The organism is Kitasatospora sp. NPDC089797 (assembly GCF_040684795.1).
In the GTDB taxonomy this organism is placed as follows: domain Bacteria; phylum Actinomycetota; class Actinomycetes; order Streptomycetales; family Streptomycetaceae; genus Kitasatospora.
The window spans coordinates 1-54481 of sequence record NZ_JBFBGS010000016.1; the positions used below are offsets into that span (position 1 = coordinate 1).

52 protein-coding genes and 1 pseudogene (1 of these 53 cut by a window edge) are annotated in these 54481 nt (G+C 73.9%); 28 read left to right on the top strand and 25 right to left on the bottom strand.

The window, feature by feature from the left end:
- Positions 1-134: 134 nt before the first annotated feature.
- Positions 135-2321: an MMPL family transporter gene (locus AB0O91_RS14615; protein WP_363432004.1), complete on the bottom strand. Its 2187-nt coding sequence runs from the start codon at positions 2319-2321 to the stop codon at positions 135-137.
- 519 nt (positions 2322-2840) lie between these two features.
- Between AB0O91_RS14615 and AB0O91_RS14620 the strand changes: the two genes are divergently transcribed.
- Positions 2841-3734 carry an aminoglycoside phosphotransferase family protein gene (locus AB0O91_RS14620; RefSeq protein WP_363432007.1) on the top strand — a complete coding sequence of 298 codons (894 nt, stop codon included), beginning with the start codon at positions 2841-2843 and terminating at the stop codon, positions 3732-3734.
- A 191-nt stretch (positions 3735-3925) separates the two neighbouring features.
- Positions 3926-4912: a polysaccharide deacetylase family protein gene (locus tag AB0O91_RS14625; protein WP_363432010.1), complete on the top strand. Its 987-nt coding sequence runs from the start codon at positions 3926-3928 to the stop codon at positions 4910-4912.
- A gap of 73 nt (positions 4913-4985) precedes the next feature.
- Here the strand turns inward: AB0O91_RS14625 and AB0O91_RS14630 are convergent, their stop codons facing one another.
- The 4 genes from AB0O91_RS14630 to AB0O91_RS14645 all read right to left on the bottom strand — a co-directional run bounded on the left by AB0O91_RS14630 (position 4986) and on the right by AB0O91_RS14645 (position 8989).
- Complete coding sequence (locus tag AB0O91_RS14630) at positions 4986-5708, bottom strand: exonuclease domain-containing protein (RefSeq protein ID WP_363432013.1); 723 nt, start codon at positions 5706-5708, stop codon at positions 4986-4988.
- A gap of 179 nt (positions 5709-5887) precedes the next feature.
- Positions 5888-7153: a Dyp-type peroxidase gene (locus AB0O91_RS14635; protein WP_363432016.1), complete on the bottom strand. Its 1266-nt coding sequence runs from the start codon at positions 7151-7153 to the stop codon at positions 5888-5890.
- A 146-nt stretch (positions 7154-7299) separates the two neighbouring features.
- A complete protein-coding gene (locus tag AB0O91_RS14640) occupies positions 7300-7752 on the bottom strand; it encodes a GNAT family N-acetyltransferase (RefSeq protein WP_363432019.1) in 453 nt (150 codons plus the stop codon).
- Between the two features lie 46 nt (positions 7753-7798).
- Positions 7799-8989: an SAV2148 family HEPN domain-containing protein gene (locus AB0O91_RS14645; RefSeq protein WP_363432384.1), complete on the bottom strand. Its 1191-nt coding sequence runs from the start codon at positions 8987-8989 to the stop codon at positions 7799-7801.
- 513 nt (positions 8990-9502) lie between these two features.
- Here AB0O91_RS14645 and glgX point away from each other — a divergent pair.
- From glgX to treZ, 3 genes are all read left to right on the top strand, one after another.
- Entirely contained in the window at positions 9503-11650 is a 2148-nt protein-coding gene (glgX, locus tag AB0O91_RS14650; RefSeq protein ID WP_363432021.1) for a glycogen debranching protein GlgX, read from the top strand.
- Between the two features lie 88 nt (positions 11651-11738).
- Positions 11739-14171 carry a malto-oligosyltrehalose synthase gene (treY, locus tag AB0O91_RS14655; RefSeq protein WP_363432024.1) on the top strand — a complete coding sequence of 811 codons (2433 nt, stop codon included), beginning with the start codon at positions 11739-11741 and terminating at the stop codon, positions 14169-14171.
- Positions 14168-15904 (top strand): malto-oligosyltrehalose trehalohydrolase, encoded by a 1737-nt coding sequence (gene treZ / locus AB0O91_RS14660; RefSeq protein ID WP_363432027.1) that lies wholly within the window; start codon positions 14168-14170, stop codon positions 15902-15904. The genes treY and treZ overlap by 4 nt, the downstream gene beginning before the upstream one ends.
- A gap of 64 nt (positions 15905-15968) precedes the next feature.
- Here the strand turns inward: treZ and AB0O91_RS14665 are convergent, their stop codons facing one another.
- Both AB0O91_RS14665 and AB0O91_RS14670 read right to left on the bottom strand, forming a co-directional pair.
- Positions 15969-16886, bottom strand: coding sequence for a transketolase (locus AB0O91_RS14665; RefSeq protein WP_363432030.1), 918 nt, complete (start codon positions 16884-16886; stop codon positions 15969-15971).
- A gap of 46 nt (positions 16887-16932) precedes the next feature.
- Entirely contained in the window at positions 16933-17646 is a 714-nt protein-coding gene (locus AB0O91_RS14670; RefSeq protein WP_363432033.1) for a transketolase, read from the bottom strand.
- Positions 17647-17702: 56 nt separating this feature from the next.
- Between AB0O91_RS14670 and soxR the strand changes: the two genes are divergently transcribed.
- Positions 17703-18254 (top strand): redox-sensitive transcriptional activator SoxR, encoded by a 552-nt coding sequence (gene soxR / locus AB0O91_RS14675; protein ID WP_363432036.1) that lies wholly within the window; start codon positions 17703-17705, stop codon positions 18252-18254.
- A 44-nt stretch (positions 18255-18298) separates the two neighbouring features.
- The gene (locus AB0O91_RS14680) at positions 18299-19222 is read left to right on the top strand and encodes an aminoglycoside phosphotransferase family protein (protein ID WP_363432039.1); all 924 of its coding nucleotides are present in this window, start codon (positions 18299-18301) and stop codon (positions 19220-19222) included.
- Positions 19223-19254: 32 nt separating this feature from the next.
- Here AB0O91_RS14680 and AB0O91_RS14685 read toward each other — a convergent pair whose 3' ends face one another.
- On the bottom strand, positions 19255-19776 hold the full coding sequence (locus AB0O91_RS14685; RefSeq protein ID WP_363432041.1) for a GNAT family protein: 522 nt from the start codon (positions 19774-19776) through the stop codon (positions 19255-19257).
- A 363-nt stretch (positions 19777-20139) separates the two neighbouring features.
- Here AB0O91_RS14685 and AB0O91_RS14690 point away from each other — a divergent pair, with 363 nt between their 5' ends.
- Entirely contained in the window at positions 20140-20562 is a 423-nt protein-coding gene (locus AB0O91_RS14690; protein ID WP_363432044.1) for an SRPBCC family protein, read from the top strand.
- Positions 20563-20593: 31 nt separating this feature from the next.
- On the opposite strand, the gene AB0O91_RS14695 is transcribed toward AB0O91_RS14690, so the two are convergent.
- Complete coding sequence (locus tag AB0O91_RS14695; protein ID WP_363432047.1) at positions 20594-21496, bottom strand: NADP-dependent oxidoreductase; 903 nt, start codon at positions 21494-21496, stop codon at positions 20594-20596.
- A 134-nt stretch (positions 21497-21630) separates the two neighbouring features.
- Entirely contained in the window at positions 21631-22290 is a 660-nt protein-coding gene (locus AB0O91_RS14700) for a TetR/AcrR family transcriptional regulator (protein WP_363432050.1), read from the bottom strand.
- A gap of 105 nt (positions 22291-22395) precedes the next feature.
- On the opposite strand from AB0O91_RS14700, the gene AB0O91_RS14705 reads away from it, so the two are divergent.
- The 4 genes from AB0O91_RS14705 (at position 22396) to AB0O91_RS14720 (ending at position 26966) form a co-directional block, all read left to right on the top strand.
- Positions 22396-23913, top strand: a complete 1518-nt coding sequence (locus tag AB0O91_RS14705; protein ID WP_363432053.1) for an MFS transporter — start codon at positions 22396-22398, stop codon at positions 23911-23913.
- A gap of 109 nt (positions 23914-24022) precedes the next feature.
- Positions 24023-24943 carry an aminoglycoside phosphotransferase family protein gene (locus AB0O91_RS14710; RefSeq protein ID WP_363432056.1) on the top strand — a complete coding sequence of 307 codons (921 nt, stop codon included), beginning with the start codon at positions 24023-24025 and terminating at the stop codon, positions 24941-24943.
- A 50-nt stretch (positions 24944-24993) separates the two neighbouring features.
- Complete coding sequence (locus AB0O91_RS14715) at positions 24994-25518, top strand: DUF6879 family protein (protein WP_363432059.1); 525 nt, start codon at positions 24994-24996, stop codon at positions 25516-25518.
- A 188-nt stretch (positions 25519-25706) separates the two neighbouring features.
- Positions 25707-26966, top strand: coding sequence for an alpha/beta hydrolase-fold protein (locus AB0O91_RS14720; RefSeq protein ID WP_363432062.1), 1260 nt, complete (start codon positions 25707-25709; stop codon positions 26964-26966).
- A gap of 626 nt (positions 26967-27592) precedes the next feature.
- Here AB0O91_RS14720 and AB0O91_RS14725 read toward each other — a convergent pair.
- Together AB0O91_RS14725 and AB0O91_RS14730 are read right to left on the bottom strand one after the other, a co-directional pair.
- A complete protein-coding gene (locus AB0O91_RS14725) occupies positions 27593-28150 on the bottom strand; it encodes a hypothetical protein (protein ID WP_363432065.1) in 558 nt (185 codons plus the stop codon).
- 185 nt (positions 28151-28335) lie between these two features.
- Positions 28336-29232, bottom strand: coding sequence for a LysR family transcriptional regulator (locus AB0O91_RS14730; RefSeq protein ID WP_363432068.1), 897 nt, complete (start codon positions 29230-29232; stop codon positions 28336-28338).
- Positions 29233-29302: 70 nt separating this feature from the next.
- Between AB0O91_RS14730 and AB0O91_RS14735 the strand changes: the two genes are divergently transcribed.
- Positions 29303-30067 (top strand): hypothetical protein, encoded by a 765-nt coding sequence (locus AB0O91_RS14735; RefSeq protein WP_363432071.1) that lies wholly within the window; start codon positions 29303-29305, stop codon positions 30065-30067.
- A gap of 19 nt (positions 30068-30086) precedes the next feature.
- Here AB0O91_RS14735 and AB0O91_RS14740 read toward each other — a convergent pair whose 3' ends face one another.
- Positions 30087-30626 carry a GNAT family N-acetyltransferase gene (locus AB0O91_RS14740; RefSeq protein ID WP_363432073.1) on the bottom strand — a complete coding sequence of 180 codons (540 nt, stop codon included), beginning with the start codon at positions 30624-30626 and terminating at the stop codon, positions 30087-30089.
- 106 nt (positions 30627-30732) lie between these two features.
- Here AB0O91_RS14740 and AB0O91_RS14745 point away from each other — a divergent pair, with 106 nt between their 5' ends.
- The gene (locus AB0O91_RS14745) at positions 30733-31986 is read left to right on the top strand and encodes a histidine kinase (protein ID WP_363432075.1); all 1254 of its coding nucleotides are present in this window, start codon (positions 30733-30735) and stop codon (positions 31984-31986) included.
- Between the two features lie 41 nt (positions 31987-32027).
- Here AB0O91_RS14745 and coaE read toward each other — a convergent pair whose 3' ends face one another.
- Both coaE and AB0O91_RS14755 read right to left on the bottom strand, forming a co-directional pair.
- Positions 32028-32630, bottom strand: a complete 603-nt coding sequence (coaE, locus tag AB0O91_RS14750; RefSeq protein WP_363432078.1) for a dephospho-CoA kinase — start codon at positions 32628-32630, stop codon at positions 32028-32030.
- Between the two features lie 139 nt (positions 32631-32769).
- Entirely contained in the window at positions 32770-33411 is a 642-nt protein-coding gene (locus AB0O91_RS14755) for an MBL fold metallo-hydrolase (protein ID WP_363432082.1), read from the bottom strand.
- A gap of 62 nt (positions 33412-33473) precedes the next feature.
- On the opposite strand from AB0O91_RS14755, the gene AB0O91_RS14760 reads away from it, so the two are divergent.
- Positions 33474-33905: a MarR family transcriptional regulator gene (locus tag AB0O91_RS14760; RefSeq protein ID WP_363432084.1), complete on the top strand. Its 432-nt coding sequence runs from the start codon at positions 33474-33476 to the stop codon at positions 33903-33905.
- A gap of 16 nt (positions 33906-33921) precedes the next feature.
- Here AB0O91_RS14760 and AB0O91_RS14765 read toward each other — a convergent pair whose 3' ends face one another.
- The gene (locus AB0O91_RS14765) at positions 33922-36177 is read right to left on the bottom strand and encodes an MMPL family transporter (protein ID WP_363432086.1); all 2256 of its coding nucleotides are present in this window, start codon (positions 36175-36177) and stop codon (positions 33922-33924) included.
- A gap of 255 nt (positions 36178-36432) precedes the next feature.
- The gene (gene rpsA / locus AB0O91_RS14770) at positions 36433-37923 is read right to left on the bottom strand and encodes a 30S ribosomal protein S1 (protein WP_063347134.1); all 1491 of its coding nucleotides are present in this window, start codon (positions 37921-37923) and stop codon (positions 36433-36435) included.
- 417 nt (positions 37924-38340) lie between these two features.
- On the opposite strand from rpsA, the gene AB0O91_RS14775 reads away from it, so the two are divergent.
- The 6 genes from AB0O91_RS14775 (at position 38341) to AB0O91_RS14800 (ending at position 44647) form a co-directional block, all read left to right on the top strand.
- Positions 38341-39261, top strand: a complete 921-nt coding sequence (locus tag AB0O91_RS14775; RefSeq protein WP_363432088.1) for a class I SAM-dependent methyltransferase — start codon at positions 38341-38343, stop codon at positions 39259-39261.
- 5 nt (positions 39262-39266) lie between these two features.
- Positions 39267-41780, top strand: a complete 2514-nt coding sequence (gene hrpB, locus AB0O91_RS14780) for an ATP-dependent helicase HrpB (protein WP_363432091.1) — start codon at positions 39267-39269, stop codon at positions 41778-41780.
- A gap of 159 nt (positions 41781-41939) precedes the next feature.
- Positions 41940-42251: a hypothetical protein gene (locus AB0O91_RS14785; protein WP_363432094.1), complete on the top strand. Its 312-nt coding sequence runs from the start codon at positions 41940-41942 to the stop codon at positions 42249-42251.
- The gene (locus AB0O91_RS14790) at positions 42175-42705 is read left to right on the top strand and encodes a DUF6879 family protein (protein ID WP_363432096.1); all 531 of its coding nucleotides are present in this window, start codon (positions 42175-42177) and stop codon (positions 42703-42705) included. Before AB0O91_RS14785 ends, AB0O91_RS14790 begins: the two co-directional genes overlap by 77 nt.
- 33 nt (positions 42706-42738) lie before the next feature.
- A complete protein-coding gene (locus tag AB0O91_RS14795; protein ID WP_363432099.1) occupies positions 42739-43590 on the top strand; it encodes a helix-turn-helix transcriptional regulator in 852 nt (283 codons plus the stop codon).
- A gap of 496 nt (positions 43591-44086) precedes the next feature.
- Entirely contained in the window at positions 44087-44647 is a 561-nt protein-coding gene (locus AB0O91_RS14800; RefSeq protein WP_363432102.1) for a hypothetical protein, read from the top strand.
- Positions 44648-44704: 57 nt separating this feature from the next.
- Here AB0O91_RS14800 and AB0O91_RS14805 read toward each other — a convergent pair whose 3' ends face one another.
- Entirely contained in the window at positions 44705-44851 is a 147-nt protein-coding gene (locus AB0O91_RS14805) for a hypothetical protein (protein WP_363432412.1), read from the bottom strand.
- A gap of 14 nt (positions 44852-44865) precedes the next feature.
- On the opposite strand from AB0O91_RS14805, the pseudogene AB0O91_RS14810 reads away from it, so the two are divergent.
- Positions 44866-45079: pseudogene (locus tag AB0O91_RS14810) on the top strand (ATP-dependent helicase C-terminal domain-containing protein); the annotation flags it as partial.
- 31 nt (positions 45080-45110) lie between these two features.
- On the opposite strand, the gene AB0O91_RS14815 reads toward AB0O91_RS14810, so the two are convergent.
- The 4 genes from AB0O91_RS14815 to AB0O91_RS14830 form a co-directional block, all read right to left on the bottom strand.
- Positions 45111-45779 carry a hypothetical protein gene (locus AB0O91_RS14815; RefSeq protein ID WP_363432105.1) on the bottom strand — a complete coding sequence of 223 codons (669 nt, stop codon included), beginning with the start codon at positions 45777-45779 and terminating at the stop codon, positions 45111-45113.
- An 86-nt stretch (positions 45780-45865) separates the two neighbouring features.
- Positions 45866-47119, bottom strand: coding sequence for a hypothetical protein (locus tag AB0O91_RS14820; protein WP_363432107.1), 1254 nt, complete (start codon positions 47117-47119; stop codon positions 45866-45868).
- Between the two features lie 108 nt (positions 47120-47227).
- The gene (locus tag AB0O91_RS14825) at positions 47228-47362 is read right to left on the bottom strand and encodes a DUF397 domain-containing protein (protein ID WP_363432109.1); all 135 of its coding nucleotides are present in this window, start codon (positions 47360-47362) and stop codon (positions 47228-47230) included.
- Positions 47325-48347 (bottom strand): helix-turn-helix transcriptional regulator, encoded by a 1023-nt coding sequence (locus AB0O91_RS14830; RefSeq protein ID WP_363432111.1) that lies wholly within the window; start codon positions 48345-48347, stop codon positions 47325-47327. The genes AB0O91_RS14825 and AB0O91_RS14830 overlap by 38 nt, the downstream gene beginning before the upstream one ends.
- Positions 48348-48433: 86 nt before the next feature.
- Here AB0O91_RS14830 and AB0O91_RS14835 point away from each other — a divergent pair, with 86 nt between their 5' ends.
- Positions 48434-48868: an ATP-binding protein gene (locus tag AB0O91_RS14835; RefSeq protein WP_363432113.1), complete on the top strand. Its 435-nt coding sequence runs from the start codon at positions 48434-48436 to the stop codon at positions 48866-48868.
- A 12-nt stretch (positions 48869-48880) separates the two neighbouring features.
- Positions 48881-49429, top strand: a complete 549-nt coding sequence (locus AB0O91_RS14840) for a hypothetical protein (RefSeq protein WP_363432116.1) — start codon at positions 48881-48883, stop codon at positions 49427-49429.
- A gap of 66 nt (positions 49430-49495) precedes the next feature.
- Here AB0O91_RS14840 and AB0O91_RS14845 read toward each other — a convergent pair whose 3' ends face one another.
- On the bottom strand, positions 49496-50275 hold the full coding sequence (locus AB0O91_RS14845) for an NAD(P)H-dependent oxidoreductase (protein WP_363432119.1): 780 nt from the start codon (positions 50273-50275) through the stop codon (positions 49496-49498).
- 185 nt (positions 50276-50460) lie between these two features.
- On the opposite strand from AB0O91_RS14845, the gene AB0O91_RS14850 reads away from it, so the two are divergent.
- Positions 50461-51327 carry a helix-turn-helix transcriptional regulator gene (locus tag AB0O91_RS14850; RefSeq protein WP_363432121.1) on the top strand — a complete coding sequence of 289 codons (867 nt, stop codon included), beginning with the start codon at positions 50461-50463 and terminating at the stop codon, positions 51325-51327.
- Between the two features lie 29 nt (positions 51328-51356).
- On the opposite strand, the gene AB0O91_RS14855 is transcribed toward AB0O91_RS14850, so the two are convergent.
- The gene (locus AB0O91_RS14855) at positions 51357-52250 is read right to left on the bottom strand and encodes an NAD(P)H-binding protein (RefSeq protein ID WP_363432123.1); all 894 of its coding nucleotides are present in this window, start codon (positions 52248-52250) and stop codon (positions 51357-51359) included.
- Between the two features lie 182 nt (positions 52251-52432).
- Between AB0O91_RS14855 and AB0O91_RS14860 the strand changes: the two genes are divergently transcribed.
- A complete protein-coding gene (locus AB0O91_RS14860; RefSeq protein WP_363432125.1) occupies positions 52433-53284 on the top strand; it encodes an alpha/beta hydrolase in 852 nt (283 codons plus the stop codon).
- 79 nt (positions 53285-53363) lie between these two features.
- On the opposite strand, the gene AB0O91_RS14865 is transcribed toward AB0O91_RS14860, so the two are convergent.
- Entirely contained in the window at positions 53364-53774 is a 411-nt protein-coding gene (locus AB0O91_RS14865; RefSeq protein ID WP_363432128.1) for a hypothetical protein, read from the bottom strand.
- 103 nt (positions 53775-53877) lie between these two features.
- Here AB0O91_RS14865 and AB0O91_RS14870 point away from each other — a divergent pair, with 103 nt between their 5' ends.
- Together AB0O91_RS14870 and AB0O91_RS14875 are read left to right on the top strand one after the other, a co-directional pair.
- Positions 53878-54069: a hypothetical protein gene (locus tag AB0O91_RS14870; RefSeq protein WP_363432131.1), complete on the top strand. Its 192-nt coding sequence runs from the start codon at positions 53878-53880 to the stop codon at positions 54067-54069.
- 38 nt (positions 54070-54107) lie between these two features.
- A protein-coding gene (locus AB0O91_RS14875; protein ID WP_363432134.1) for a hypothetical protein crosses the window boundary here: on the top strand, positions 54108-54481 show its 5' portion. It continues 211 nt past the right edge of the window; only the first 374 of its 585 coding nucleotides appear in the window; it begins with the start codon at positions 54108-54110; its stop codon lies off the right edge, out of view.

The window sequence follows — 54481 nt, forward strand, 5'->3', positions numbered from 1 at the left end:
GGGGGGGCGGCGTGCGCCCCACTTTATGGGGGGTTTGGTGGGGTTCACTTCCGCCCCGGGCCGGGGGGGGGGGGGCGGGCCCCCGGCGGGGGGGGCCCCCCGTCCGGTGTCGGACCCGTGTACGGGCGCCGGGTTCAGCGTCGGCCGACCGGCTCCGGCGACATCGTGGCGCCGACGATCGGCGCCGGGCCCTCGGCCGGTCCGCTGTCGCCGTGACCGGGCCACCACGCGCGGTGGCCGAGCAGGGCGGTGACGGACGGGGTGAAGAACATCGCCATCACGAAGGCCGCCAGCACGATGCCGAAGGCCAGCGAGAAGCCCAGCTCCATGAAGAGCACGTTGCCCGCGAACATGAAGGTCGCGAACGACGCCGCCAGGATGAAGCCGGCCGCCGCGACGGTCGGCCCGCCGTGCTTGACCGCCTCGCGGGCCGCCTCGCGCGGGCTGCGGCCCGAACGGGCCTCCTCCCGGAGGCGGGCGATGATCAGGATGTTGTAGTCCGTGCCGATCGCGACCACGAACAGGTAGATGAAGATCGGCAGCATGAACATCAGGCCCGGCTCGCCCTTGATGTTCTGGAACAGCAGGGTGGTGGCGCCGAGGGTGCCGCCGAAGCCCAGGCCCACCGAGGCCATCAGGTACCAGGGGGCGACCACGCTGCGCAGCTGCAGGCCCAGGATGATCATGATGAGCAGGGCTGCGATCGGGAAGACCAGCGTGTAGTCGTGCACCATCGCGGTGTTGATGTCCTTGTACACCGAGGTGATGCCGCCGACCAGGGCCTTGGTGTCGGCCGGGGCCGCCGAGTGGGCGGTGTCGCGGACCTTCCCGACGGTGTCGATGGCCTGGTTGGAGGCCGGGGCGTCCTTGAGCAGCACCGTGTAGTCGGCGGTCGCACCGTCGGCGCTGACGGTCTTGGCGCCGGCGGTCGGCGTGACGACCGTGGCGACCCCGGCGACGCCTTGGAGCTGCTCGCCGAAGGCCTTGATCGCACTGTCGCTGAGCTTGGCACCGTTGGTGGAGGTCAGGTAGACGTGGCTCGGGTCGGCGGCGCCGGCCGAGAACGCCGTCATCAGCTTGTCCTGGACGACCATCGACTCCTTGCCCTTGGGCATCGAGCTGCCCGCCAGGTCGTAGGTGCCGTTGTAGTTGATGCCGGCCAGGGCCAGCACGACCAGGATGCCGCCGGAGACCAGGGCCACCAGGCCGGGCTTCTTGCCGGTCATCCGGCCGAGCGCGGCGAAGCGGGCGTTCTGCGGCTCCTGCATCCACTTCTTGCCGGGCCAGAACACGGCCTTCGACGGGATCACCGCGAGCACCGCCGGGGCCAGGGTCAGCGAGACCAGGGCGGTCGCGATGACCGCGATGGCCAGCGCCGGGCCCAGCGCGGTGAACATGCCGAGGCTGGACAGGATCAGCACCGCGAAGGCGACGGCGACGGCACCGGCGGCGGAGGCGATCGCCTCGCCGACCCGGCCGACCGCGTTGGCCACCGCGGTCTTGCGGTCCTCTCCCAGACGCAACCGCTCGCGGTAGCGGAAGGCGAGGAAGAGGAAGTAGTCGGTGCCCACACCGAGGACCACGATGATCAGGATCGCCGAGGTCATCGGGGAGGACTTCAGGTCGAACATGTCGATCGCGCGGGCGATCAGGCCGTTGGACACCGGCATCGCGACGGCCAGGGCGAGGATGACCGGCAGGATGCCGGCCAGGATGCTGCGGAAGATGATGCCGACGATCAGGATGACGAGCAGCAGGCTGCCGAACATCACGATGGCGTCGGTGGCACCGGAGGCGTCCTGCTGGTCCAGGCTGCTGGCGGCCTGGCCGCCGACCTGGAACTTCAGCCCGGTGCCGTCGGCGAGGCTCGTGCCCTCACTGCGCAGCTTCTTCGCCGCGTCCGTGTACTCCGGGCTCTGCATCTTGGCCTTGTCGATGGCGACCATGGACAGCGCGTACTTGCCGTCCTTGGACTTCGACGCCTTGGGGTCGACCGGGAGGATCTTCTCGACCGCGGGGATGTGCGCGGCGGTCAGACCGTTGACGACCTTGTCCATCGAGGCCTGGTCCGCGTCGGTGAGCGCCTGGCCGTCGTTGCGCTCGAAGAGCAGCAGCGCGGCCGGGGTGAAGCTGGACGGGAATGCCTGCTCCTGGAGCTGCGCCGCCTGGATGGACTCGTAGTGCTTGGGCAGGAAGGCGGATTCGTCCGTCTGCGAGGTGACCTTGGGCGCCGACGCGACGATGGCGATCATCGCGACGACCCACGCCGCGATCACCCACCAGGCGCGACGGACGACGAAGTGTCCTAGTCGGTGGAACATGCTCGAATGCCTCCTGGGCATGGTTCACCGCAGCCCTTGGGGGACGGGACGCCGGGCGACGGCAGGACCGGCCGGGCCGCGCGCGCTGGCGCTCCCTAGCCGGTCGGCAGGTAAGTGGGACTGGGCGTCATCCTACGAGTACCTGCTTGCCGTGCGGCAAGGAGCCCCCGTGTTCCAACCCCCGTGCGGGACCGGCCCGAACCGGCCCCGCCCCAGTGTCTCGTGCCCGTGGTGCGTTTGACCTCGTGCTCCGGGTGGAGACATCTCCCCCTCAGGGTGGAGCCCGTCCCCTACCCCCGGGGAGGAGACCTCAGGGTCCCGGGATCAGGGGTGCCCGACCCCGCCCGCGCGCCGGGCACCGAGCGTGCCCGCCCGTACCCGCTCCGCTCCGCTCCGGCGCGCCCGCGCGCCCGCTCACCTGCGGGGCCGGGCGCCCGTCCGGCCCGCCGTGCGTCATGATGATCACCGTCCGGAATCCTCCGGACGGACGGATGAACGGCGGCGGAACGGAGCCCAGCCATGATCCCCTTCGACGAGGACCGCGCCCGGCTGCTGCTCACCGAGGCCTGCGCCGCCGCCGGACTGCCCGACCCGCTCGGGGCCCGGCTGCTCGCGCTCGGCGAGAACGCCGTCTTCGACCTCGTCGACCCGGCCGTGGTCGCCAAGGTCGGCCGCGCCCCCGAACTGCGCGACCGGGCCCGCCGCGAGCTGGCCGTCGCGCACTGGCTGGCCGACCAGGGCCTCCCGGTGGTCCGCCCGTACGAGGCGCCGACGCCCGAGCCCCAGCTCGCCCACGGGCACCCGGTCACCTTCTGGCACCGGCTCGCCCCCGCCGTCCGCCCCGCCCGCCCGGCCGACCTCGCCCCGCTGCTGCTCGCCCTGCACGCGCTGCCGCTGCCGCCCTTCCCGGTCGGCCGGCGCGACCTGCTGGCGCCGGTCGAGCGCTGGCTCGCCTCCGCCGAGGGACACGTCGACCCCGCGGACGTCGCCTTCCTGCGCCACCGCCGGGACTCCTTCGCCGCCGCCCTGCCCGAGCTCGCGCCACAGCTGCGCCCCGGGGTGATCCACGGCGACGCGCTGCCGCGCAACGTCCACGTCGGCCCGGACGGGCCGGTGCTGCTCGACCTGGAGACCTTCGCCGACGACCTGCGCGAGCACGACCTGGTGGTGCTCGCGCTCAGCCACGACCGCTACGGCGTGCCGGACGCGGAGTACCGGGCGTTCACCGAGGCGTACGGGCGGGACGTCCGGGACTGGTCCGGCTTCGCGGTGCTGCGCGGGGCCCGGGAGACCGCCAGCGCCTCCTGGGTCGCCCAGCAGGCGGTCGGGAACCCGGCCGCGCTGGCGGAGTTCGGCCGCCGGGTCGCCTCGCTCCGCGAGGGCGCCGCCGACGTGCGCTGGTACCCGTTCTGAGGGTGCGCCGCCGCCCCGGCCGACCTGCGGGAGCCGGACCGGTCGGGTGCGATCGGGTGTGCCCGGGTGTGAGAAGACTCCTAGGCCGGATCCGTCCGGCGCGCAACCGGGACACGTACGATCGGCGTCCTATCGCACAGTCATCCTGACCGAGGGATCGGCACCCTTCTCGCCCCTCAGGAGCCGCCACCATGCACCGGACCGCCCCCCGTCGCCGCTCCCCCCTCCCCCTCCTCCCGGGCCGTCCGACCGGCCGTCGCCTGCTGGTCGCGGGCTGCGCCGCGGTGGCCGCCGTCCTGGGCCTGTCCGCGTGCGGCACCGCCAACGGGGCGCTCCAGCCGAGCACCACCGCCGCCTCGCCGCGGCCGACCGACAGCGCGGCCACGACCCTCGCGCCCGCCCCCGGCTCCGACGCCGCCACCGGCTCAGGCTCCGGCTCCGCCGCACCGCCGGCCGCCGTCCGGCCGCACACCCCGGCCGCGTCCGGCCACGGCCCGACCGGCAGCGCCCACGGCACCCCCGCCGCCTCGCCCACCGCCACGACCGCGCAGCCCGCACCCCCCGTGCACGCCGGGTCGCCGACCAGGGTGATCGGCTCCACCGCCACCGGCGGCCGCACCGTCGCGCTCACCTTCGACGACGGCCCCGGCCCGGCCACCGGCCAGATCCTCGACCTGCTCGCCCAGTACCACGTCAAGGCCACCTTCTGCGAGATCGGCCAGAACGCCGCCGCCAACCCGGCCCTGGTCAAGCGGGTCCTGGCCGGGGGCCACCGGCTCTGCGACCACAGCGTCCACCACCCGCAGCCGTTCGAGAAGCTCCCGCACGACAAGGCCGCGTACGAGATCGGCGCCGCCCGGGACATGATCGTCCGGGCCGGCGGCCCGGGCACCCGGGTCGACTGGTTCCGCGCCCCCGGCGGCGGCTTCAACGCCGACAACGAGCACATCACCGCGGGCCTCGGGATGTCCTCGCTCGGCTGGTCCGTCGACCCGCGCGACTGGTCCCGCCCCGGCGTGCCCGCGATCGTCGCCACCGTGCAGAAGCAGCTCAAGCCCGGCGGGGTGATCCTGATGCACGACGGCGGCGGCGACCGCAGCCAGACCGTCGCCGCGCTCAAGCAGCTGCTGCCCTGGCTGGTCGCCCAGGGGTACACCTTCGACTTCCCCGCCTCGTAGGGCAGTTGGGCAGTCCTCCGGGCCGCCGGGAGGGCTCAGCCGGCGGCGCCCGGTCGGGCGCCGCCGCGCACCGTCACCCCCGGTCGTCCGGGGTCGGCCTGGACGGCCAGCGCGGGTCGACCTCGGCCTGCGGGTCCTTGCCGCGGCGCAGCCAGGCCTGGAGGCCCTCGGCCCAGTCCCGGTACCAGCCGACCTGCCGCCGGTGCAGCTCGGCCGGGGCCACCTCCCCCACCTCGGCCGGGTAGCGCCCGGCCAGCGCGACGGCGACCCGCACCGCGGCCAGCGCGTCGCTGCCCGCCTCGTGGGCGTCCGTCAGCTCGACCCCGTACACCTCGCAGACCCGTTGCAGGGTGCGGGAGCCCTTGCGGTACTTGTCCACCGCCCGGTCGATCACCAGGGCGTCCAGCACCGGCCCGACCGGGGCGCCGAGGCGCTCGGCGAGCGTGGGCAGCCCGTGCCGGCGCAGCTCGGCGTCGAGCAGCGAGAGGTCGAAGGGCGCGTTGAACGCCACCACCGGCCGGCCGTCCGCGATCCGCGCGCAGAGCGCCGCGGCTATCTCCTCCACCGCCTCCTTGGCCTGCCGCCCCCTGCTGCGCGCCACCACGTCGCCGATCCCGTGGATCGCCTCCGCCTCGGCGGGGATCGGCACTCCGGGATCGAGCAGCCAGTTGGCCGCCTCCACCCGGACGGCGCCGACCGTGTCCACGAGCGCGGCCGTGACGATGCGGTCCACGGCCGGGTCGGTGCCCGTGGTCTCCAGGTCGAAGCCGACCAGTGGCTGCTGCCACCAGCTCATCAGGTCTGTCCTTCCGTCCTCCTGCACGAAGCCCCTATCATCACCCGCCCCACCGACAACCCGGCCGCCGGGGAGCCGATCAAGGGGGCCGGTCCGGGCGGTACGGCGACGGTCCGGGCCCGCCCGGCGGCGGGCCCGGACCGGTGAAGTCGGGGGCGGGGCAAGGGAGTCGAGGGCCCTCAGTCGGCCGTCAGGAGGGTGCGGCCGAGCCAGTCGGTGGGGTCCTGGGCGCCGGGGAGGGTGTAGAAGTAGCCGCCGCCGGTGGGGCGGAGGTGGCGGGCGAGGGGTTCGGTGTTCAGGCGGGTCTGGACGGCTTCGAACTGGCGCTTGACGTCCTGCTGGTAGCAGCAGAAGGCGAGGCCGAGGTCGGGTTCGCCGTCGGGGTCGAGGCCGCGGTCGAAGTTGAAGGCGCGGCGCAGGATGCGGCTGGGGAGGGTGGCGTCGGTGCGGGGGTTGGCGAGGCGGATGTGGGAGTCGAGGGGGATGACGGCGCCGTCCGGGTCGTGGGTGTAGTCGGGGGCGTCGGTCTCGCCGGCGGCGCCGAGCGGGGCGCCGTCGTCCTTGCGGCGGCCGATCAGGCGTTCCTGCCGGTGCAGCGGGACTTCGTCCCAGCCGGCGACCAGGGTGCGGACGGCGCGGACGACCTGGTAGCTGCCGCCGACGGCCCAGCGGGGTTCGTCGCCGCCGGCGCCGACCCAGACCAGGTCGTCCATCTGCCGGGCGGATTCGGTGTCCGGGTTCTCGATGCCGTCCTTGAAGCCGAGCAGGTTGCGGGCGGCGCCGGTGGGGCGGGAGCGGTTCTGGAAGCCGTCGAGCTGCCAGCGGGGCCTGGTGAGGCCGGTGGTGCGGCGGAGCAGGTCGCGGATGGTGTGCTGGACGGTGTCGCGGTTCTCGGCGCAGACCTGGAGGCAGAGGTCGCCGTGGCATTCGGCGGGGCGCAGGGCGTCGACCGGGAAGGCGGGCATGGCGGTGAGGCGGCGCGGGCGGCGGTCGGTGAGGCCGTAGCGGGTGTCGAAGAGGGAGGCGCCGACGGAGAGGGTGACGGTGAGGTCGTCGGCGGGCAGGACGGGGCCGAGGGTGCCGCTGTCGGCGGGGGCGGCGTCGGGGCCGAGGTCGGGCGGGGTGCCGCCGGCGGTCAGGAAGCGGATCCGGTCGGTGAGGGTGCGCAGCAGGGTTTCCAGGGCGGCGCGGTCGCGGGCGGTGACGTCGAGGGCGAGGAAGGTGCCGTAGCCGGGTGGCGGGTTGAGGATGCCGGCCTGGTGGGGGCCGTGGAACTCGATCCGCCCGCCGGGGCTGCGGGGGGCCGCGGCGGCGGGGGCGGCGGCGGGGAGGGCGGCGGCGGGGAGGGCGGCGAGGGCGGTGGAGGCGCCGAGGGCGGTGCGCAGCAGGGTGCGGCGGGTGGCGCGGGGGTGTTCGGAGCCGGTCGGGTGCGGGCTGTCGATCATGGGACCGGACGCTATGGCGGGCGGCCCCGGCGGGCGGACGAGCGCGCCGGGGCGGTGTGGTCCCATCGAATGACTACCGGTCGGTCACCAGCCGTACGGCCTACCGGCCGGCCGGGGTGGGCGGGCCGGGGTGTCGCCGGGGGCCGTCACGGCGCGGGGCGGTGCAGGGTGACGTCGATCGGGTCCTCGGCGGCGACGGTGAAGCCGTGCCGTTCGTACAGCCGCCGGGCGGCGCTGCCGCGCAGGACGACCAGGTGGACGGCCTCGCCCGCGGCGTCGGCGTCGGCGAGGAGGTGGCGCAGCACGGCGGTGCCGAGGCCGCGGCCCTGGAGGTGCGGGGCCAGGTAGAAGAGCTCCAGGTGGCGCCCGCCGGAGGTGTCGGGGCGGATCGTGACGCAGCCGGCGAAGGCCCCGTCGACCTGGAGCACGGAGGTGTGCCGGGGGGAGAAGGACTTCCGTACCCGTTCCCGGGAGCGGTCCGGGTCCCAGCGGCCGAGGCGTTCCAGGTCGGCGCGCATGACCTGGGCCTTGAGGTCGACGATGGGGTCGAGGTCCTCGGGGCGGGCCGGTCGCAGGGTCCAGGCGGGGAGGCTGTTCACGGCGCGCAGTGTCGCACCGGGGCCCGGCTCCTGGCCAGGGGAGGTCTCAGGACACGTTCCGGGAGTCCGCCCAGACGCCTTCGAACTCCTCGCGGTAGACCTCCAGCAGCCCCGGTTCGCTGCCGCCGGGCTGCTGGCCGGCGCCGCCGCGCAGGATGAGTGCCGGGGACTCCATGCCGCGGGAGCGGCGCAGGTAGGGCTGGATGACGCCGAGGTCGCGGCTCTGCCGGCGGCCGGCCACCGGGCCGGTGGGGCGGGGGCCCTCGACCAGGTAGGCGGTGAAGCGCGGGGTCTCGTCGAAGACCCGGATCTCGAAGCCGCCCTGGTCCCGCAGCCGGGCCCGGACCCGCCGCACGTGCATGATGTTCATCTCGATCGAGCGGGACAACTCGCCGCGGGTGAGGCCGAGTTCGCGTTCGCGGCGGCGGACGGCGCTGCTCGCCGGGTTGAGGAACAGCAGCCGGACCCGGCAGCCCTCGCCGGCCAGCCGGACGAGGCGCTTGCCGGTGTAGTTCTGGCAGAGCATGCCGAGGCCGATGCCGAGCGCGTCGAGGCGGCGGGCGCCGTCGAGCAGGTCCTCGACCGGCAGGTCGCGTTGCAGCCGGACCCGGTCGGCGTGCACCGCGACCACGTCGGCGTAGCGGCCGGCGACCAGGGACTCGACCACGTCGGCGGGCACCCCGCCGGCGCCGCCGTCCAGGACGGCCAGCAGCCGGGCGGCGGCGCGCTCGGTCTGGGCCAGTACGGTCTGGGTGAGCACCCGGTTGCGGGAGACCACGTGCCGGGCCACTTCCAGTTCGTCCAGGGCGAGTTCGATCTCGCGCCGGTCGGCGAGGAAGGGCTCGAAGCAGGGCCAGTGCTGGACCATGAGTTCGCGCAGCTGGGGCAGGGTGAGGAAGACCAGCGGGTCGTCGTCGGCCGGGTCGAGCAGGTAGCCCTTGCGGCGGCTGACCTCGCGGACGGCGCCGGCCCGGTGGGCCCACTCCTCGCCGGCCGGTCCGGCGGCGGCGGTGACCCAGTCCTCGCCGTGGGCGGGGGCGTAGATCGGGTGCAGCACCTCGTCGACGAGGGCGCGCAGCCGCTGTTCGACCAGGTTGAGCCAGACGTAGGCGCGGCCGGACAGCCGGACCCGCTGGTAGGCCTCCTCCCACTCGCCGGCCGACCAGGCGAGTGCGGGGACTTCGACCGGGCCGCCCTGGGCGGGCACCAGGGCCCGGCCGGTCAGGGTGGGGCGCATGACGACCGTGGGCGCCTCGCTGCGGGTGCCGCCCCGGTCGGGGCCGTCGGGCCCGGAGCCACGGCCGCCGGCGGGGAACACCATGCGCCACCTCATCTGGTTGCTGCTCGTTCTGCCCCGGGGCGTTGACGGAGTGTCGGGAGTCCGCGGGATCGGCCGGGGCGGCCGGACGATCAAGGGTACTGCCCGCCGCGAGCCGCTCGCAGCCGGTTGGGCGAGGGGCCCTCCGGGGCACCTTCCGCACCGGAGGCCGCAGTCTTCACACGAATGCCCGCCGGACACCCGTTCGGAGCAACCCCGGCGGAACCTCCCGGACGGCGGGGAAGGGCTCGGGGAGTATGCGGGCTGTGCCGTGCGTCACGGCGCGCGACCGCCGCACATGCCCGGCCGCCCGGCCGGGAAGAGAGCGTCCGGGCCCGGGCACACGACCGGGCCGGACGCCGGTCAGCGCTTCGGACGACACGTCAGTTGCCTTACACCACAAGGAAGTTGTCACAGGGAAGTTGAGGACTCATGCAGGTCTGGCCCGGTAAGCCCTACCCCCTCGGCGCCACCTACGACGGGGCCGGCACCAACTTCGCGGTGTTCTCGGAGAGTGCCGACCGGATCGAGCTGTGCCTGATCGACGAGGACGGCTCGGAGACCGCCGTCGAACTGCGCGAGACGGACGCCTTCGTCCGGCACGCCTACCTCCCGGGCGTCCAGCCCGGCCAGCGCTACGGGTTCCGGGTGCACGGCCCGTACAACCCGGGCCTGGGCCAGCGGCACAACAGCGCCAAACTGCTGCTGGACCCGTACGCCAAGGCGATGAGCGGCCACATCGACTGGGACGAGTCCGTCTACGGCTACCACTTCGGCGCGCCCGAGCGCCGCAACGACCTCGACTCCGCCCCGCACACGATGCACTCGGTGGTGATCAACCCGTACTTCGACTGGGGCACCGACCACCCGCCGCGCACCGACTACCACCGCACCGTCATCTACGAGGCGCACGTCAAGGGCCTCACCCGGCTGCACCCGGGCATCCCGGAGGAGATCCGCGGCAGCTACGCGGGCCTGGCCCACCCGGCGGTGATCGAGCACCTGGCCAAGCTCGGCGTCACCGCGATCGAGCTGATGCCGGTGCACCAGTTCGTCCGCGACCACCGGCTGCGCGACCTCGGCCTGGCCAACTACTGGGGCTACAACACCGTCGGCTTCTTCGCCCCGCACTCCTCCTACTCCTCCACCGGCGACCGCGGCCAGCAGGTGCAGGAGTTCAAGTCGATGGTCAAGGCGCTGCACGCGGCCGGGATCGAGGTCATCCTCGACGTCGTCTACAACCACACCGCCGAGGGCAACCACCTCGGGCCGACGCTGTCGATGCGCGGCCTGGACAACGTCTCCTACTACCGCCTCGCCCGGGACCAGCGCTTCTACGAGGACACCACCGGCACCGGCAACAGCCTGCTGATGCGCAGCCCGCACGTGCTCCAGCTGATCATGGACTCGCTGCGGTACTGGGTCACCGAGATGCACGTGGACGGCTTCCGCTTCGACCTCGCCGCGACCCTGGCCCGGCAGTTCCACGAGGTGGACCGGCTGTCCTCGTTCTTCGACCTGGTCCAGCAGGACCCGGTGGTCTCCCAGGCCAAGCTGATCGCCGAGCCCTGGGACCTCGGCGAGGGCGGCTACCAGGTCGGCAACTTCCCGCCGCTGTGGACGGAGTGGAACGGCATGTACCGGGACACCGTGCGCGACCTGTGGCGCGGCGAGAACGCCACCCTGGCCGAGTTCGGCTCCCGGCTCACCGGCTCCTCCGACCTCTACCAGGACGACGGCCGCCGCCCGATCGCCTCGATCAACTTCGTGACCTGCCACGACGGTTTCACCCTGCGCGACCTGGTCTCCTACAACGACAAGCACAACCAGGCCAACGGCGAGGACAACCGGGACGGCGAGTCCTTCAACCGGTCCTGGAACTGCGGCGTCGAGGGCCCCGGAACCGACCCCGCCGTCGAGGAGCTGCGGGCGCGCCAGCAGCGCAACTTCATCGCCACCCTGATGCTCTCCCAGGGCGTGCCGATGCTCTCGCACGGCGACGAACTCGGCCGCACCCAGCAGGGCAACAACAACGCCTACTGCCAGGACAACGAACTGGCCTGGGTGCACTGGCCCGAGGGCGACGGCCCGGCGGCCCGGCTGCTGGAGTTCACCCAGGGGATGATCTGGCTGCGCCGCGACCACCCGGTGTTCCGGCGCCGGCGGTTCTTCCACGGGCGGCCGGTGTCCGGCCGGCACGGCTCGGTGGTGCCCGCGCCGAACGGCTACGACGACCTCACCGACATCGCCTGGTTCACCCCCGCCGGGGAGGAGATGACCAAGCGCAACTGGGGCGCCAGCTACGCCAAGTCGCTGACCGTGTTCCTGAACGGCTACGCCATCTCCGAGCCGGACCGGCGCGGCGGGCGGATCGTCGACGACTCCTTCCTGCTGATGTTCAACGCCCACTTCGAGCCGCTGGAGTTCACCGTGCCCGCCGACCACGGCCAGGAGTGGCAGGTCGTGGTCGACACCGCGCAGCCCCGGCTGCCCGCCCCCGGCACCGGGGCCCGGGTCAAGGCCGGGGACGCGCTCTGCCTGACCGACCGCTCGCTGATGGTGCTGCAGCGGCCCGCCTGATCCCCGGGGCGGCCCGCGGATCCCGCGGTCACCTGTTCGGATCAGCAGCGGGTCTTGGCGGCGGGCCCGGCCGGGTACCTATGGACCTATGACCTCCGCCGCCGAGCCCGCGCAGCCCCGCCCGGCCGCTACCCACCCCACCGCCAGCTACCGCCTCCAGCTCCAGCCCGGATTCACCCTGCCCGACGCCACCGCCGCCGTCCCCTACCTGGCCGCGCTCGGCGTCTCCCACCTGCACCTGTCCCCGCTGCTGGAGGCCGTCCCCGGCTCCACCCACGGCTACGACACCGTCGACCACACCCGGATCAGCGAACAGCTCGGCGGCGAGGACGCACTGCGCGCCCTCGCCGCCGAGGCGCACCGGCACGGCCTGCGGCTGATCGCCGACGTCGTCCCCAACCACATGGCCGTGCCCGTCCCCGAACGGCTCAACCGGCCGCTCTGGCAGGTGCTGCGGGACGGGCCCGACTCGCCGTACGCGCGCTGGTTCGACATCGAGTGGACCGCCCAGACCGGCCCCGCCGACGCCCCCGGACGCGGCCGGGTGCTGCTGCCGCTGCTCGGCGACCGGCTCGGCGCCGTCCTCGACCAGCTGGTGGTGGACGGCGACACCCTGCGCTACCACCGGCACGAGCTGCCGCTGCGCCCGGGCACCGCCGGGCTGCCGCTGCCCGAGCTGCTGGCCCGCCAGTGGTACCGGCTCGCCTGGTGGCGGCTGGCCCGCACCGAGCTGAACTACCGGCGCTTCTTCACCGTCAACGAGCTGATCGCCGTGCGGGCCGAGGACCCGGAGGTCTTCGCCGCCACCCACGCCGTCCTGCTGCGGCTGCACGCCGACGGCGTCCTGGACGGGTTCCGGATCGACCACCCGGACGGGCTCGCCGACCCGCGCGGCTACCTGCGCAGGCTGGCCGGGGCCACGGGCGGCGCCTACACCGTGGTCGAGAAGATCCTCACCGGCGGGGAGCGGCTGCCCGCCGACTGGCCGGTGGCCGGCACCACCGGCTACGACGCGCTGCGCCGGATCGACGGCGTGCTCACCGACCACGCGGGCGCCGCCCGGCTCACCGGCGCCTACCGGGCCTTCCTGCACGGCGGGCCGGTCCACGGCGGGCCCGCGGGCGGCCCGTGCGAGGACCCGCACCCGGCGGTGGCCGCCGCCCGGCGCGGCCGGGCCGAGATGACCGGGCCCGACGGCGAGCTGGGCGCCGAGGTCGAGCGGCTGGTCCGGATCGCGCTGCGGATCGGCGCCGCCGAACCCGCGCACGCCGACCACGCGCCCGGGCAGCTGCGCGCGGCGCTGCGCCGGCTGCTCACCGACTACCCGGTGTACCGGCCGTACGCGCGCCCCGGGGAGCCCGCCGCCGACCCCGGCCTGGCGGTGGACGACACCGCGGACCCGACCGAGCGCCTGGTCGCCGCCCTCGCCCTCGGCGGACTCGGCGACGGCGCCGACCACCGGGAGTTCTGCGCCCGCTTCGCCCAGACCGCCGCCGCGGTGGCCGCCAAGGGCGTCGAGGACACCGCCTTCTACCGCTGGAACGCGCTGCCCGGCCTCAACGAGGTCGGCGGCGAGCCCGCCCGGCCCGGGCTGCACCCGGCCGAGTTCCACGACTGGTGCCGCTACCTGGAGCGGGCCTGGCCGCTCAGCATGACGGTGCTCTCCACCCACGACACCAAGCGCAGCGCCGACGCCCGGGCCCGGCTCGCCGTCCTCGCCGAACAGCCGGAGGCCTGGGCCGCCGAGGCCGCCGCGTGGTCCACCGCCGCCGGACCGGCCGGGGCCGGGCTCGACCGCGACGCCGACTGGCTGCTCTGGCACACCCTGGTCGCCGCCTGGCCGATCGGCCCGGACCGGCTGGTCGCCGCGCTGCTCAAGGCCGCCCGCGAGGCCAAGCTGCACACCTCCTGGACCGCCCCCGACGCCCGCTACGAACAGGCCCTGGAGCAGCGCGCCCGCGCGGTGTACGGCAACGCCGGGCTGCTCCCCCGGATCGAGGGCACGGTGCGGGCGCTCGGCCCGTACGCCCGCGCCAACACCCTGTCCGCCGCCCTGCTGCACCTGACCGTCCCGGGCGTGCCGGACCTCTACCAGGGCAGCGAGGAGCCGCTGTACACCCTGGTGGACCCGGACAACCGGGGCGTGGTCGACCTCGGCGCGCTCGCCGTCCGGCTCACCGACTCCGCCACCCCGCGCCCCGGCGACCTCGCCCGCGAGAAGCTGCACCTCACCACCACCGCCCTGCACCTGCGCCGCTCCCACCCGCTCGGCGCCTACCGGCCGCTGGCCGCCCCCGACCACCTGCTCGCCTTCGCCCGCGGGGAGGACGTGGTCACCGTCGTCACCCGGCTGCCGTACGGGCTGGCCCGGGCGGGCGGCTGGCGGGACGCCGTGCTGGAACTGCCGCCCGGCGGCCCCTGGACGGACCGGCTGTCGCTGCGCGGCTTCCCGGCCGGGACGGTGCCGGTGGCGGAACTGCTGGCGGCCGCCCCGGTGGCCCTGCTGAGGAGGAGGGGATGAGGGTGGCCCGGTACGAGGTGTGGGCGCCGAACGCTTCGACCGGCGTCCAGGTCGAAGTCGACGGTGCGGCCCACGCGTTGGCGCGCCGACCGGACCGCGAGGGCTGGTGGTCCGGGCAGGCCCCCGACGGCGACTACGCCTTCCGGCTGGACGGCGGCCCGCCGCTGCCCGACCCGCGCTCGCCCCGGCAGCCGCACGGCCCCGACGGCCCCAGCCGGGCGGTGGACCACACCGCCTTCCGCTGGTCGCGGACCGGCTGGCGCGGGCGCGCGCTGCCCGGCGCGGTGCTCTACGAGCTGCACGTCGGCACCTTCACCGCGCGCGGCACCTTCGACGCGGCCGCCGACCAGCTCGACCACCTGGTCGAACTGGGCGTGGACTTCGTCGAACTGATGCCGGTCTGCCCGTTCCCCGGCAAGCACGGCTGGGGCTACGACGGGGTCTCGCTGTGGGCCGTGCACGAGCCCTACGGCGGCCCCGAGGGCCTCAAGCGCTTCGTGGACACCGCCCACCGCAAGGGCCTCGGGGTGATCCTCGACGTGGTGCACAACCACCTCGGCCCGTCCGGCAACCACCTGCCCGCCTACGGCCCGTACTTCACCGACCGGCACCACACCCCGTGGGGCTCGGCGGTCAACCTGGACGCGCCCGGCTCGGACGAGGTCCGCGACTACCTGATCGGCAGCGCGCTGGCCTGGCTGCGCGACTACCGGATCGACGGCCTGCGGCTCGACGCGGTGCACGCCCTCGTGGACGACCGGGCCGTCCACTTCCTGGAGGAACTCTCCTGCGCCGTCGAGCGGTTGGCGACGACGGAGAACCGCCCGCTGTTCCTGGTCGCCGAGTCCGACCTCAACACCCCGCGCACCACCGCCGCCCGGGAGGCCGGCGGCCAGGGCCTCACCGCCCAGTGGAGCGACGACTTCCACCACGCCCTGCACTGCGCGCTGACCGGCGAATCCCAGGGCTACTACGGCGACTTCGCCCGCGCACCGCTGGCCGCCCTGGCCAAGGCGCTGCGCCACGGCTTCTTCCACGACGACAGCTGGTCCACCTTCCGGGGGCGCCGCCACGGACGCCCGTTCACCCCGGGGGCGGGCCACCGGCTGCTCGGCTACCTCCAGACCCACGACCAGGTCGGCAACCGGGCCCTCGGCGACCGGATCTCCACCTCGCTGACGCCCGGCCGACTGGCCTGCGGCGCCGCGCTGGTGCTCACCTCGCCGTTCACCCCGATGCTGTTCATGGGCGAGGAGTGGGGCGCCGCCACCCCCTGGCAGTACTTCACCGACCACACCGACCCGGCGCTCGCCGAGGCCGTCCGGCAGGGCCGGCGGCGGGAGTTCGCCGAGCACGGCTGGGCCGCCGAGGCCGTCCCGGACCCGCAGGAGCCGGCCACCGTGCTGCGCTCGGTGCTCGACTGGACCGAGCCGCGGCGCGCCCCGCACTCCGAACTCCTGGACTGGTACCGGACGTTGATCCGGCTGCGGCGCACCCGGCCGGAGCTCGCCGATCCGGACCTCGGCGCGGTGCGGGTGGCGTACGACGAGGCGGCGGGCTGGCTGGTGGTGCACCGGGGGCCGTACCGGGTCGCGGTCAACCTGGGCCCGGGCGAGGCGGCGCTGCCGCTGGCGGGCACCGGGCGGGAGGTGGTGGCGGCCTTCGGGACGGCGGCGCTGGAGGGCGCGGCGGTGCGGCTGGCCGGGGACGCGGTGGCCGTCGTGCGCCTGTAGCCGATCACCGGGCGGCGCGCCTCCCGGATCGCCGGGCGGATCACCGCACGGGCCGCCGTCCGGATCACCAGAGGAAGGTGCCGATCCGCTCCTTGAGCGAGGCCGCGTCCAGGCCGTAGGCGGCCAGGTGTTCCGGGATCGAGCCGTACTGCCGGTGCTCCTCGCGGGGCACGCCCAGGGCCAGCACCCGGTGCGGCCGGTCGGCCAGCGCCGCGTGCGCCTCGTTGGCCGAGGTGCCCGCCAGGTACGGCTCCACCAGCACCACGTCCGCCCGCTCGCCCGACGCGACACCCGACCCGGCACCCAGCGCGGCGCGCAGCCCGGCGGCGTCGAAGGGGCGCACCGTCGCCGCGTACAGCACGGTGACGTCCAGGCCCTCGGTGGCCGCCAGCACCGCGTCCAGCATCGGGCCGACGGCCAGCACCACGCCCCGGGCGCCGGTGCGCACGGTGCTGAAGCGGCCGGGCTCGACCGCGACCGGCTCGGCGTTCTGGTGGGCGGAGAGCCGGACGTACACGTTGCGGTCACCGTCCGCGACGGCGTGCCGCAGCAGCTGCTCGGCCTCCTCCGGGTGGCCCGGGACGTGCACCGTCCAGTCCGGGAGGGTGTCCAGCAGGGCGACGTCGCCCGGGGACATGTGGGTACGGCCGCCGGCCGGCCAGTCGTAGGAGCCGGCCGCGCTCACCAGCACCGCGCCGACGCCCTGGTGCACGAGGTCCAACTTGACCTGCTCCCAGGGGCGTTCGATCAGGAAGCTGGCGAAGGTGTGGGCGATCGGACGCATTCCGGTCAGCGCCAGTCCGCCGGCCGCGCCGATCAGCAGCTGCTCGCGGATGCCGACGTTGACCACCCGGTCGGGGTGGCGTTCCCGGGCGGGCTCGAACGCCGCGGCGGTGATGTCGGCGAGCACCACGGCCAGCCGGGGGTCCTCCTCCAGCAGCCGGGTGGTGACGTCGACGAAGCGGTCGCGCATGGTGTCCATCGGTGAAGTGCCTCTCATCGTCCGGTGGGTGGGCAGGCGGGTGGGGTCAGGAGCTCTTGGGCTCGACCCGGGCGACCACCGCGTGCGGGCGGCCCGGGTGCCCGGTGGTGAACGCCCGGTACAGCGCCTCGTGGTCGCGGCCGTCGACGGTCGCGGTGGACCAGCCCTCGGTGGCGAAGCGCCGGGCGATGCCGCCCTGCCAGCCGTGGGTGGCCGAGGAGTTGTCGACCACCACCACGTGCAGCCGGTCCAGCCCGTAGGCGCCGGCGAAGGCCACCGCCTCGTGGTTGGCACCCTCGTCGAACTCGGCGTCGCCGACCAGCACCCACACCGCCGGGTCGGTCAGCCCCTGCGCCCGCAGCCCGAGCGCGGTGCCGACGCCCAGCGGCAGGCCGTGGCCGAGCGAGCCGGAGGAGATCTCCACGCCGGGCAGCAGGGTGCGGTCCGGGTGGTGGCCGAGCGGCGAGTCGTAGCCGCCGAAGCCGGGCAGCACGGCCGGGTCGAGGAAGCCCTTGGCCGCCAGGACGGCGTAGTAGGCCATCGGCCCGTGCCCCTTGGAGAGCAGGAAGCGGTCGCGCTGCTGGGCCTCGGCGGTGGCCGGCGTCACCCGCAGCACCCGGTCGTACAGCACCCACAGCGCGTCCAGGGTGGAGGTGGCGGCGGGGCCGTGCTTCTCGTCGCCGGTCATCAGGGCCATCAACGCCTGGAGGTCCTCGAACGGGGCCCCGGTCGCGAGGCCCGTGCTGGTCTTCGTCGTCATGCGTCGATCGTGCAACTTAAAGTCGACTTGAGGTCAAGCGACTACAGTGGGCGCCCATGACCGCGACCACCGACGGCGCCGGCACCGCCCGCCCGCGCACCGGCGACCTGCTCACCATCGGCCGGCTGGCCGCCCGCAGCGGGCTCGCCCCCTCCGCCCTGCGCTACTACGAGAGCCTCGGCCTGATCCACGCCACCCGCACCACCGGCGGCCAGCGCCGCTACCCCCGCGGCACGCTGCGCCGGATCGCCTTCGTCCGGGCCGCCCAGCGGGTCGGCCTCTCGCTGGACGAGGCCCGGGTCGCCCTCGACCGGCTGCCCGAGCGCCCCGCCCCCAGCGGCACCGAGTGGGACGCCGTCGCCGCGTCCTGGCAGAGCCGGATCGACGAGCAGATCGCCGAACTGGAACGCCTCAAGGCCAAGCTCACCGGCTGCATCGGCTGCGGCTGCCTCTCGCTCACCCGCTGCGCCCTCTACAACGCCGACGACCGCGCCGCCGAGGCCGGCCCCGGCGCCCGCTACCTGCTCACCCGGGGCCCGGACACCGGCCCCGAGCCGGTCCCGGCGGACGCCCCGGGCGGCTGCGGGACCGGCCGGTCCGCACGCTGAAAACGCTTTGCCGACCGGCCGTCCGGGTGCCTACGGTGCTCGGCATGCTGCCCCCGGTGGAGACGGACGAGCAGGGGGACGCGGTCGTCCCCGACGAGTCGGTGCTGCGCCCGGGCGCCGCGGCGCTGTGCGCGCGCCTCGGCCTGGGCGGGCTGGCGCTGGAACGCTTCGCGGCCGGGTCCGTCCCGGTCTACGCGGTGGGCGCCGAGCACGTGCTCAAGCTGTTCCCGGCGGCCGCCGCCCGAGACGGCCTGACGGAGGAGCGCGTCCTGGACTTCCTGGACGGCGCCCTGCCGATCCCCACGCCGACGCTGCGGGCGGCCGGCGAGGACGCCAACGGCTGGCGCTACGTGCTGATGTCCCGGCTCCACGGCGAGGACCTCGCCACCGCCTGGCCGCGCGTCCCGCCCGCCGGGCGCACGCGGATCGCCCGCGACTGCGGCGAGGCGCTCGCCGTCCTGCACGCCCTGGACGCCGAGCCGCTCGCCGATCTGCTCGGGCCCGCGCACTGGCCCGCCTTCCTCGACCGGCAGCGGGCCGGGGCCGTCGAGCGCCAGCGCCGACGCGCGCTGCCCGAGGCCTGGGCGGAGCAGATCGCGGACTTCCTGGCCGCCGCCCCGCTGCCGTCCGGCCCGCAACGCTCCCTGCTGCACACCGAGTTCATGCGCGAACACCTGATCACCGACCCGGCCGGCGGCCGGCCGCTCACCGGCCTGATCGACTTCGAGCCCGCGATGATCGGCGACCCGGCCTACGACCTGGTCGCCGTCGGCCTGTTCACCACCCGCGCCGACCCGCGGCTGCTCGGGCAACTGCTGGCCGGGTACGGCCGTTCCGTCGAGCCGCGACTCCTGATGGCGTACACCCTGCTCCACGTGTACAGCGATCTGCCGTGGTACCTCAGGGAGTTGAAGCCCTCGGCGCGGACGCTGGACGACCTCGCCGAGGAGTGGTTCGGCGTCGCTTGAGGCCTCTCCGCGGGCCTCCGCCCGAGGCCGTCCTACGGGCGGGGGTCGGTGCGCAGCAGGCCGTAGTAGACCATGTCGCGCCACTGGCCGCCCCGGAAGGTCACCGCCCGGTGCACCCCCTCCCGGGTGAAGCCGAGCTTCTCCAGCACCCGCTGCTCGGCGAGGTTCCCGGCCTCGGTGTCCGCCTCCACCCGCATCACCGGGGTGTGCGCGAACAGGTAGTCCACCAGCAGGCGTTGGGCCGTGGTGCCGACCCCGCGTCCGCGGGCCGTCGGCAGCAGCTGCGCGCCGATGCTCCAGTACGGGGCGGTCGGCCGCACGCCCTTGCGGCGGGCGGTGACGAAGCCGAGGAACTCGCCCTCCTCCACCACCGCGAACGCCCACTGCTCCTCGCCCAGCAGCCCGTGTTCGGCCCACTGCCGGCGGAGCCGGTCGGGATCGCTCCAGCCGTACCACTGGAACTCGCCCAGCGCCTCGGGGTCGTTCAGCAACCCGCCCATGGGGGTGAGGTCGGCTTCGGTGATCGGACGGAGGGCGATCTTCGCTGGGTTCACGCAGTCGCCAACGCCCGGCGCCGGCCGACCGTTCCTCGCGCCGCCCCGGAGCGGGCGGGCCGGAGCGGGCGTGCCGGAAGCCGACGTCGTCGATCCGCAGCGCGCCGACCTCGTAAGGGCGTTGGCCCGCCATGCCGCGGCACCGGGCGGCCTCCTCCGGCGGGCCGCGCCGCGGGCCCGCCGCTCGGAGCGCGGGCCCGCGGAGGAGTCGGGCGCCTTTCCGGCCGATTCCCCTCGGCATCCTCCGGGGGCCCGCGATCGGCCCGGCCCCTGGCGCGGCCGCCTGACCCGGCGTCAGGATGATCCCCGACGGGCCGGGTGGCCCGGGCGGACGGACGAGAGGCGGCGGGGACGATGGCGGTCATGACGGTCAGCACGGTGGTGGAGGCCCCGGCCGAGCGGGTCTGGGAACTGGTCGGGGACTTCCACGCCCTCGGCGAATGGCACCCGCACCTGCCGCCGAGCACGCTCGGCAACGAGCTGACGGGCAACACGATCGGTGCGGTGCGGGTGTTCGAGTTCGGCGGCGTCGTGCTGCACGAGACGCTCGTCGGCTACGACGGGGAGGCCCGCAGCTACACCTACAGCTTCCCCGACGGCACCTTCCACTTCGACGGCTACCGGGCCACCCTGCGGGTCACCCCGGTGACCGAGCTGGGCGCCAGCTTCGTGGAGTGGAGCGTCACGTACGACATCGAGGCCGAGCACCGCAAGGAGTCCACCGAGCGCGTGCGCGGGGTCTTCACCGACGGCCTGGCCGCGCTGCGCGGGCGCTTCGCGGGCTGAGCCCGAGGGGGCCGGGCCGGGCCCGGCCCCCTCATCCCACCAGCAGCACGAGCTTCCCGCGCACCCCGCCGGCCTCGGCGACGCGGTGCGCCTGCGCGATGTCCGCGAGCGGGAAGGACGTCACGGCCGGGACCGCGAAGCGCCCGGCCGTGACCAGCTCGCCGATCTCGGACAGCGCGTGCAGCGCCCGCCCGTCGTCCCCGCGGCTGAACCGCACCCCGTGCTCCCGCGCCCCGGCGAAGTCGGCGACCGTCAGCACGTGCTCCGCGCCGCCGGCCAGCCCGATCAGTTCGGGCAGCACCCCGCTCCCGGCGACGTCGAGCGCCAGGTCGACCCCGCCGGGCGCCAGCGCGCGCACGCGCTCGACCAGCCCCTCCCCGTACGCGACGGGCTCGGCGCCCAGGGCGCGCAGGTGCTCGTGGTTGGCCGCACCGGCCGTGCCGATCACCCGGGCCCCGCGTGCCACCGCGAACTGCACCGCCGCGCTGCCCACGCTCCCGGAGGCGCCGTTGACCAGCACCGTGCTGCCGCCGGCCACCCCGAGCTGGTCCAGCGCGCGCATCGCCGTCTCCACGGCGGCCGGCAGGGCGGCGGCCGCGGCGAAGTCGAGCGCCGCCGGGATCGGCGCGTAGAAGGAGAGCACCGCCGACTCGGCCTGGGCCGCGCCGTCGAGGCAGAACCCGTAGACCCGGTCGCCGACGGCCACGTCCTCGACGCCCTCGCCGACCTCGTCGACGACGCCCGCCGCCTCGTACCCCAGGGTCTGCGGCAGCTCCTGGTCCATCAGGCCCCGGCGCTTCTTCCAGTCGCTGGCGTTGACGCCCGCCGCCCGCACCGCGATCCGCACCTGCCCGGCGGCGGGACGCGGTTCGGGGAGGTCGACCAGCTCCAGGACCTCCGGCCCACCGAACCGGCTGAAACGCGCGGCCTTCATGACTGGCTCCGATCCCGCCCCCGGCCCCGGCGCGCCCGCTGCGCGCTCGCCCGTGGACGCTGTTCCTTCGTCGCCGAACACCGTAGTACGTCGCCGAACGCCGTACGTCATCGCCGAGGGGCGGCCGGGCGGCCTCAGCCGGCGAGCGTGCGGTGGTCGGCGAGGAACCGCTCCAGCAGGGTGTCGGTGAACTGCGGCCCGACCGGCCCCCCGGTGACCAGGACCCGGTAGTAGACCGGGCCGGTGAGCCGGTCCAGGGCGAGGTCGAGGTCGAGGTCGGCGGGCAGTTCGCCGCGGTCCACGGCCCGGCGCAGGAGCGTCCGTTCCCATTCCCGCTGCCGGGCGAGGTGGTCGGTGCGCAGGGTGTGCGCCAGCGCCGGGTCGTGCTGGGCCTGTCCGATCAGGGCCCGCAGCACGGCCCCGGCGTCCGACGTGGTCAGGAAGCCGGCCAGCCGGCGCAGGTACTCCCGCAGGTCCTGCTCGACGCCCCCCTGGTCCGGCACCGCGAGCTCGTGCTCGGCGTCCAGGAGGAACGTGTCCAGCAGGACGTCCACCTTGGAGTTCCACCAGCGGTAGATGGTCTGTTTGGCGACACCGGCCCGGGCGGCGATCCCCTCGATGGTCACGCCCGCGAACCCCCGCTCGACCAGGAGGTCGTCGGCGGCCCGGAGGACGGCCAGCCGGGCCTGCTCGCTGCGGCCGTGCCGGTTGCCGTGGTGCTTGCGGGCGGGCGGCCCGGCCGCGGCCCCGCTCCCGACCAGGGCGTCGCCGTCCGTCCGTTCCAGTCGTGTCATCAGAGCATCCTCCCAGCTCCGGCCTAATCCGTTGAATAGACGCAACGGTGCGTCTACTCTAAGCCTGCCACCGAGGCCCTGCCAGGGCCCGAACCGAGGAGCGACATGATCGACGCTCGACACCGCAACAAAGCCCTGCTCGTCGCCGGATGCTTCTTCATGGAGATGCTGGACGGCACCATCGTCACGACCGCGGCCCCGCAGATGGCCCGCTCCCTGCACGTCGACTCCGCCGCCATCGGGCTGGTGATCACCTCGTTCCTGATCACCCTGGCCGCCCTGATACCGCTCAGCGGCTGGCTCGCCCAGCGCTGGGGCGTCCGGCCGGTCTTCCTGGGCGCGATCGCCGTCTTCACCCTGGCCTCGCTGGGCTGCGCGATCAGCACGACCCTGCCCGCACTGATCGCCATGCGGGTCCTCCAGGGGCTCGGCGGCGCCATGATGGTGCCCGTCGGACGGCTGATCGTGCTGACCGGCACCGCGAAGTCCGACCTGATGCGGCTCATGGCCTACATCGTGTGGCCCGGGCTGATGGCCCCGGTCGTGGCACCGCTGGTCGGCGGCTTCCTCACCACCTACGCCGGCTGGCCGTGGCTGTTCCTGATCAACCTCCCGCTCGGCCTCGTCGCCTTCGGCATCGCCTGGCGCATCGTGGACGCCACCCCGGCCGAGCCGCCGACGCCCCTGGACCGGCTCGGGCTCGTCCTCACCTGCGCCGGCCTGGGCACCCTCACCTACGCCGCCCACCTGTTCTCCGACACCGACATCTCCTGGCTCCCGGCCACCGCCACCCTCCTGGCATCGCTCGGACTGCTCGCGGCCGCCGCCCGGCACCTCCTGCGCTCCGAGGCGCCGCTGGTCAACCTCCGCGTCCTGCGCATCCCCACCCTGCGCGCGTCCGTCACCGGCGGATCGCTGTTCTGGCTCGTCGTCGGCGCCGGCCCGTTCCTGCTCCCGCTGCTGTTCCAGACCGTCTTCGGCTGGAGCGCCGTCAAGTCCGGCGCGGTGGTGCTGTTCATCTTCGTGGGCAACATCGGCATCAAGCCGGCCACCACCCCGCTGCTCAACCGCTTCGGCTTCCGGCCCGTCCTCGTCGTCTCCACCCTGGCGATGGCCGCGACGACCGCGGCCACCGGCCTGATCGGCGCCGGCACCCCGGTCGTGCTCATCGCGGCGCTGGCCCTGCTGAGCGGCATGGCCCGCTCGACGGCGCTCACCGCCTTCAGCACGGTCGCCTTCAGCGACGTGGCCCCGCCGGAGATGCGCGACGCCAACTCCATCAGCGCCACCAGCTACCAGGTCGCGGCCGGACTCGCCATCGGCGTGAGCACCGTCGCCCTGCGCGCCGGAGGACCCCTCGGCCACCTCCTGCCCGGCTCCCCGGACGCCGGCACCGCCTACACGGTCGCGTTCGCCCTGCTCGCCCTGGTCTCCCTGGGCGTGACCGCCGTGGTGCTGCGCATGCACCCGGACGCCGGGGCGGACGTACGCCGGAAGCCGGCGCCGGTTCCCGCCGACCGGACCGGGCGCGGCCGGGACGGGCGCGGCCAGGACGGGCAGCCGGTCGCCCTGGGCGTCGCACTGCGCCCCGAGCCCAACGGGTGCGCCCCGGAGCGCACTTGACGCCGGCGATCCGCACCGGGCCGGACGCCCCGCCCGCCGACCGCCGCAACGGGGCCCGCCGCTCCCGGCCGGCCCCCGCCCACCCCCGACCCCAACTACGCTTCCCCCCATGGACCACAGCGCGACCGAGATCACCGCGGACCTCGTCCGCCAGCTCCTGCGCGACCAGCACCCCGACCTGGCCGGCCTCCCGCTCAGCCTCGGCGCGCTCGGCTGGGACAACCAGATCTGGCGGCTCGGCGACGCCCTCGCCGTCCGGCTGCCCTGGGCGACCGAGACCGCGGGTGACCGGCTGCGCAAGGAGCACGCCTGGCTGCCCGCCCTCCCGGCCCCGCTCCCGCTGCCGGTCCCGGCGCCCCAGCGGCTCGGCGAGCCGTCCGAGCGCTTCCCGCACCCGTGGCTGGTCACCACCTGGCTCCCGGGCACGCCCGCCGACCACGCGCCGATCACCCGGGCCGACGCGGCGACCGACGCGCTCGCCGCCTTCCTGAGCGCCCTCCACCGCCCCGCCCCCGCCACCGCGCCCACCGGGGAGCGGGGCGGGCCGCTGGCGGCGGTCGCCGACGGAGTCCTCCGGGGGATCGCCTCGGCCGCCGAACTGGGGCTGGTCCCCGATCCGGACGCCGCCCGCGCGGTCTGGGCGGACGCCGTCGCCGCCCCCGCCTGGACCGGCCCCGCGCTGTGGATCCACGGCGACCTCCATCCGGCCAACGTCCTGACCCGTGACGGCACGCTCTGCGGCGTGATCGACTTCGGCGACCTGTGCGCGGGCGACCCGGCCTGCGACCTCGCCGCTCCCTGGAACCTGCTCCCGGACGGCGGCGTCGAGCGCTTCCACCGCGCCTACCGCCCCACCGCGGACCCGGCGACCCTGCGCCGCGCCCGCGGCTGGGCCCTGTTCCGCGCCCTCGGCGGCATCCACGTCGGCGAGGCCGGCCTGCGCGGCCGCCCCGGCGGCAAGCCCACCTGGGGCCCGCCCGGCCGGGCCGCCCTGCGCCGTCTCACCGCCACCGCCGCCCCCACCGCCTGACCCGGCGTCCAGCCCCGACGACCGTCCAGCCCGCCCCCGAGAGGTCCGCGATGCCCGAGAGCCTGCCCGACTTCACCGCCCTGCTGAGGGGCGCCGGCCGGACGGCCGTCCACCTGGAGCTGCGCGACGTCTACGGGGTCGCCCAGGAGGCCGAGGAGTTCGAGGAGTTCAAGCGCACCGGCCGGGCCGACACGGACCCGGACTCCCCCTGGTGGGCCGGCTGGGTCCCGCTGGTGCGGGAGACCGTCGGGCGCGGCGTGGAGCTGCGCCGCGCGCGGATCGTCTCGGAGCCGGTGACCGACTACATCCGCTGGGAGCACGCCCTCACCCCGGCCAACCTGGCGGCCGGGGAGCAGGTCCGCTGGCTGTCCCGGCGGCTGGCCTCGGACGTCCCGCTGCCCGGCAACGACTTCTGGCTGGTCGACGACCGGCTCGTCCTCTTCCACTGGTTCACCGGTGACGGCGACTGGGCCGGGCACGAGTTCTCCGAGGACCCGGCCACCGTGCGGATGGTGTCCGCGGCCTTCGAGGCGGTCTGGGCGCGCGCCACGCCGCACGCCCGCTTCACCGTCTAGCCGCGCGGCAGTCGTCGGGGCCCGGGCCCGGCCGCCCCGCCGGGAACCCCGCGAAACACCGCGGAACATCCCGGAACATCCCGGAACACCACGGAACGGCCGTGCACCTCCCAGCCGTCGGCCAGCCCGCTCCCAGCCGCCTGCCAGCTTCTCAGCCCCTTCTCATCCACCCGCCCTAGCCTCCGCGCATGAACGTCTCCCTGCTCGACGGCTGGTTCCCCTGGACGGTCCAGGCCGCCGCCCTCGCCCTGTTCCTGACCGCGGTGGGCTGGCGGGACCGGACCTGGCAGCGCAAGTGGGGACCGATCGCCCTCGGCACCGCGCTGGCGGTCACCGCGGTCGTCGCCGTCGCCGTGCTCACCCTGGCCGGGATCACCGACCCGATCCCGTTCGGGGTGTGGCTGTGGACCGGGGTGGCGACGGCCGCGCTCGCCGTCCTCGGTTTCGGCTGGCGCGGCGCCCGGTGGTGGCGGCGGGCGCTGGTGCCGCCGACCGTGCTGCTAGCGCTGTTCTGCGCCGCGAACAGCGTGAACATGGCCACCGGCTACTACCCGACGGTGGACGACGCGATCGGCGAGCTCAGCGGCCAGCCGCTGCCGGACCAGATCACCGTGGCGGACCTCGCCAAGATCCACGGCAAGACCAGGACCGGCCGCATCGTCCAGGTCGACATCCCGGACACCGCCAGCGGCTTCGCCCACCGCCAGGAGCTGGTCTACCTGCCGCCCGCCTGGTTCCGCAGCCAGTCCCGGCCCAAGCTGCCGGTCCTGGAGATGATCGGCGGCGAGTTCGCGGCCCCCGACAACTGGATCCGCTCCGGCAACGCGGTGAAGACCGCCGACGCGTTCGCCGCCCAGCACAACGGCTTCGCCCCGATCCTGGTCTTCGTGGACGCCACCGGCGGCTTCCGGGTGGACACCGAGTGCGTGGACGGTCCGCACGGCAACTCCGAGAGCCACCTGCTCAAGGACGTCCCGCCGTACATCGAGAAGACCTTCAACGCGGCCACCGACCCGCACAAGTGGGGCGTGGCCGGCTGGTCGATGGGCGGCACCTGCGCCGTCGACCTGGTCGTCGAACACCCCAACCGCTTCACCCACTTCGGCGACTTCTCCGGCGACAAGGGCCCGTACATCGGCGACAAGGACCACACCGTCCAGGAGCTGTACGGCGGCGACGCGGCGGCCTGGGCCGCCCACGACCCGCTGACCGTGCTCGCCCACCACGGCAAGTACCCGGGCGTCTCCGGCTACTTCGGCCAGGGCGACGAGGAACACGGCCAGATCGAGGCCGCCAAGGTCCTGGAGGCGGCCGCCAAGAAGGACGGCATCCGGACCACCGACACCGTCGGCTCCGGCAAGCACACCTGGCAGACCGGCGCCGCCACCTTCTCCCAGGCCCTGCCCTGGCTCGCCGCCCAGCTCGGCGTCCCGGGCACCCACGTGTAGGCCCTCCCTCCGCACCGCACCGCACCGCCCGCACTCCCCCGCGGACCGCCCGGACACGGTCCGTGGCGGTCCGTGGCGGTCCGTGACGGGGAAGTGGCGGGACCACCCCCGCCCGCCACCGGGGGAAAGCCTTGGCCCCGACGGCCCAGCCACCCCTGGCCGGCCCCTCCCGGCCCCGCCCCGGACGACCACGATCCACCGCCGACACCGCGCGCCCGGTACGGAAATCCACCGTTCCGGCCCCGTTCCGGCCCCGCCCCGGGGAGCCCGCGGCACCCACCGGCCGCCACCGCTTCCGCCGGGGTCGCACACACGTTCACCACCGGCCCGCTGCAACTGCGGCGCTCCCCGGCGCCCGACGGCGATATCCGCTTTGCTCCCGCCGCCGCCGTGTCATAGGTTTCGTCCGCCGTCGACGCGAACACCCGCCCTGACCGTCCCTCAGAGCAGCGGTGACCTGCGGCGCCGGGGTCTGACGGCCGCACCGACCGGGGGGAACGGGCCGCGGCCCGGCGCCCGCGCGCCCTGTCGGCAGCACCCCCACAGACGGCCGCCCGGCCCGTCCGGCACAGGGGACCGGACGGACCGGGCGGCACCCCCTCACCGCCCCGCGCCCACGCCCGCGCTCACAGCCCCAGTCGGCTGAGCGCCGTGGTCCAGTCCGCGGCGATCGCGCTGCGGGCGGCGTCCAGGGTCACCTTGTGGCCGCACACCGCGTTCTTCAGTCTGGTCTCGACCGAGTCCTTGCTCTGCGCCGGCTCGTTGCCGTAGCGCGGCTCCGGCCACAGGTTGCGCGGGTCGCGCGGTGCGCCGCCGAGCTCCAGCGGGATGAAGTGGTCCTCCTCGTAGTCCGCCGGGTCGGTGTCCGCGTAGCCGTACTGGGCGATCTGCCGGGTCTTCAGCGCGTTGGTGTAGCTGGTGGGCGGGCGCACGGTGGCGGTCCAGCCGGAGACGCAGATGGTCCGGCCGATGGTCGCCTGGGTGACCGCCGGGTTGTCGGCACCGGGGGTGCAGGACGGGTCGGGCAGCGGCAGTCGGGCCTGCGAACAACTCGCCGCAGCCGCACCGGACTTGACCGGCGTGCGGTGGGTCGGGGCGGCGGCCTGTGCGGCGCCGGCGCCGACCCCGGCGGTCACGAGGACGGAGGCCGCGGCGGCGACGGCGAGACGCTGACGGAGCATCATGGCGGGCGCTCTCCCTGGGCGGGCCCGGCCGGTCGCCGGGCGGCTGTGCCCATGACAGCACCGCCCGCGCGACCGCCGTCAGGCCCGGGACGTGAACGCGTGGTGACCGGGCCTCCGCACCCGCGGGAACACCTCCGCACCCCGGGTGCGGCACCGGGGCCGGCCGCCCCGCTGGGCGCCGCCGCTCACCCGCCCTCCGCCAGCAGCCGCGCCAGCAGCGCCGCCGGCCCGTCCGGCAGGCTGCCGTGCACCAGCTCCGTCCGGTGCACCAGGCGGGGTGCGGCGATCGGCGCGTGGGCGAGCCACGGCGCCCCGGCCGCCACCGGTTCGGGCAGCAGGGTGAGCCCGTGCCCGGTGGCGACCAGGGCGAGCAGTCCGTGGAGGTCGGTGCCCCGGTAGCGGGTGGCGGGCCGGAAGCCGTCCGTCCCGCTGGCCGCGCGCAGCCGGGCGGCGGTGGGGGCGAGGTCGGGGGCGTCCAGCCAGCGCGCGGCGGACAGGTCGGCGAGGGCGAGGCCGCGGCGGCCGGCCAGCGGGTGTCCGACGGGCAGGGCGACGGCGACCGGCTGCTCGTCGACCGCGAGGGTGGTCAGCGGGCCGACCTCGGGCAGCGGCAGCGGGTCGCTGGGGGCGGCCAGGCCGTCGATCAGGGCGAGGTCGACCTCGCCGGTGGCGACCCGGGCCGGCAGCACGTCCTGGGCCAGCACCCGGACGACCGGCTCCAGCTGCGGGTACGCCCGGCGCACCTCGCCGAGCGCGCGCCCCAGGGCCGCCCCGATCGCCAGCGGGGTGGCGCCGAGCACCAGTCGGGCGCTCGGGGCACCGGCCAGGCGCGCGACGTCGGCGCGCGCCGCCTCCAGCCGGACCAGCAGCGGGGCGGCGTGCTCCAGCAGTCGGCGCCCGGCGACGGTCGGACCGACCGGGCGGCGGACCAGCAGGGTGGTGCCGAGGTCCGCCTCCAGCGCGGCGACCTGCTGGGAGACCGCGGACTGGGTGTAGCCGAGTTCCCTGGCCGCCTCCGAGAACGAGGCGAGCCGGACGACGGCGACGAAGGTGCGCAGCTGCTGCGGATCCACGACGGACATCAACCGATCTGATCGAGATGTAAGAAATCATCGTTGGCGCTGATCTCGGGTGCGGGGTCAGGATAGCCGCATGACCTACCTGACCCCGCGGATCGCCCTGGTCGGCGACCGCACCCCGGCCGTCCGCTCGCACGCCCGCGTTCCCGGCCTGCTCGACGCCCTCGCCGAGCGCGACCAGCTGGTGCTGGACGCCTACTGGATCCCCACCGGGGACGCCGCCGCGCCCGGTGCGCTCGACGGCTTCGACGCGGTCTGGCTGCTGCCCGGCAGTCCGTACCGCAGCGAGGCGGGCGCCCTGGCCGCGATCCGGACCGCCCGCGAGAGCCGCATCCCCTTCCTCGGCACCTGCGCCGGGTTCCAGCACGCGGTGCTGGAGTTCGCCCGCCATGTCTGCGGCCTCGCCGACGCCGTGCACGGCGAGCAGGAGCCGGACCGCGAGCAGCAGGTGATCGTGCCGCTCGCCTGCTCGCTGGTCGGCCACGAGGGGGCCGTGGTGACCACCCCCGGCACGCTCGCCGAACGTGCGCTCGGCGCCGCCCGCTCCCTGGAGCGCTACCACTGCAACTACGGCCTCAACGCCGACTACCTGGACCGGCTGCGCGCCCACGGCCTCTGCTTCAGCGGCACGGACGAGTCCGGCCGGGTGCGCATCCTGGAACTGCCGGGGCACCCGTTCTTCCTGGCCTCGCTGTTCCAGCCCGAGCTGTCCGGCGACGGCACCCGGGCCCACCCGATGATCCGCGCCCTGGCCGCGGCCGCCGTCACCCACGCCGCCGGGGCCACACAGGCCGCCGGGGCCACCGGCACCGCCCGGGCCGAGCCGACGCCGGCCTGAGCCACCACCCGCCCGGAGGTCACATCGGCAGCGACCGCAGCCGCACCGGCCCCTCCGGCCACCCGGCCCCCGCCGCCAGCGGCCGCCACATGGTGCGCAACGGCATCACGGCGAGCCGCCCCTCCGGCTGCTCGACCGTCACCTCCTCGGCCACCTCACGGAAGCCGAGCCCCCGGTAGAACGCGGCCAGCGACGGCCGGCAGAACAGCAGCGCGTAGCGGTGGCCGAGCGCCCGCCCGTGGTCCAGGGCGGCCCCCACCACTCCGTGCGCGAGTCCCTCGCCGCGCCGCTCGGCGGCGACGCAGACACCGCCGACGCCCATCGCCGCCAGATCGGTGCCGCCGACGGTCAGCGGGACCGGGAGCAGCCCGGTGTGGGCGACGAGCCGGCCGTCGGCCGCCCGGATGCCGAAGTGGATCTCCTTGGAGCGGAAGCTCAGCCCGGTGTAGGCGACGCCGTACGGGTCCTCGCCAGGGCCGAGGATCTCCTTCTCCTCGGTGCGGGAGTACGCCTCCAGGCGCTCGACGGGAAGCGGTTCGGCAGAAAAACGATCATTCATCACTCCATGCTCCCTTCCCAGCTGAGGGGCCTCCAAGTCCCCTCCGGGCCGCCGGATCGGTCACATGATCAGCCCGCCTGTCAGGGGGTGTGGAAGCATGCCCCTCATGCGCCAGCCCACCGACCAGGCGGCCCAGCGGCCGGCCCACCAGCCGGCCGACGACCTCGCCGCACCGCTGCCCGGCCCCCTGCTGCGCCTGCCCCGCCCGGTCCGGACCATCGCGCCGACCGCCGTGGTGCTGCTGGTGCTCGTCCCGCTCGCCGCCCACGACCCCGACTTCGGCCCCACCACCTCGCGGCGGGCGAACGCCGCGCTGATGGCGTTCGGCGCCTGCGCGCTCGTGTTCCGCCGCCGCTTCCCGGCGGCGACCGCCGCGGCCACCCTGCTCAGCGGCCAACTCCCGCTCGCCCTCGCGCTCTACGGGCTGGCCACCCGGCGCGGCACCGGCCCGCTGCTGTACCTGCTCGCGGTCCTGGCCGAGCTGCGGCTGTTCGTCCCCTTCGACCTCGGCGACATCAGCAACCCCTCCTCGCTGGCCAACCTGGTCGAAGACCCGCTGGTGTTCGGCGCCGTCCCGCTCGCGCTGGGGCTGACCGCCCACCAACGCGGCCGCACGGTCAGCGTCCTCGCCGAACGCGCCCGGCTGCTGGCCGACCGCAACCGGCTGCTGGTGGAGGCCCGGCTGCACGCCGAGGAACGCGCCGCGGCGGCCGAACGCGCCCGGCTGGCCCGGGAGATGCACGACGTGGTGTCCAACCGGGTCTCGCTGATCACCCTGCACGCGGGCGCCGGGCAGATCGCCCGGGCCGACGATCCGGCCGCTGTCGGGGAGACCCTCGGCCTGATCCGCACCCTGGGCCTCCAGGCGCTCACCGAACTCCGCGGCCTGCTGGGCGTGTTGGTACCGGCCTCGGACCAGGCGCCCTCGCTGCGCGGCCTGCCCACCCTGGTCGAGGAGTCCCGGCAGGCCGGGCTGGCGGTGGGCCTGACCGTCACCGGCCCGGGCGACGGGCTGCCCGCGCCCGGCCCCCAGGTGCAGTACGCCGCCTACCGGATCGTCCAGGAGGCACTGACCAACGCCCACAAGCACGCCCCGGCCGCCGAGGTCGCCGTCACGGTCGCGGTCGAACCGGACGGGCTGCGCCTGGCGGTGGTCAACTCCCCCACCGGAAGCGACCGAAGCGACGGAGCGGACGGGACGGACGGAGCGGACGGGACGGGGTCGCAGCTCCCGTCGGGCGGGCACGGCCTGGACGGCATGCGCACCCGCGCCGACGACCTCGGCGGCACCCTGCACGCCGGGCCGACGCCCGAGGGCGGCTTCGCGGTCCGGGCCCGGCTGCCGCTCACCGTCGCCTGAGCGAACGGACGCTACGAAGCCGTCGCCTGAGCGAACGGACGTTACGAAGCCGCCGCCCGCTTCACCAGCTCCGCCCACACCTCGTCGACCCGCGCCGACAGCGCCTCCAACGGCCCGCCGTTGTCGATCACCAGGTCGGCGATCGCCAGCCGGTCCGCCCGCGCGGCCTGCGCGGCCATCCGGGCCCGGGCCTCCTCCTCGGCCATCCCGCGCAGCCGCACCAGCCGGTCCAGCCGCACCTCGTCGTCCGCGTCGATCACCACGACCAGGTCGAACAGCGGCGCCAGCCCGTTCTCGGCGAGCAGCGGCACGTCGTGCACCACCACCGCGTCGGGGGCCGCGGCCGCCTCCAGCTCCGCGGAGCGGGCCCGCACCAGCGGGTGGACGATCGCGTTCAGCGCCCGGAGCTTCGCCGGGTCGGCGAACACGACCGCCCCGAGCGCCGGGCGGTCCAGCGCACCGTCCTCCCGCAGCACCTGCGGGCCGAACTCGGCGACCACGGCGGCCAGACCGTCCGTCCCGGGGGCGACCACCTCGCGGGCGATCAGGTCGGAGTCCACGATCACCGCGCCGCGCGCGGCGAACAGCCGGGACACCTCGCTCTTGCCCGCGCCGATCCCGCCCGTCAGTCCGATCTTCAGCATGGCGTCAGGCTACCGGCGCGGCCCGGGCGGCGTCAGCCCGGTGCCGGTCGGCCCGGGTCCGTCACCCCGGGTCGACCGGCCCGCTCCCGACCGGCCCGGGTCCGTCACCCCGGCACCGGCCGGCCCGGCCCCGGTGCCGTCAGGCCAGGTCCAGGCTCTCGCCCTCGCCGAGCACGACCAGCTCGGAGCCGGTGCCCGGCCCGTCCGGCCCGAGCAGCCGGGTGGCCACCATCTGTCCGATCGGGCTGAGCGTCGCCTCGTGGACCGGCACGGCCTGGCGGGCCCGCGCCTCCCGGACGTAGTCGACCACCTCGGAGGCCTTGCTCCAGGGCGCGGCCAACGGCAGCAGCAGGGTGTCCACCGCGTGCGGCGGCACCGTGAAGGCGTCGCCCGGGTGGAACAGCCGGCCGTCGAACAGGAAGCCGATGTTCTTCACCCGGGGCACCTCCGGGTGGATCACCGCGTGCCACTCCCCGTGCACCGAGACGCCGAGCCCGCCGACCTCGAAGGCGTCGCCCTCGCCGACCACGGTGACCCGCTGCCCGAGGCCCTCCAGCTGGGCGGCGACGGCGTCGTTGGTCCACACCCGCACCGCCGGGTGGGCCTCCAGCGCGGCGCGCAGCCGGGACTCCTCGAAGTGGTCCATGTGCTCGTGGGTGATCAGGACGGCGTCCGCCCCGGTCAGGGCGGCGGGGTCGGTGAAGGCCCCGGGGTCGACGACGACGGTGGTGTCCTGGTGCTGGACGCGGACGCAGGCATGTCCGAACTTCGTGATTCGCATGTTCGAAACCATACAGCAGGACTGTACAGTTTTGCTGCATACCGTCCGGCTAGACTGCTCCCATGCCCAGCAACGCCCCCCACCCGGACACCCTGGACCTCGCCGCCGACCTGCGCACCGCCCTCGGCAGCCTGGTCCGGACCCTGCGCGACAGCGACGACCTGCCCCCCAACCAGGCCGCCGTGCTCGGCCTGCTGGTCCGCGACGAACGCTCCTACACGGTCGCCGAACTCGCCGACCGCCGCCGGGTCCGGCACCAGTCGATGGCCCGCACGGTCGCCCTGATGACCGGGGCCGGCCTGGTCGCCCAACAGCCCCACCCCACCGACGGCCGCAAGCAGTTGATCGCCGCCACCCCGGCCGGCCGCACCGCCCTGCTGGACCAGCGGGCCCGCCGCGAGCACCACATCGCGACCGCCATCGAATCCCGGCTCAGCTCCACCGAACGGGAGCAACTGCGCACCGCCGTCGCCCTGCTGGGGCGCCTGGCGTGATCCACGAGGAGAACGTCTAGACCTTCACCAGGTCCTGGGACGCGGTTTCCCCAGCCGCCGCGGCTTCCCCAGCCGCTGCGGCCTCCCCGGTCGCCTGCGGCCGCGGCCCCGGGATGCCCGGCTGCTCCAGCGCGGGCAGGTCGACGTGCTCGCTCAGCCCGAACCGCCGGTGCAGCCGCCGCAGCGGAGCGGGCGCCCACCAGTTGAACTCGCCGAACAGGCTCATCGCGGCGGGCACCAGCAGGCAGCGCACCAGGGTGGCGTCCACCGCGACGGCCACGGCCAGCGCGATGCCCATCTGCTTGACCATGAGCATGTCCCCGAGCGCGAAGCCCGCGAAGACGATCACCATCAACAGCGCCGCCGAGGTGATGATCCGACCGCTGCGCTGGACGCCCAGCTCCACCGCCCGGACGCAGCCGTGCCCGCGCTCGGTCAGCTCCTTGATCCGGGAGAGCAGGAACACCTCGTAGTCCATCGACAGCCCGAACGCGAAGGCGAAGACCAGCACCGGGATGAAGGTCTCCAGCCCCCCGGTCGGGCTGAAGCCCAGCAGCCCGCTGAACCAGCCGTCCTGGAACACCAGGGTCAGCGCGCCGAGCGAGGCGCCCAGCGAGAGCACGTTCATCAGCAGCGCCTTGACCGGCATCACCACCGAGCCGGTCATCAGGAACAGCAGCACCAGCGTGCCGGCCGCCACCAGGCCGAGCGCCCACGGCCCGCGCGACAGCAACTCGTCCTGGAAGTCCACCACCGAGGCCGCGCCACCGGTGACGAAGGTCGTCAACCCGCCCCGGTCGGCCCGCAGCTCGTCCACCACCCGCTTGGCCTGGTCGCCCTGCGGATCCCCGTGCACCAGCACGTCCACCGTCGACACCGCGTCGCCGATCGGCGTGACCGCCCGCACCCCGCTCACCCCGGGCAGCTTGGCGACCACGTCGTCCGCGTACGCCTGCGCGGCCTTCGCCCCGCCCTCGACCACCACCGTGATCGGCGCGGCCGCGACCTGCGGGAAGCGCTGGTCGATCGTCTCGGCCACCTGCCGCCCGGCCGAGGAGGCGGGCAGCACGGCGGCGCCGGAGCTGCGCATCTCGGCGTGCAGGAACGGCGCCCCGGCCGCCAGCAGCAGTCCCACGCAGGCGAGCGTGACCAGCACCGCCCGCTTGCGGACCCGGCGGACGGTCCGGCTGAAGAAACCCTCGTCGGGCACGGGTGCGGCCGGGGCCTTGATCCGGCCGCCCGCGAAGCCCAGCAGCGCGGGGATCAGGGTGAGCGCGGCGGCGACCGCGATCACCACCACGCTCACCCCGGCCGCGGCGACCGCGCCCAGCACCGGGCTGGTGAAGACGAAGAGGCCGGAGAGCGCGACGGCCACGGTCAGTCCGGAGAAGGCGACGGTGCGCCCGGCGGTCGCCGCGGTGCGTTCGACGGCGGCGGCGATGCCCGCGCCGTGCCCCCGTTCCTCGCGGAAACGATTCACCATGAGCAGCGCGTAGTCGATCGAGAGCCCCAGCCCCAGCACGGTGGCGATCGGCAGCACGCTGGTGTCGATGTCCATGATCCGGCTGAAACCGAACATGGCCAGCAGGGCCCCGCCGACCGAGGCGACCGCACCGATCAGCGGCAGCGAGGCCGCGGCGAGACCGCCGAAGACCAGCACCATGACGACCAGGGTGAGCGGCAGGGTCACCATCTCGCCGAAGCGGGTGTCGTCCTCGGTCTGCTTCTTGACCTCCTGCTGGAGCACGAGGTCCCCGCCGACCGTCACGTGCGCCCCGCCGGCCCCGTTCAGCGCGGCCAGCCGGTGGGTGACGACGTCGGTCTGCGCGGAGCTCGCGGTGTCGGCCATCCGCACGCTGACCAGGCTCGCCGTCCCGTCGGCGGCCCGCAGTGCGGCCGGCCCCGGCCCGGCGCCGTACGCGTCCTGGGTGCCGGCGACCCCGGGCAGTGCGGCGATCTCGGCGGTGGCCTTCTGGACGGCGGCGCGCACCGCCGGATCGTCCACCGGCCTGCCGTCCACCAGTGCGGTCACCGTGCCCTTGACCGGATCGGCCGCGGCGACCACCGCGCTCCCCCGGTCCGCCTCGGCCGTCGCGGAGGACGCCCCGGCCACCGACCCCTCGAAGACCCGGCCCCCGATCAGCACCCCGGTCACCAGGACCACGGCCCAGAAACCGAGCACCCAACGGCGGTGGCGGAAGCAGAACCGGCCGATCGCAGCGAGCCGGCCGCCGACCACAGCGGTGGAACCGGCGGAGGTGGGGTTGCGCATGAGGAGCCTTTCGGGCAGCTGCACTCAATGTAGGTGCAACCCGAACTCCGGCCTATAGCAGGGCAATGAGCCTCATCTCACATTTCCCTTCACATAAACCACACATAAGTCAAACCGGAGAACGAAGGCCCGAAAGCGCACGACGAGGGACGTGAAACGGCGGGGAAACGGCGGGGACAACACGAAACGGGCCCCACCCGGACGAATCCGGGTGGGGCCCGTTCCCTAGCTGTCAGCTAGCGGGGGGCGAGAGCCTCAGCTCTGGCCACCGGCCAGCTTCTCGCGCAGGGCGGCCAGGGCCTCGTCGGAGGCCAGGGCGCCCGAGCCCTCGTCGCTGCTGGACGAGTAGGAGCCACCGGCGGCAGCGGCGACGGCGTCGCCACCCTCGGCAGCGGCCTCGGCGTCGGCCTCGCGGCTCTTGATGACCTGGGCCTGGTGCTGCTCGAAGCGGGACTGCGCCTCGGCGTACTGGCGCTCCCACTCCTCACGCTGCTTCTCGAAGCCGGCCAGCCAGTCGTTCGCCTCGGGGTCGAAGCCCTCGGGGTAGATGTAGTTCCCCTGGTCGTCGTACGAGGCGGCCATGCCGTACAGGGTCGGGTCGAACTCGACCTCGGCCGGGTTGGCACCCAGGGCCTCGTTGGCCTGCTTCAGCGACAGGCTGATGCGGCGACGCTCGAGGTCGATGTCGATGACCTTGACGAAGATCTCGTCGCCGACCTGGACGACCTGCTCCGGGATCTCGACGTGGCGCTCGGCCAGCTCGGAGATGTGGACCAGACCCTCGATGCCCTCGTCCACGCGGACGAACGCACCGAACGGAACCAGCTTGGTGACCTTACCCGGAACGACCTGGCCGATCTGGTGGGTACGGGCGAACTGCTGCCACGGGTCCTCCTGGGTCGCCTTCAGCGACAGGGAGACGCGCTCGCGGTCCATGTCAACGTCGAGAACCTCGACGGTGACCTCCTGGCCGACCTCGACAACCTCGGACGGGTGGTCGATGTGCTTCCAGGACAGCTCGGAGACGTGCACCAGGCCGTCGACGCCACCCAGGTCCACGAAGGCACCGAAGTTGACGATCGAGGAGACGACGCCGGAGCGCACCTGACCCTTCTGGAGGGTGGTGAGGAAGGTCTGGCGGACCTCGCTCTGGGTCTGCTCCAGCCAGGCACGGCGGGACAGGACCACGTTGTTGCGGTTCTTGTCCAGCTCGATGATCTTGGCCTCGAGCTCCTTGCCCACGTAGGGCTGGAGGTCGCGGACGCGGCGCATCTCGACGAGCGAGGCCGGCAGGAAGCCACGGAGGCCGATGTCGAGGATGAGACCACCCTTGACGACCTCGATGACGGTACCGGTGACGATGCCGTCCTCTTCCTTGATCTTCTCGATCGTGCCCCAGGCACGCTCGTACTGAGCGCGCTTCTTGGACAGGATGAGACGACCCTCCTTGTCCTCCTTCTGGAGAACCAGGGCCTCGATGTTGTCGCCCACGGCGACGACCTCGTGCGGGTCGACGTCGTGCTTGATCGAGAGCTCGCGGGACGGGATGACGCCCTCGGTCTTGTAACCGATGTCGAGGAGGACCTCGTCACGGTCGACCTTCACGATGACGCCCTCGACGATGTCGCCATCGTTGAAGTACTTGATGGTCTCGTCGATGGCGGCGAGGAACGCCTCGGCGTCGCCGATGTCGTTGACCGCGACCTGCGGGGTGGTGCTGAGGGAGGAGTCGGTGGGGCTCGTCATTAGGAAAAGGGCTCCGGTACGGACATGAAAGTCGTAGGTAATGCCACGCGGAGGGCCCGTATCGCTCCCACCGAAAGCCGGACAGCCAAGAACACGGCGCACCGGGAATCCCGTGAACAACGAGAAAACCGGCGTCCGTCTTGCGACCGTGGGGTCTTCGACAGATGCGAGCGCGACCTGCTCCGTCTGAGGCGCGCAGGCCCGCAGCGCAACTTGTAGCATACGGGGACGGCCAGGCACGGTCAACGCCAGAAGAGGCAAGACGGTGGAGCCCGGTACGGATCAGGCCATATCCTCCGATTGCGCACCTCGCGGTGGCGTTCGAAGGGGCCCCGTCCCCGGATGCCACCGCCAGGATCCGGCCCCTATCGGGGCCGTTTCGCGGCAGCGGCGCTTCCGCACTCCATACCCTACGCGATGGGCATTGTCACCGTGGCCACCACCCCCCAGCCCAACCTCCACGATCTTGACACCTCCGAGGCGGAGGCCCTGGAAACCCCGGAGATCCCGGAGATCGAGGACGGGGACGAGGACGGGGACGAAGGCGACGACGCGGTCCGGCGGACGGCCGGCGTCGGGGAGAGCAGCCGGGCCAGCCGGCACTGGTGGGACCGCAACGCCGACGAGTACCAGGACGAGCACGGCGAGTTCCTCGGCGACGACCGCTTCACCTGGTGCCCCGAGGGCCTGGACGAGGCCGACGCCCGCCTGCTCGGGCCGGTCGACGGCCGGGACGTCCTGGAGATCGGCGCCGGCGCCGCCCAGTGCTCCCGCTGGCTGGCCGCCCAGGGCGCGCGCCCGGTCGCCCTGGACATCTCCTACCGCCAGCTCCAGCACTCCCGCCGGATCGACCTCGGCCGGGGCGTCGCACCCGTCGCCGTCGTCCAGGCCGACGCCGCGGTGCTCCCGTTCGCCGACGGCTCCTTCGACCTCGCCTGCTCCGCGTACGGGGCCGTCCCGTTCAGCGCCGACACCGAGCAGTTGATGCGCGAGGTGCACCGCGTGCTGCGGCCGGGCGGGCGCTGGGTGTTCTCGGTCACCCACCCGATCCGCTGGGCCTTCCCCGACGAGCCCGGCGTCGAGGGGCTCACCGCGATGTCCTCCTACTTCGACCGCACCCCGTACGTCGAGCAGGACGAGAACGGCCACGCCACCTACGTCGAGCACCACCGCACCCTGGGCGACCGGGTCCGCGAACTCGTCGCGGCCGGGTTCCGGCTGGTCGACCTGGTCGAGCCGGAGTGGCCGGCCGGGCTGGAGCAGGAGTGGGGCGGCTGGTCCCCGCTGCGCGGGCGGCTGATCCCGGGCACGGCGGTCTTCGTCACCGAGCGGGGCTGAGCCCGGTGAACCCCGCCTGGCGCGATCTGCCCGTCCGCACCGCCCTGCCCGCGCTGCACGAGGCGCTGGACGGGGAGGGCGCCGCCGTCCTGGCCGCGCCGCCCGGGACGGGCAAGACGACGCTGGTGCCGCTCGCGCTGGCGGGGCTGCTGGACGACGGTCGGCCGGTACGGCGGGTGCTGGTCGCCGAGCCGCGCCGGCTCGCCGTCCGGGCCGCCGCCCGGCGGATGGCCTGGCTGCTCGGCGAGGCGGTCGGCGGGCGGGTCGGGTACACCGTGCGCGGGGACCGCCGGGTCGGGGCCTCGACGGTGGTCGAGGTGGCCACCACCGGGGTGCTGCTGCAACGGCTGCAGCGCGACCAGGAGTTGCCGGGGGTCGACGTCGTCGTCCTGGACGAGTGCCACGAACGCCACCTGGACGCCGACACCGCGCTCGCCTTCCTGCTGGACGTCCGGGCGGCGCTGCGGCCAGAACTGCGGCTGGTCTGCGCCTCGGCCACCTCCGACACCTCCGCCTGGGCCGAACTCCTGGGCGGGGCACCGGTGGTGGAGGCGCACGGGGTGTCCCACCCGGTGGACGTGGTCTGGGCGCCGCCGCCGCGTGCGGTCCGGCCGGCGCACGGGACGCGGGTCGACCATGCGCTGCTGGACCACGTCGCGGCGGTGGTGCGGCGGGCGTTGGACGAGCGCGCCGGCGATGTGCTCTGCTTCCTCCCCGGCGTGGGCGAAATCGCCCGGGTGGCCGGGCAGTTGGCCGGGGTGGCCGCCGAGGTGCTCCAACTCCACGGCCGCGCGCCGCAGTCCGTGCAGGACGCCGCCCTCACGCCGTCCGCCGCACGGCGGGTGGTCCTCTCCACGGCGGTCGCCGAGTCCTCGCTCACCGTGCCCGGGGTGCGGGTCGTGGTGGACGCCGGGCTCGCACGGGAGCCGCGCACCGACCATGCACGGGGGCTGGCCGGGCTGGTCACGGTACGGGCCTCGCTGGCCGCCGCGCGGCAGCGCGCGGGCCGCGCCGGGCGCGAGGCGCCGGGGACGGTGTACCGGTGCTGGCACGAGGCGGAGGACGCCCGCGCGGCGCGCTTCCCGACGCCGGAGATCGCCCTCGCCGACCTCACCGCCTTTGCGCTCCAGGCTTCGTGCTGGGGCGACCCGGACGCCACCGGGCTCGCCCTGCCGGACGCCCCGCCCGCCGGGGCGATGGCCGCCGCCCGGCAGACCCTGGTCGCCCTCGGGGCGGTCACGGCCGACGGGCGGGCCACCCCGCGCGGCGTGCGCCTCGCCCGTACGGGGCTGCACCCCCGGCTGGGGCGGGCGTTGGTCGACGGCGCGGCCGCCGTCGGCGCGCGGCGAGCCGCCGAAGTGGTCGCCCTGCTCTCCGAGGAGCCGCCGCGCGCCCTGGGGGACGACCTCAACGCGGTCTGGCGGACGGTCCGTTCGTCCGGCGACCCGTACGCCAGTCGCTGGCGCGACGAAGTCCGCCGCCTGCAGCGCGCCACCTCCGAGGAACCGGCCACTCCCCTTCCGGACACGACGGCCGCCGGCCTCGTCGTCGCCCTGGCGTTCCCGGAACGCATCGCCCGCGCCCGGGTCGAGCGGCCCGCCCCCGGCGAGCGCAGCCCGTACCTGATGGCCTCGGGGACGGCCGCCGAACTCGCCCCCGACACCCGGCTCGGCGCCGTGCCGTGGCTCGCCGTCGCGGTCGCCGACCGGCAGGCGGGGTCGCACTCCGCGCGGATCCTGCACGCGGCGGTGCTGGACGAGTCCACCGCCCTGCTCGCCGGGGCCGCCCTGGCCACGTCGCGCGAGGAAGTCCACTGGGACACCCGCCGGGGCGAAGTCGTCTCCCGCCAGGTCGAGGCCCTCGGCGCCATCGAACTGGCGGAGAAGCCCCTCAAGCGGCCTGACTCAACCCTCGTTCGCGCCGCGTTGGTCGAAGGCCTCACCCGCGAGGGCATCAGTACGGTCCTGACCTGGCCCTCCCCCGGCCTCCGCGAACGTCTCGCGTTCCTCCACACGGCCCTTGGAGACCCCTGGCCCGACGTCAGCGACGAGGCACTGCTGTCGAGGGCTGAGGAGTGGCTGGAGCCCGAACTGTCGCGCGCCCGCCGCCGCGGCGACCTCGCGAGGATCGACACCACCTCGGCCCTGCAACGCCTCCTGCCCTGGGCAACCGGCGAGGCCGGCCGCCTCGACGAGCTCGCCCCCGAGCGCATCACCGTCCCGTCCGGCTCGAAGATACGAGTCGACTACTCGACGGAACGCCCGGTGCTGGCGGTCAAGTTGCAGGAACTCTTCGGCTGGCCAGCGGCTCCCGCCCTGGCCGGCGGCCGCGTCCCGCTCACCATCCACCTGCTGTCCCCGGCAGGCCGCCCCGCCGCCGTCACGGGAGACCTGGCGTCCTTCTGGCGCGAGGGATACCGAGCCGTCCGCGCGGATCTGCGGGGCCGCTACCCCCGCCACCCCTGGCCGGAAGACCCGACGACGGCCGAGCCCACGAAGCGCACCAACACCCGGAAATGAGTCCCGGTGGCACGGTCACCAGCCGGTGACCTCCTGACCGAGGACTGGCCGGCGCTCCGCCGAGTTGCCCGAAAGGCAGACGGGTACTCACTGTTCGCGACACGATGAAAGTCCGTAGGCACGCAGGATTCCGCGAGCGGCATGGCAGGAGACTTGGTCATGAGCCTAGAGTTCTTCGGAATCGACCCCGACACCGAGAAGGAGGGTTCGCCCACCGTGTGGGCGAACCTGACCGATCGTCGGCTCGTCATCCAGAGCGAAACCGTCGTCGGGGACGAGTTCGCGGAGGTCAACGAGACCGAGTGGGTCGCTGGTCACGTGATCGGTGTGCCTGACCACGAGTCTGTGATCAGCATTCCCGCGAGCATGATCCCGCTCATCAGGAAGGCGTGCGATGCAATCGAACGTGCCGGACTTCGCGACGCTTCTTCGGGAGGCGAAGACGTCGGCGGTGCACCTGGAGATGCGTGACGCCTACGGCGTCGGAGACGAGTCGTCGGGCTTCGCTCGCTGGCTCCGCACCGGAGAGCGGGACAACGACCCGAACTCGGACTACTGGCGTGACTGGGTGCAGATGATCCGCGCCACGGTCGACCGTGGTGTGGTCATCCGGCGTGCGCGCATCGTCTCGGAACCGGTGACGGACTACATCCGATATGAACACGGCGGTACGAATGTCAACCTCGCGTCCGGTGAGCTGGTGCGTTGGCTCCCGCGGCGGCTGGCGTCCGACATCGCGCTGCCGGGTAACGACTTCTGGGTGTTCGATGGCAAGCTCGTCCAGTTCAACCACTTCACGGGGGCGGGAAACTGGGCCGAGCCGCCCAAGGAGCTGCGGCATGAGCCCGACGTGGTGAAGCTGTGCTCCACCGCCTTCGAGGCCGTGTGGGAGCGGGCTGTCCCGCACGATAGTTTCTCCGTCTGACGGCCACCGTCACGATCACCGGACCACCCGCCGATGTCGCCGACTTCCGCGTCGTCCAGCGCCCAGGCAGCCCGCAGGGCGCTCGCTGTTCGTCTCCAGAACCTCCGCCGGGATGCCCGGCTGAACGGCCGCGAGCTGTCGGCACGTTGCGGGTGGCACCCGGCCAAGACCTCGCGCATCCAGGACGGCAAGGTCGCGCCGTCAGAGGCGGACACCCGAGCATGGTGCGTCGCGTGCGGTGCCGAGGATCAGGTAGCCGACCTGATCGCCGCATCCCGCTCCGTCGAGTCCATGTACGTCGAGTGGAAACGGTTGAAGTCCGCAGGACTCCGGAATCTCCAGGAGTCCTATGCCGCTCTGTACGAACAGACGCAGTTGTTCCGGTTCTACACGTCGGACGTGATCCCCGGGGTTCTCCAGACGTCCGCGTACGTGCGAGCGATCATGTCGAGGTCGGCCGGAACAAGCCACTCCGAGGAGGACATGGAACAAGCGATCGCAACGAAGATGGAGCGGGCCGGCATCATCCACCGGGGCATGCACCGGTTCCTGTTCCTCCTTGAGGAGTCGGTTCTGAGGTACCGACTCGGTGATGCCGAGGCCATGGCCGGTCAGCTCGGCCACCTGCTCACCGTGATGTCCCTGCCCCGTGTCAGCCTGGGAGTGATCCCGTTCGCCGCCCGCCGGACCCTGTGGCCCGTAGAGTCCTTCCGGGTCTACGACGAATCCCGCGTGCAAGTCGAACTCGTCACGGCGGCAGTCAACGTGACCGCACCGAATGAGGTACGTCAGTATGTGGACACCTTCGCCGAGCTGCACGGCATGGCCTTGTTCGGTGCCAAGGCACGGATGCTGATCGGTGACGCGATCGCCGCCCTGGAGTGACGTCGCGCAACTTCTCGCAATCTCGTTGGGTTTGCGGTTCCGGCGGGCCTAACGTCCTGATGGCAGGTCATCACCACTGTGGCGCCGAGCCCATGACGGTCTCGACGCGCCCATAAGCCCCGCCCCGACCGGCGGACCTGGACAGCTCGAACGGTCGGAGCGGGGTCCGCAACACCGAACGGTCCGGGCGCCTTCCGGTGACCGGTCCCCAGTGTGAGGAGGCATCAGTATGCGCTACATCCAGCCCGAGCGGCCGCCGCAGTTGCCGCCCGGCCCCGACTGCACCGCGACCGTCCCCGCCGAGTAGGAGGAGTCAGCCATGCGCATCGAGATCATCGTGTCCAAGCACAAGGGCAACGAGAAGCCCCCGCCGAAGCACGCGGGCAAGCCCGCCCCGGAGCCGACCCCGCCGTCCCAGTAGAGCGACACCCGACACACCGGCAGGCCCCCGCTCCCATGCGAGGGGCCTGCCCTCCGCTTCCGAGGGAGAGCACCGATGGCCGATCGCCTCGTCATCTCGTACGCGTCTCGCCACTTCGCCGACGTCGACTGGTCGGAGAAGGCGGACCGCTGGCGAGCCAGCTTCTACGAGAACGGCGGCAAGGTCTTCGGCACCGCCGACATCACCCGCGTCATCCCCGGCGTCACGCCGAACCCTTCCGAAGCCCTGGGCCAGGACCCCGGCCTGCTCGACCGCATTCCGCGTGTGATCTTCACCGAGGACGGCGGACTCGCCCCGGTGGTGGCCGAGTTGCGCCCCTCGCTGCTGCTCCTGCTGGAGTCCGTCGAGGTGTCGGCCGAATGGCGGGGGAAGGGTGTCGGGATGCGCCTGGCCGTCGAGGCGCTGCGCCGGTTCGCCGTACCCGGCGCACTCGCCGTCTGTTACCCGGCACCGATCCACGACCACGGGCCGGACGAGCCGTGTTCGTACGAGTCGGACGACCCGGAAGTCCGGCGACCGGACGAGGAGGCGATGACGAAGCTCCGGAGGGCATGGGAGGGACACGGCTTCGCTCCGCTCACCGAGGGCGTGTACGCCCGCCGGATGGAGCCATAGCGTCCGCCGAGGGCGACGGATCCCATCTACCGTACTGCCGTGCGCTGTTGACGCCTGTCAGGAGATCGAGAAGCCCATCTGGTTCACCACCGGCGTCATCGGCACGTACATCACCTGCGCGTAGCAGGTGGTCGAATGCGCCGTCGAACCGGCCGGGCAGCCGACCTCCGACTGCCCGGCGACGATCACACCACGGGCCTCCATTCGGCTGGACGGCCACCCCGACCCTGGCTGGCGGCCGCATACCGCTCACGATCCACCTACTCTCCCCCGCCGGCCGCCCCGCCCGCCGTCACGGGAGACCTGGCCTCCTTCTGGCGCGAGGGATGCCGAGCAGTCCGCGCCGACCTCCGGGGCCGCTACCCCCGCCACCCCTGGCCGGAAGACCCGACGACCGCCGAGCCCACCCGCCGGGCCAACCCGCGGAATTGAGGCTCCAGTTCCTGGGCCCGGCATCGGCCCCTCATCTCCGGTCGGCAGCCGACTCCGCCACCGGGTGCCCGATCTTGCGGGCGAAGGCGGCACTCGCCTCGAAGTCCAGCGCAGGCTCAAGCGCCGCGACCGTCCAGCGCGGTAGCGGGCTGCCCGACAGGATCGCGGCGACGGCGTCGCGATCGACGGGTCGTCCGTGGAAGTCCTCAGCATCCCTGCTGACGGCCTCCGCACTGCCGTTCGCGAGCACCCCGAACAGCTGACCCGCTCCGTCGGACTCGCCCTCGGTGAACACCACCGGTCCGCACTGCCACGCGGAGGCGCCGACCTCGCGCCAGGCGCACAGCGTCGCTTCGAAGAATCCGTCGGACTGCAGCTCCGGGTCTGCCGGGTAGTGCGCCAACCCCGCCGGAAGGCCGTCCAGCAAGCCGGGCCGATGGGGCCGGGGCCGCGTCCACGAGGCCTCGCTCTCATAGCAGAAGCCGTAGAGGAGGACCCCGGCCGGATCGAAGACGATCCCGTACTGATCGCCGGAGCCGTCCTCCATCGTGGCCAGGTCCACCCCAGGGCGCCAGTTCGACTGATAGCCATATCTCGGAGAGATTTCGGCGAGCATGATGTCAAGCAGCGCCAGCGCCCGGCAGCGGGCGCGCAGGACGTCCGGCTCGGGCAACCTGGGCAGCAACTCGTGAACGTTCATGGCGAGCATTGAACAGGGGCCAGCCGACAGGCCGTCAGTCGGGTCGCGGATCTCCCGTGCGAGGTCAGGCGGTGGGTTCCCGCTCCTCAGGAGATCGAGAAGCCCATCTGGTTCACCACGGGTGTCATCGGCACGTACATCACCCGCGCGTAGCAGGTGGTCGAATGCGCCGTCGACCCGGCCGGGCAGCCGACCTCCGACTGCCCGGCGACGATCACGCCACGGGCCTCCATGTCGCCGTTCGCACCGGACGGGTTGGCCAGCGCCGGGCCGCCACTGTCGCCCTTCGCGCCGATCGCCCGCCGGTCGCCGCCCTTGGACTCCGCGACGTCCACCGGCTTGATCTTCGTCCCCTCGTCGTTCGTCGTCTCGACGTCGACCTTCTTGACCTCGACGTCGCACTTCCAGCCCGACTGGGCGCCGCTGAGGCAGACGAGGTCCCCGACGTTGTTGCGCCCGGCCCCGTAGGTGTGCCGGGAGGAGCCGCTGCCGTCCGACCAGGCGCCGTCGTAGAACCGGCCGGCACCGTTGCCGTTGATGGCGATCATGCCGACGTCCAGCCCGTCGCCGATCGCGTACAGGTCGCCGATGTAGCCGCCGGTGCCGTTGTAGTACCGGCCGTTCCCGCAGTGCGCGGCGGTCAGCAGCACCTTCGTCCGGTCCTTCCAGCCGCTGAACGCGGTGGAGCAGAACGACGCCTTTCCGGTGTTGACCTCGGCGCCCGCGTAGTACGGCGCGCTGTCGGAGTGCCGGCTGCCGGACAGTGCGCCCGGGACGCCGTCGACGGTGGCCGTCACCGGCATTCCGGCGAGCTCGGCGGCCTTCCGGGCGTAGGCCTGGTCAGCCGTGGCTCCGCCGGTCAGCCGGGTCGCCTTCGTCGGTTCGTAGGTGATCGCGATGGCGGCGCCGTCCTCCTGGGGGCCGATCGAGGTCCACTCCTCGGGGGCCACGGCGGCGGTGAACCGGTCGATCGCGGCGCGCATCTCCGCGCGGGAGTACGGGCTCCGGTGGATGTCGACGGTGTAGCCGGGGTTGGCGTTCGCGTCGAGGAGCGTCCGGATCTCGGCCGGGGCCTCGCCCTTCCAGTAGAGGTCCGCGTGCTGGTCGGAGGCGTCGATCACCGTCCCGGCGTAGCCGTCGGCCGCCGGGGCGCCGGACTCCACCCAGTCCTGCACCGGGTCCGTCATGCGGTGGAGCTTGGCTTGGGCCTGCGGGTCGCGGAGCACCGGCAGGCTGACGGAGCGGACGGGTTCTTCGTCCGGCGCGGCATCGGCGGCGACCAGGGCGGAGGCGGTCACGGCGAACAGGGCCAGGGACAGCACGAGACGGGAACGACGCATGGGCGGTCCTTCGAGGAGGCTGGCGGGCCAGCACCCAGCGTAGGGACCGGGCAGCGTTTCCCCTGACCAAAGGGCGCGTGCGGAAAGCTACGCGCCCCCGGTCGCCGATCAGCTCTCGGGGAAGTCACCGGCCTGGATGCCGGAGAGGAAGGAGGACCAGGCGGAGGCCGGGAAGAGGAGGGTCGGTCCGTGCGGGTCCTTGGAGTCACGCACGGGAACGAGGCCGGGGAATCCGGGGGCCACCTCGATGCACTCGCCCGCGTTGTCCCCGCTGTAGCTGCTCTTCAGCCACAATGCCCCGCTCAGCTCGACGTTCTGCATATCGGTATTCCTCCATCGCTTCGGCGATCAGGGCGTGGGAGTCGTCCATCGAGAGTACCGCTCCCCTCACGAGATCGAAGTCCCGGCGGCTCTCCTGCACTACCTCAGGAGCGTCACTGAAGTGCCCCCGATAGAGGCTCTCCGAGTAGACCCACTCCTTCCTGTCAGGCATCTCAAGCAGAACCACGGACGTGGTCGGCAACTTCCGTGCCCTGAAGGCGAACGGTGCCACCTGGATGACCACATTCGCCCGCTCTCCCACTGAGAGAAGATGCTCCATCTGCCTGCTCATGACGCCAGGCCCACCGATGACGCTCCGGATCACGCTCTCATGAAGGACCACGATCATTGACGGTCCATCATCGGCCAGGAAGCGGTCCTGCCGACTCAGTCGAGCCGCTACCCGTTCTGCCAGCCATTGCGGATTGTTCCGCGCATCCCCGAGGCGAAAGATCTCGTAGGCATATTCCTCGCTCTGGAGCAGGCCATTGACTCGCATGTACTGGAGCACTCGGACTGCCACGGCCTCCTCTTCAAGCTCGACGTACTTCTGAAACCAGTCCGGGTGCTCGATATCCGCGTCCCAGTCCACCCGCTCCCACAAGCGCACCAACAAGCCCCCCATGGCGAGCAGCTCGTCGACCCTCTCCACCGTGTCCCGATCCATGGGCCGCTTGCCGCCCTCGTAGCGGGTGATCACCGTTCGGTGGCAGTGCAGCAACCTGCCCAGGTCTTCCTGCTTCAGGCCAGCCTGCTCACGAGCGAAGCGGAGCGCTTCACCGAACATCACCGCCGGGCTCGACGTGAGCCCGTTCTCCAACCGCCGATGTGACATCCCAATCCCCTCAGGTGCTGCGGATCCCCGCACCCCGATTTGGTCGTCACCGTAGCCCCAGCGGTCGATCATTGATGTCGGAACGCAATCATCTGCATGCACAGCGTGATTGCGCACTACCCTCACGCTCCCCCATCCGCCCCCCGAGGAACTCTGCCATGCCCGCTTCCCGACGCCCCCGTGCGTTCGCCGCCCGCCTCGACTCGCGCGTCGAATCCACGCCCCTCGCCCGGTACTTGCTCCGCGCCTACCTCGCCGGACTCCCCAGCGGCGACCGCTACCGCGACGTCGCCGAACTCCTCCTCGGCGAACTCTTCGCCAACGCCGTCCAGCACAGCGACGCCCCGACCGACCGCCTCATCGAGGTCCGCTTCGCCCTCGTCAACAGCCTCCTCCGCCTCGAAGTCCACGACGCCGGCGCCGGCCGCCCCACCCTCCGCAGTGCCTCGCCCTCCGACGAACGCGGCCGTGGCCTGTTCCTCGTCAACGAGCTGGCCGAACGCTGGGGTTGCTGCCCCCGCGCGGGCGGGATCGGCAAGTTCGTCTGGGCCCTCATCACCCCCACCACCATCCCCTCCCCCGCCCTCATCTGAAAGCGCGCCCCGATGCTCCCCACCCTCGCCCGCCACGCCCTCTCCCGAGGCCGCACCCCCGCCGAGGCCTACGCCCTCCTCGCCCGCCGCACCAAGCAGCCTCTCCCCGCCGCCCGCGCCGTCTGCCTCGCCCTCTCCATCCCCCTCGCCGAAACGACCCGCCGCCTCAACGACTGCTACGACGCCCTCCTCGCCGACCCCCGCCCCGGCACCGAAGCCGACACCGGCGAACTCCTCGAAGCCCTGGGCGTCTTCGATGTCCCCAAGACCCCCACCCCCACGGAGCTCGCCGTCATCGACCTGTTCCTGATCGCCATCGACGCCCTCGGCGGCATCCGTGCCGGCCACCAGCACGGCCTGAGCCGCTGGTTCACCACCGGCAACCTCACCGCCGCCTACCTCTCCCTCACCGCCGCGCGCCCCCTCCCCACCGGCGACCCCACCCGCTACTGGGCCGCCCTGGTCACCGCCGGCGAACTCCTCCTCACCACCCCCACCCCCGACCCCCGCGTCAAACCCGCCCTCACCCACTGCCGGGCCCAGGCAACCGCCCACCCCTGAGCACAGGAAGTCAACCCCGCCGACTTCCTGCGCCCTCGCCGGCCACCGACGGCCGCCCGCCCGCGCTCAGCCGCGCACGTGCAGCCCGAAGCCCGTGCGGCCCGCGGGCTCCAGGCCCTCCTTCAGGTGCAGCGAAGGGATCTCGTAGTCGCCGAAGTTCTGCCGCCGGAAGGCGATCGGCTCGGTCGTCTCCAGGGTGAGCAGGCGCTGCTTCCAGGCCTCGGCGGCGGCCGCGTACTCCTCCTCGGTCATCCGGTCGGTGCGGTACAGCACGAACGGGGGCAGCACCGCGACGCCGGGGTAGTGGAGGATGCCGTGCTGGAACGGGAACAGCAGGTCGTCGATGGGGCCGTTGATCCCGCGGGCGGCGTAGTGCGCCGCCGGGCCGCCGGTGGTCACCGAGAGCAGCGCCCGCTTGCCCAGCAGGGTGCCCTCGCCGTAGCGCTCGCCGTACTTGGTGTCGCTGTGCTCGCCGACGCCGTACGCGAAGCGGTAGGTGAACACCCGGTCCACCCAGCCCTTGAGGATCGCGGGCATCGAGTACCACCACAGCGGGAACTGGAAGATGATCGTGTCGGCCCACAGCAGCTTCTCCTGCTCGGCGCGGACGTCCGGGGTGAGCGTCCCGGCGTCGCGGGCGCGGCCGGAGTCCTGGGCGATCTTCAGCGGGCTCGACGCCTCCGGGCCGTAGTCCGCGGCGTCCACGACCGCCTTCCAGTTCATCGCGTACAGGTCGCTCACCCGCACCTGGTGCCCGGCGCCCTCCAGGGTGGACACCGCGAGGTCCTTCAGCGAGCTGTTGAGCGACTTGGGCTCCGGGTGGGCGTGGACGATCAGCGTCTTCACGGGAACTCCTTCGGATCGGGTGCCTTCGGAACGGCGGCCTTCGGAACGGGTCTCTCCGCCTCCGCCGCCTCCGATCCTGGGCACCGCGACGCCCCGCGTTCAGGGGCGCCGCTTCCGTCGGACCGGACTTCCTGGTATCCGCAGGGCCACCCTCGCCCGGTGCGGCCGTGGCCATACTGGAGGGCATGGACGATCTCGCGGGCTTCCTGCGGACCCGGCGCGCCCGGGTCGACCCGGCCCTCGTCGGCATCCCCACCGACAACCGCCGCCGGGTCGAAGGGCTGCGCCGCGAGGAGGTCGCGCACCTGTCCGGCGTCAGCGTCGACTACTACGTGCGCCTGGAGCAGGGGCGCGCGACCCAGCCCTCCGAGCAGGTGCTCGACGCGCTCGCCCGGGTCCTCGACCTCGACGAGACCGAGCGCGGGCACCTCCACCGCCTCGCCCGGCTGTGCCGCCGCCGCGCGAAGGCCCCGGGCGGCCGGCTCCGGCCCGAACTGCTGCGCGTCCTCGACCTGGTCGTCGACGCCCCCGCACTGATCATGAACCACCGCACGGACGTGCTCGCCGGGAACCGTCTCGCCGCACTCCTCCTCGGCCGCCCGATGCCGGGCCTGAACACGGCCCGGCACATCTTCCTGGAGGAGGCCGACCGCGGCCTCTACGCCGAGTGGGAGCACTGCACCCTCGACGTGGTCGGACACCTCCGGCTGGCCGCCGGCCAGTACCCCGATGACCCCCGACTGGCTTCGCTCATCGGCGAGTTGGCGATGGGCAGCGAGCGCTTCCGCCGCCTCTGGGCCCGCGCCGACGTGCGCGCCCGCACCCACGGCCGCAAGGCGTACCGGCACCCCCTGGTCGGGCTGCTGGAACTGCACCAGGAGAACTTCGCGCTGCCGGGCGAACCCGGCATCGAGCTCCTCGTCCTGTCCGCGCCCCCCGGCAGCCCCGCCGAGGACGGCCTGCGCCTGCTCGCGAGCCTGGGCCCGGACACCGGCGCCGCGCGCCCCGCGCCCCTCCCGCCCAGGACGGCCGCGGGCCTGCCGCCCGGGTGAGGCCGACCGGCCGTCCTCGACCTCGCGGGTCAGAGCACCTGGCGCTCCGCCCCCGGCGCGAACGCCGCCGCGTGGTCGGCGGCCCACCGGCCGAAGGTGCGCGGGGGCGTCCCGAGGAGGTCGGCCACCGTGCTCGTCACGTACGCGGGCCGGCCGACCGCCGCGTGCCACGCGGCGAGCAGCATGTCGACGGCCGAGCCGGGTGCGGCGCCCTGCCAGCGGCTCCGGAACTCGTCCGGCGTCACCTCCTCGAACGCGATCCGGCGCCCCAGGGCGTCGCCGATGACGGCCACCTGCTCGGCCTGGGTCAGCGACTCGGGGCCGGTGAGCACGAAGTCGCCCCCGGTGTAGCCGTCCCGGCAGAGCGCGTGCGCGGCGACGGCGGCGATGTCGCGGTCGTCGACCGGCGCCGTCGCGGCCGCGCCGTAGGGCCAGCGGACGGCCTCGCCCGCCCGGATCGCGGGCGCCCACCAGGCCAGCGCGTTCGACGCGAACATCCCCGGCCGGATGACCGTCGACTCGATGCCGGTGGCCGCGATCAGCCGCTCGAGCTCGGCGTGCAGCGCTGCGGCGGGGTTGGGCTGCTGGAAGAACGGGTGCGGGGTCCGGATCGGGGACGACAGCAGGACGACCCGCCGCGCCCGGGCCGCCAGCCGCCCGACCACCGCCGGGGCGGTCCGCGGCGGGGCCGTCCAGAGCAGGAAGACCGCTCCGGCGCCGTTCAGGGCCGGGTCCAGCGACTCGGGCACGGTGAGGTCGCCGGTGACGACCTCGACCCCGGCGGGCAGCGTCGCCGCCGCCCCGGCGCGACGGACGAGGGCGCGGACCGGCACGCCCGCATCGAGGAGTCGGTCGATGACGAGGCGGCCGATCCGGCCGGTCGCCCCGGTGACGAGCACGGGAGTGGGGTCTGTGCGGTTCATACCCTCCATGAAAGCGTTACTCGGTTAAAAACACAACCCAGTCAATATTTCTCCTTCGCCGCGCCCTCCCCACCGGCCAAGCCCTCCTCCTCCCGCACCGGACTTCCCGACCACCGCGCACACGGCGCCCAACCCTGTGATCTCATCGTCCTGTTGACGCACCACCATCAAGGAGATGACCCATGTCCACGGCCCAGCCCACCGCCCTCCGCCTGACCGTCGGCCGGCACACCTTCGACGCGCTCGCCGCCGGCCCCGCCGACGGCGAACCCGTCCTGCTGCTGCACGGCTTCCCCGAGTTCGCCGACTGCTGGAGCGCCGAACTGACCGCCCTGGCCGAGGCCGGCTACCGCGCCGTCGCGGTGGACCAGCGCGGCTACTCCCCCGACGCCCGCCCCGCGGACATCGCCGACTACGACGTCGACCTGCTGGTCGCGGACGCCCTCGGCTTCGCCGACGCGCTGGACGCCCCGCGCTTCCACCTCATCGCCCACGACTGGGGCGGCCTGGTCGCCTGGGCGCTCGCCTCCACCCACCCGGAGCGGCTGCTCAGCCTCTCCGTGCTCTCCACCCCGCACCCCGAGGCGCTCTACGAGGCCCTCAACAACGACAGCGACCAGCGCGAGCGCTCGCAGTACATAAGGGAGTTCCGCCTGCCGGAGCACGTGGCCGAGCAGGCCCTGCTGGCCGACGACGCGGCCCGGCTGCGCACGATCTACCGCAGCGGGATCCCGGCGGAGCTGGCCGAGTCCAACGTCCGACGGCTGACCGAGCCGGGCGTCCTGACGGCCGGGCTCAACTGGTACCGGGCGGTCAACGAGGAACTCCGGGTGCCGGCCGGCGAGATCACCGTCCGCACGCTCTTCGTCTGGGGCACCGAGGACCGCGCCCTGGGCCGCGACGCCGCCGACCTGACGGCCAAGCACGTCAGCGGCCCGTACCGGTTCGTGGCCCTGGAGGGCGCCGGCCACTGGCTGCCGGAGGCGGACGCCGACCGGGTCGTGCCGCTGCTCCTGGCGCACCTCGCGGGCTGACCCGCGCAGCGGGCCCCGGCGCGCCGCCCCACCGGCGCGCCGACGCCCGTGCAGTGCCCCGCCGGTCCGCCCGCGGCCCTCAGCCGGTCTTTGCCGCCGCCGACGCGTTCCGGGACCGCGCCCAGCTCTCCGCCTGCTCCGGCGGCCACAGGAAGCGGGCCCCGAACTCCTTCTCCTCGCCGGGCGCCGCCCCGGTCAACGCCCGCACCACCGCCGGGCTGTGGACGGCGCTGACCCGGAAGTTCTCCAGGTGCCGGCTCCTGATCACGATCCGCGTGTAACGACGGCCGCCGCCCCGGTGACGCCCGGCCACGATGACGCTCTCGCCGCCGTCGCCCCAGGCCGGCGGCGCGATCCAGACCTTCGCCCCCGGCGCGAAGTGCCGCAGCCCCGTGCGGGTCTCCGACTCGCCCTCGCCGTGGGTCGTCTCCTGGGCGACATTGGCCACGAGGCACACGCCCAGCGGCTCCGGTCCGGTTGCTTCCGTCATGCCGTCCATGATCGCCCGTCCCGGGCACGGCGGCACGGGGGTTTCCGGCGCCCCGGCGGTCATCGCGGTGACGTCCGGCTCCGCGCCCTCTAGGGTCCGACAGGTGACCGCACAGCCCACCGACCGCGCAGGCCCCGCCGACCGCGCAGGCCCCGCCGACCCCGCAGGCCCCGCCGATTCCGCCGACGCACCGGCCCGCACCGTCCGCTCCCAGGACGACCCGGCCGTCCGGGTCCGGCCCGCCGACCGCCACACCCCCGACGGCCTCGGCGCCGGCCCGCACCACCGGTACTGACCGCACCACCCGCACCACCCGCACCACCTGGAGACCGGATGACCCACACCGCACACCTCCCCGCAGGGCCCGACCGGCCGGAGGCACTGCTCCTCACCGGCACCGTCGGCGTCGGCAAGACCACCACCGCCGACCTGGTCGGGGACCTGCTGGCCGACCTCGGCGTCCCGTCCGCGGTCATCGACCTCGACCGGCTCTGCCAGGCCTGGCCCGCCCCCGCCGGGGACCCCTTCCAGCGCCTCCTCCTGCTCGCCAACCTGCGCGCCGTCGCCGGCAACTACCGCGCGGCGGGCGCCCACCGCCTCGTGCTGGCCGGCGTGGCCGAGAGCGCCGCCGAACGGGACGCCTACCAGGAGGCCCTGGGCATGCCGCTGCGGGTGTGCCGGCTGACCGCGGACCTCCCCGCCGTCCA

What these genes read in the sequence shown, in the direction of transcription:
- AB0O91_RS14680 (WP_363432039.1), top strand. Translation starts at nt 18,299, where the DNA reads ATGCTGCCCCCGGTGGAGACGGACGAGCAGGGGGACGCGGTCGTCCCC.
- AB0O91_RS14815 (WP_363432105.1), bottom strand. Translation starts at nt 45,779, where the DNA reads ATGAACGTTCACGAGTTGCTGCCCAGGTTGCCCGAGCCGGACGTCCTG.
- AB0O91_RS14725 (WP_363432065.1), bottom strand. Translation starts at nt 28,150, where the DNA reads ATGATGCTCCGTCAGCGTCTCGCCGTCGCCGCCGCGGCCTCCGTCCTC.
- AB0O91_RS14730 (WP_363432068.1), bottom strand. Translation starts at nt 29,232, where the DNA reads ATGTCCGTCGTGGATCCGCAGCAGCTGCGCACCTTCGTCGCCGTCGTC.
- AB0O91_RS14715 (WP_363432059.1), top strand. Translation starts at nt 24,994, where the DNA reads ATGCCCGAGAGCCTGCCCGACTTCACCGCCCTGCTGAGGGGCGCCGGC.
- AB0O91_RS14830 (WP_363432111.1), bottom strand. Translation starts at nt 48,347, where the DNA reads ATGATCGACCGCTGGGGCTACGGTGACGACCAAATCGGGGTGCGGGGA.
- AB0O91_RS14720 (WP_363432062.1), top strand. Translation starts at nt 25,707, where the DNA reads ATGAACGTCTCCCTGCTCGACGGCTGGTTCCCCTGGACGGTCCAGGCC.
- AB0O91_RS14790 (WP_363432096.1), top strand. Translation starts at nt 42,175, where the DNA reads ATGCAATCGAACGTGCCGGACTTCGCGACGCTTCTTCGGGAGGCGAAG.
- AB0O91_RS14860 (WP_363432125.1), top strand. Translation starts at nt 52,433, where the DNA reads ATGTCCACGGCCCAGCCCACCGCCCTCCGCCTGACCGTCGGCCGGCAC.
- glgX (WP_363432021.1), top strand. Translation starts at nt 9,503, where the DNA reads ATGCAGGTCTGGCCCGGTAAGCCCTACCCCCTCGGCGCCACCTACGAC.
- AB0O91_RS14635 (WP_363432016.1), bottom strand. Translation starts at nt 7,153, where the DNA reads ATGATCGACAGCCCGCACCCGACCGGCTCCGAACACCCCCGCGCCACC.
- AB0O91_RS14850 (WP_363432121.1), top strand. Translation starts at nt 50,461, where the DNA reads ATGGACGATCTCGCGGGCTTCCTGCGGACCCGGCGCGCCCGGGTCGAC.
- treY (WP_363432024.1), top strand. Translation starts at nt 11,739, where the DNA reads ATGACCTCCGCCGCCGAGCCCGCGCAGCCCCGCCCGGCCGCTACCCAC.
- AB0O91_RS14700 (WP_363432050.1), bottom strand. Translation starts at nt 22,290, where the DNA reads ATGACACGACTGGAACGGACGGACGGCGACGCCCTGGTCGGGAGCGGG.
- AB0O91_RS14705 (WP_363432053.1), top strand. Translation starts at nt 22,396, where the DNA reads ATGATCGACGCTCGACACCGCAACAAAGCCCTGCTCGTCGCCGGATGC.
- AB0O91_RS14840 (WP_363432116.1), top strand. Translation starts at nt 48,881, where the DNA reads ATGCTCCCCACCCTCGCCCGCCACGCCCTCTCCCGAGGCCGCACCCCC.
- coaE (WP_363432078.1), bottom strand. Translation starts at nt 32,630, where the DNA reads ATGCTGAAGATCGGACTGACGGGCGGGATCGGCGCGGGCAAGAGCGAG.
- AB0O91_RS14820 (WP_363432107.1), bottom strand. Translation starts at nt 47,119, where the DNA reads ATGCGTCGTTCCCGTCTCGTGCTGTCCCTGGCCCTGTTCGCCGTGACC.
- AB0O91_RS14745 (WP_363432075.1), top strand. Translation starts at nt 30,733, where the DNA reads ATGCGCCAGCCCACCGACCAGGCGGCCCAGCGGCCGGCCCACCAGCCG.
- AB0O91_RS14855 (WP_363432123.1), bottom strand. Translation starts at nt 52,250, where the DNA reads ATGAACCGCACAGACCCCACTCCCGTGCTCGTCACCGGGGCGACCGGC.
- AB0O91_RS14755 (WP_363432082.1), bottom strand. Translation starts at nt 33,411, where the DNA reads ATGCGAATCACGAAGTTCGGACATGCCTGCGTCCGCGTCCAGCACCAG.
- AB0O91_RS14625 (WP_363432010.1), top strand. Translation starts at nt 3,926, where the DNA reads ATGCACCGGACCGCCCCCCGTCGCCGCTCCCCCCTCCCCCTCCTCCCG.
- AB0O91_RS14670 (WP_363432033.1), bottom strand. Translation starts at nt 17,646, where the DNA reads ATGACGACGAAGACCAGCACGGGCCTCGCGACCGGGGCCCCGTTCGAG.
- AB0O91_RS14865 (WP_363432128.1), bottom strand. Translation starts at nt 53,774, where the DNA reads ATGACGGAAGCAACCGGACCGGAGCCGCTGGGCGTGTGCCTCGTGGCC.
- treZ (WP_363432027.1), top strand. Translation starts at nt 14,168, where the DNA reads ATGAGGGTGGCCCGGTACGAGGTGTGGGCGCCGAACGCTTCGACCGGC.
- AB0O91_RS14800 (WP_363432102.1), top strand. Translation starts at nt 44,087, where the DNA reads ATGGCCGATCGCCTCGTCATCTCGTACGCGTCTCGCCACTTCGCCGAC.
- rpsA (WP_063347134.1), bottom strand. Translation starts at nt 37,923, where the DNA reads ATGACGAGCCCCACCGACTCCTCCCTCAGCACCACCCCGCAGGTCGCG.
- AB0O91_RS14775 (WP_363432088.1), top strand. Translation starts at nt 38,341, where the DNA reads ATGGGCATTGTCACCGTGGCCACCACCCCCCAGCCCAACCTCCACGAT.
- AB0O91_RS14735 (WP_363432071.1), top strand. Translation starts at nt 29,303, where the DNA reads ATGACCTACCTGACCCCGCGGATCGCCCTGGTCGGCGACCGCACCCCG.
- AB0O91_RS14695 (WP_363432047.1), bottom strand. Translation starts at nt 21,496, where the DNA reads ATGAAGGCCGCGCGTTTCAGCCGGTTCGGTGGGCCGGAGGTCCTGGAG.
- AB0O91_RS14785 (WP_363432094.1), top strand. Translation starts at nt 41,940, where the DNA reads ATGAGCCTAGAGTTCTTCGGAATCGACCCCGACACCGAGAAGGAGGGT.
- AB0O91_RS14710 (WP_363432056.1), top strand. Translation starts at nt 24,023, where the DNA reads ATGGACCACAGCGCGACCGAGATCACCGCGGACCTCGTCCGCCAGCTC.
- AB0O91_RS14805 (WP_363432412.1), bottom strand. Translation starts at nt 44,851, where the DNA reads ATGGAGGCCCGTGGTGTGATCGTCGCCGGGCAGTCGGAGGTCGGCTGC.
- AB0O91_RS14740 (WP_363432073.1), bottom strand. Translation starts at nt 30,626, where the DNA reads ATGAATGATCGTTTTTCTGCCGAACCGCTTCCCGTCGAGCGCCTGGAG.
- soxR (WP_363432036.1), top strand. Translation starts at nt 17,703, where the DNA reads ATGACCGCGACCACCGACGGCGCCGGCACCGCCCGCCCGCGCACCGGC.
- AB0O91_RS14795 (WP_363432099.1), top strand. Translation starts at nt 42,739, where the DNA reads ATGTCGCCGACTTCCGCGTCGTCCAGCGCCCAGGCAGCCCGCAGGGCG.
- AB0O91_RS14615 (WP_363432004.1), bottom strand. Translation starts at nt 2,321, where the DNA reads ATGTTCCACCGACTAGGACACTTCGTCGTCCGTCGCGCCTGGTGGGTG.
- AB0O91_RS14620 (WP_363432007.1), top strand. Translation starts at nt 2,841, where the DNA reads ATGATCCCCTTCGACGAGGACCGCGCCCGGCTGCTGCTCACCGAGGCC.
- AB0O91_RS14630 (WP_363432013.1), bottom strand. Translation starts at nt 5,708, where the DNA reads ATGAGCTGGTGGCAGCAGCCACTGGTCGGCTTCGACCTGGAGACCACG.
- AB0O91_RS14665 (WP_363432030.1), bottom strand. Translation starts at nt 16,886, where the DNA reads ATGGACACCATGCGCGACCGCTTCGTCGACGTCACCACCCGGCTGCTG.
- AB0O91_RS14835 (WP_363432113.1), top strand. Translation starts at nt 48,434, where the DNA reads ATGCCCGCTTCCCGACGCCCCCGTGCGTTCGCCGCCCGCCTCGACTCG.
- AB0O91_RS14760 (WP_363432084.1), top strand. Translation starts at nt 33,474, where the DNA reads ATGCCCAGCAACGCCCCCCACCCGGACACCCTGGACCTCGCCGCCGAC.
- AB0O91_RS14645 (WP_363432384.1), bottom strand. Translation starts at nt 8,989, where the DNA reads ATGCGCCCCACCCTGACCGGCCGGGCCCTGGTGCCCGCCCAGGGCGGC.
- AB0O91_RS14690 (WP_363432044.1), top strand. Translation starts at nt 20,140, where the DNA reads ATGACGGTCAGCACGGTGGTGGAGGCCCCGGCCGAGCGGGTCTGGGAA.
- AB0O91_RS14765 (WP_363432086.1), bottom strand. Translation starts at nt 36,177, where the DNA reads ATGCGCAACCCCACCTCCGCCGGTTCCACCGCTGTGGTCGGCGGCCGG.